Origin of the sequence: Streptomyces solincola (assembly GCF_002982015.1) — a bacterium.
Taxonomy (GTDB): Bacteria; Actinomycetota; Actinomycetes; order Streptomycetales; family Streptomycetaceae; genus Streptomyces; species Streptomyces solincola.
Genome location: NZ_PVLV01000111.1, coordinates 1 through 40,594, shown reverse-complemented (window position 1 = coordinate 40,594; position 40,594 = coordinate 1). Strand labels below are relative to the sequence as shown.

Sequence of the window (40,594 nt, the reverse complement as noted above, 5' to 3'; positions counted from 1 at the left end):
CTGGTAGTCGTTCCGGTTGCGGAGGGTCCGCCGGGGCCCGGCGGTCCGTCGCCGAGGTCGTCCGGCAGCGCGGCCTGGTCGGCGGCGGGCGGGGCTTCGGGGGCGGCGGCCGGGTCCGCGGCGACGGCGAGCCGCATCACCAGCGCGTCGACGTTGCCCGGCTGGTAGTAGCCGCGGCGGAAACCGATGGGGGCGAAGCCGAAGCGCTCGTACAGCTTCTGGGCGCGGACGTTGTCCACCCGCACCTCCAGCAGCACGTCCTCGCACTCGAAGGCGGTGGCGTGCTGGAGGAGGTCGGTGAGCAGCCGCGCCCCGAGCCCCGTCCCCCACATCCCGCGGGCGACGGCGATGGTCTGCACGTCGCCCAGACCGCCGGCCGCGGCCAGCCCCGCGTATCCGGCGAGCCGGCCCTCCGGCGTCTGGGCGACGACGTAGCGGCGGGAGGCGCTGGGGCCGCGCGCGTGCGCCAGCTCCGACCAGAACATCCCCTCCGACCAGGCGTCCTCGGGGAACAGCTCGTGTTCCAGCTCCAGCACCGGCGGGATGTCCCACCAGCGCATCTCGCGCAGCACCGGCCCCGTCGACGGTGCGGTCACCGGGGCGTGACCACCTTGTAGTTCTTCGGCACCTGCGCGTCCGGGCGGCGCAGGTACATCGGCTGCGGCTCCTCGAACGGCTTCCCCGCCGCCAGCCTCTCGGCGGCCAGCGCGGCGAGCGCGGCGGCCGACTGGTGCTCGGGGTCGCGCGTGTCCGGGAACACCTCGCCGTACAGCCGCGCCCCGGCGCCCACCGCGGGCAGACCGGCGACGGCCTCGGCGATCTCGGCGGGGCGGTCCACCGCCGGTGCGCCGACCCGGGTGCGGGAGTCGTCGTAGCGCGCCCAGTAGACCTCCTTGCGGCGCGCGTCCGTCGCCACCACGAAGGGCTCCTCGATGCCGGAGGCGTAGGCCAGGCCGTCCAGGGTGCACACCCCGTGCACCGGCACGCCGCCGAGCGCGGAGGCGAAGGTCGCGGCCGTCACCAGGCCGACCCGCAGTCCGGTGTAGGGGCCCGGCCCCACGCCGACCACGATCCCGGTCACCTCGTCCAGGGCACGCCCGGCCTCCTTCATCACCCGGTCGACGGCCGGCAGCAGCAGTTCGCCGTGCCGGCGGGCGTCCACCTGACTCGAACGGGCGAGGACGTGTTCGCCGTCGTGGAGGGCGACGGTGACGGCGGGGGTGGCGGTATCCAAGGCGAGCAGCAGCACGCGAACAGCCTACGGCTCCGCGGACCCGGGCACGCCGCCCAGGCCTCGCGCTCCGATCCTGCTACGGTCACACCGGGTAGGCACTCGTGTGAGGTGGGTGACGTCAGGTGGCCGTACGAAGCGCCGGGCTGGTGGCGGGTCTCACCGCGGCGGCCGCGCTCACCATCGCCTTCTTCGGATACCAGGCGGCGGTGACCGTGCCGGCCGCGCTGACCTCCGGGGCGCGCGCCGGGGACGCGAACCTGGCGGCGCGCGCCCCTGACGCGCAGGACGCGCTGCGTCATCCGACCGCGCTCCCCGAGGACTCCGGCGACGGCCGGCGCGTGGTGTACGCGCTGGGCGGCCGGCGGGTCTGGCTGGTGGGCGACGACGGGCGGGCGGCCCGGACGTTCGCGGTCGCGCCCAGCACCGTCCACCCGGCCCCCGGCACGTACCAGGTGTCCTCGCGCTCCAACAGCGTGGCCGGCTCGGACGGAGTGCGCATCGAGCATGTGGTGCGGTTCACCGCGGTGGACGGGGTGACGGTCGGCTTCAGCGCGGCGGTGGACGGCAAGGCGGCCGCGGCCGACCCGGCCCGCAAGACCGGCGGCATCCGGATGCGGCGCGCCGACGGCGACGCGATGTGGACCTTCGCCACGGTCGACTCGAAGGTCGTCGTCGTCCCGTAGCGGCACCGGCCCGCGCGGGCCCGGCGGACCGCTCAGGCGGCGCGCGGCGGCGCGACGGCGGCGTCGGTCCCGTCCCGCCGGCCGGTCTGCGCGTCCGGGGCGTCCTCGTCCCGCAGCGGCCGGGGAGGCGTGGAGACCGCACTGGCCGCCGCGCACGACGCCAGCAGGGTGTGCATCGACACGTCGTGAAGAGACACGGCCTGGTCCGGCCCGTACTGCGTCGACCTCGGCATGGTTGCCTCCCGGGGCTCCGTAGGGCGTAGGTTAGGTACACCTAACCAAGTCCTGGTTCCCATGGGACCACGCCGCACACGCGCCATGCAACATGGTGCCGACATCTTGTCGGAAAGTACGGGGCGGGACCGCGGGTCGGGCCGGGCGGGGGCTAGGGGGCCACGGCCGCCAGGTCGACGCCGGCCCAGCGCGGGCCGAGGCCGGTGAGGGTGACCTGCCGCCGGTCGTCGTCGGTCTCGCCGACCACCCGGTCGATGACGACGTGCAGTCGGTCCTCGGACAGCTCCTCGACCTTGCCCTCGCCCCACTCCACGACCACCACCGAGTCGGGCAGCGAGACGTCGAGGTCCAGATCCTCCATCTCGTCCAGGCCGCCGCCGAGCCGGTAGGCGTCGACGTGCACCAGCGCCGGCCCGCCGGTCAGCGAGGGGTGGACGCGGGCGATGACGAAGGTCGGCGAGGTCACCGCCCCCCGCACCCCGAGGCCCTCGCCGAGCCCGCGGGTCAGCGTCGTCTTGCCGGCGCCCAGCTCACCGGTGAGCAGGACCAGGTCGCCGGGGCGCAGCAGCCCGGCGAGCGCACGCCCGAGCTCCTGGGTCTGGTCGGGCGAGTGGAGGGTGATGCGGGCCGCCGCCTCGGCGGCCGGGGAGTGCGGTGCTTCCATAGCCGCCAACCGTAGCCGGGCACGGCCCCCGGCCGCGTACGCCCGGGGCCGGGGTTCAGCGCCCGGCGGTGCGGCGGGGGTCGGCGCCGCCGGCCGGGGCGGGCAGCGCGCCGACCCGGGCCAGCAGGTCCAGCAGCCGTTCGCTGACCGCCTCCGGGTGCTCCAGCATCACCAGGTGGCCGCCGTCGGGGACGAGGACCAGTTCGGCGTCGGGCAGCAGCGCGGCGATGGCCTCGGTGTGCGAGCTGGGCGTGACCAGGTCGGCCGCCCCGGCCAGGGCGAGAGCGGGCACCTCGGCGAAGACCCCGAGGGCGGCCGCCTTGTCGTGGTCGTTGAACGCCGGGTAGAACTCGGCGACCACGTCGATCGGAGTGCTCTCGATCATGCGCTCGGCGAACCGGGCGACCGCCGGGTCCACGTCCGCGGAGGAGAAGGAGTACCGCTTGACCAGCCCGGCGAACAGGTCGGCCGTCGCCCGCCGGCCCCGCTCCACCAGTTCGGTCTGGGTGCCCAGCGCGCGCAGTATCTGCGGCAGCACCCGGCGCACCGCGTTCACCCCGGCGACGGGAAGCCCGTAGTTGACCTCGCCGAGCCGGCCGCAGGAGGTGCCGACGAACGCCGCCCCGACCACCCGGTCGCGGACCAGCTCCGGGTACTGGTCGGCCAGCGCCATCATCGTCATGCCGCCCATGGAGTGCCCGACGAGGACCAGCGGCCCTTCCGGCGCGGCCGCGTCCAGCACCGCCTTCAGATCGCGGCCCAGCAGGTCGATGGAGACCGGCACCGCGCCCGGGCCGCGCTGGGACGCCCCGCGCGCGGAGCGGCCGTGGCTGCGCTGGTCCCAGTGCACGGTGCGCACCAGGCCGCGCAGCGCGGCCCGCTGGAAGTGCCAGGAGTCCTGGCCGAGGCAGTAGCCGTGGCTGAAGACGACGGTCAGCGGCGGGCGGCCCGCGGTGTCCGGCGCCCCGTCCGCCCCTTCCCTGTCGTCCGCCTCGTCGACCTCGTCGATCTCGTAGTACAGCTCGGTGCCGTCGTCGGCGCGGGCCCGGCCCGCGTCGCCGCGCAGGGCGCCGTAGGGTCCGGCCGCGTCCAGTGCCAGGCGTGCCTTGCGGCGCATGCCGCGGCCGACGGTGAGCCGCTCGATGGCGACTCCGGCGGCCGCGCCGGCGGCGAGCACCCCTATCGCCGCGCCCGCGAGCCCGGCGCGCCGCCAGGCGGCCGCGGCGCCGGCCGGCACCGGCAGGTCGGGCACGGTGGCCGCGGCGCCGGCCGCCACCGTCCCGGCCGCGCGCACCGCCCGCCGGGAGCGGGCCGCGCCGGCCGCCCCGGCCGCGCCCGCGGCGGCCGCGCGGGCCGCCGGACTGGTCTCACTCACTACGGCTGCCTCCCACCGCTGTCTGGGGTCCGCCGGCCGGTCGGGCCGGTCAGTCGGACCCGGCCCCGGTCCCGCGTGTCGCGTCCGTCCCGTCGTCCAGGTAGACGCGCGGTACGCGTGAACCGATCCGGGTCACGATCTCGTACCCGATCGTGTCCGCGGCCCGGGCCCAGTCCTCGGCGGTCGGCTCACCCTGATCGCCTGCCCCGAACAGCACGGCCTGTGCACCCGGTTCCACGGTGTCCCCCGAGAGGTCCACCACGAACTGGTCCATCGCAATGCGCCCGGCGACCGTGCGCACCTTGCCGCCGACCAGGACCGGACCGCGTCCGGAGGCGTGCCGGGGCACCCCGTCGGCGTATCCCAGCGGGACGAGCCCGAGGGTGGTCTCGCGCTCGGTGACGTAGTGGTGGCCGTAGCTGACGCCGTGTCCGGCGGGCACGCCCTTGACCAGCGCGACGCTGCCGGCGAGCCGCATCACCGGGCGCAGCCCGAAGTCGGCGGAGGCGCCCAGCTCGGGGCTGGGCGAGACGCCGTACATCGCGATGCCGGTGCGTACGAGGTCGAAGTGCGCCTCGGGAACAGTGAGCGTGGCCGGGGAGTTGGCCAGGTGGCGCACCTCCGGCTCGACGCCTGCCTTCTCGGCGTACGCCAGCATGTCCTGGAAGACGCCGACCTGGGCGGCGATGGAGGGGTCGCCGGGCTCGTCGGCGCGGGCCAGGTGGGACCAGAGGCCGGTGACCTCCAGCAGCCCTTCGCCCTGGGCGCGCAGCGCCTCGCCGACCAGCTTGGGCCAGTCGGCGGGCTGGCAGCCGTTGCGGCCGAGGCCGGTGTCGGCCTTGAGCTGGACGCGGGCCGGGCGGCCGGCGGCACGTGCGGCGGCGGTGACCTCGTCCAGCGCCCACAGTCCGCTCACCCCGACGTCGACGCCGGCCTCGATGGCCTCCCGCCAGGGGTCGCCGGGCGTCCACAGCCAGCACAGCAGCGGGGCGTCGAGGCCGGCCGCGCGCAGGGCGAGCGCCTCCTGCGGGGTGGCGGCTCCGAGCCAGTGGGCGCCGGCCTCCAGGGCGGCGCGGGCGCAGGGCACGGCGCCGTGGCCGTAGGCGTCGGCCTTCACCACGGCCATGACGCGGACGTCCGGCCCGACCCGGCCGCGCAGGGTGCGCACGTTGGCGCGCAGCGCGCCGAGGTCGATCTCGGCGCGGGCGCGGGGGTGGTGCGGCGCGCGGGGGGTCTGCGGTGTCATCTCGCTCATCGCGCTCAGTCTCTCACCCCCGTCCTCCGGGTCCCGGTGAGCGCCCGCGCGGACGGCGGCCGACGGACCACCGCCCCGTGGCCGTTCAGTCCTCCGTCACGTCCCGCCAGGCGCCCGAGAGGGCTTCGGCGACGTCGTAGGCGGCGACGGGTGCGCCGTGGGAGGCGCGGCGGGCGGCGAGGCCGTGCAGGTAGGCGGCGACCGAGGCGGCGTCGCGGGGGGCGAGGCCGGCGGCGAGCAGGGAGCCGGCCAGGCCGGAGAGGACGTCGCCGGTGCCGGCGGTGGCCAGCCAGGGGGTGCCGGTGGGGTTGACCCGGACCGGGTCCTTCGGGTCCGGGGAGGCGACGACCGTGGTGGAGCCCTTGAGCAGCACGGTCGCCCCGTATGCCGCGGCCAGTTCGCGGGCGGCCGACAGCCGGCCGGCCTCCACGTCCTCGCGGGGGCGGCCGAGCAGGGCGGCGGCCTCCCCGGCGTGCGGGGTGAGCAGGGTGGGGGCGGGCCGGGCGCGCACGGCGGCCGGGTCCAGGAGCCGCAGTCCGTCGGCGTCCACCAGGACGGGGACGTCGGAGGCGAGCACCGCCTCGACGCCGGGTGTGTCGCCGAGGCCGGGGCCGATGACCCAGGACTGCACCCGGCCGGCCTCGGCGGGGCCGCCGGGGTGGACCAGGGTTTCGGGGTGGCGGGCGAGGACCGCCTCGCCGGCCGGGCCGGCGTAGCGCACCGCCCCGGCGCCGCCGCGCAGCGCGCCGGAGACGCAGAGCACCGCGGCGCCCGGGTAGCGGGCGGAGCCGGCGACCACGCCGACCACGCCGCGCCGGTACTTGTCGCTCTCGGCCGCCGGGTGCGGCAGCAGTGCGGCGACGTCGGCGTGTTGCAGGGCCTCGGCCGCCACCTCGCCGGCCGGCGGCGTCAGCCCGATGTCGACCAGTCGCAGCGCGCCGGCGTACGCGCGGGCGGGGTCGATGAGCAGGCCGGGCTTGTACGCGCCGAAGGTGACGGTGACGTCCGCGCGGACCGCCTCGCCGTCCACCGTGCCGGTGTCGGCGTCCACTCCGCTGGGCAGGTCGACGGCGACCAGGGCGGCGCCGCTGGCGCGGGCCGCGCGGGCCAGGGCGGCGGCCTCGGGGCGCAGCCCGCCCCGGCCGCCGATGCCGGTGACGCCGTCCAGGACCAGGTCGGCGCCGGCGAGCGCGGCGGCCGGGTCGCCGGCGACGGCGGAGGCGGGGCGGTCGGCGCCGCCGGCGGCGCGCAGCGCGGCGAGCGCGGCCCGGTGCGCCTTGGGGCGGCCGTCCTCGCCGGGCGAGCCGAGCAGGAGGGCCGTGACGCCCGCGCCGCGCCGGGCCAGCCGGGCCCCCGCGTACAGCGCGTCGCCGCCGTTGTCGCCGCTGCCGGCCAGGACGACGACCCGGGACCCGTAGACCCGCGGCAGCAGCCCCGCGCAGGCGGCGGCCAGGCCGGCCGCCGCCCGCCGCATCAGCGCGCCCTCGGGCAGCTCCGCCATCAGCGCGGCCTCGGCGGCCCGCACGGTCTCGGTTCGGTAAGCGGTACGCATACGGTCAACCCTCCGCGATGACCACGGCGGAGGCCACCCCCGCGTCGTGACTGAGCGACACGTGCCACTGCCGTACGCCCAGTTCGGCGGCGCGGGCGGCGACCGTGCCGGACACCCGCAGTCTCGGCTGCCCGCTGTCCTCGACGTACACCTCGGCGTCCGTCCACAGCAGCCCGGCGGGCGCGCCGAGCGCCTTGGCCAGCGCCTCCTTGGCGGCGAACCGGGCGGCGAGCGAGGCGATGCCGCGCCGCTCGCCGCCGGGCAGCAGCAGTTCACTCGTCACGAACAGCCGCTGCGCCATCTGCGGTGTGCGCTCCAGCGCCGCCGCGAACCGTTCGATCTCCGCGACGTCGATCCCCACCCCGATGATCACACCGAACCCCTCCCCACCAGCCGACCAGATGGTCCGATGATCACTCGACCGTGACGGATTTGGCCAGGTTGCGCGGCTGGTCGACCTCGTTGCCGCGGGCCGTCGCCAGCTCGCAGGCGAAGACCTGGAGCGGCACGGTGGACACCAGCGGCTGGAGCAGCACCGGGGTGGCCGGGATGCGGATCAGGTGGTCGGCGTACGGGACGACCGCCTCGTCGCCCTCCTCGGCGATCACGATGGTGCGGGCGCCGCGGGCGCGGATCTCCTGGATGTTGGAGACGATCTTGTCGTGCAGGACCGAGCGGCCGCGCGGCGAGGGCGCCACCACGACCACCGGCACGTCCTGCTCGATCAGTGCGATCGGGCCGTGCTTCAGCTCGCCGGCGGCGAACCCCTCGGCGTGCATGTACGCCAGCTCCTTGAGCTTCAGCGCGCCCTCCAGGGCGACCGGGTAGCCCACGTGGCGGCCCAGGAACAGCACGGTCGGCTTGTCCGCCAGTGAGCGGGCCAGCTCGCGGACCGGCTCCATGGTCTCCAGCACCCGGTCCACGTCCTCGGCGATCCTGGCCAGGTCCCGCACCACGTCGCGGACCTCGTCGCCCCACTTGGTGCCGCGGACCTGGCCGAGGTAGAGCGCCACCAGGTAGCAGGCGACCAACTGGGTGAGGAACGCCTTGGTGGAGGCGACCGCCACCTCCGGCCCGGCGTGCGTGTAGAGCACGGCGTCGGACTCGCGGGGGATGGTGGAGCCGTTGGTGTTGCAGATGGCCAGCACCTTCGCGCCCTGCTCGCGGGCGTGCCGCAGCGCCATCAGGGTGTCCATGGTCTCGCCGGACTGGCTGATGGCGACGACCAGCACCCGCTGGTCGAGGATCGGGTCGCGGTAGCGGAACTCGCTGGCCAGCTCGACCTCGCAGGGGACGCGGGTCCAGTGCTCGATGGCGTACTTGGCGATCAGCCCGGCGTGGAAGGCGGTGCCGCAGGCGACGATGACGACCTTCTGGGCCTCCCGCAGCACCTCGTGCGGGATGCGGATCTCGTCCAGGGTGAGCGAGCCGGCGGCGTCCACCCGGCCCAGCAGGGTGTCGGCGACCGCCTTGGGCTGCTCGGCGATCTCCTTGAGCATGAAGTAGTCGTAGCCGCCCTTCTCGGCGGCCGAGGCGTCCCAGTCGACGTGGTACTCGCGCACCTCGGCGGGCGAGCCGTGGAAGTCGGTGACGGTGACGCCGTCCCGGCGCAGCTCCACCACCTGGTCCTGGCCCAGCTCGACCGCGGAGCGGGTGTGCTCGATGAACGCGGCCACGTCGGAGGCCAGGAACGCCTCGCCCTCGCCGACGCCCACCACCAGGGGCGAGTTGCGGCGGGCGCCGACCACCGTGTCCGGGTCGTCGGCGTGCACGGCCACCAGGGTGAACGCGCCCTCCAGCCGGCGGCACACCAGCCGCATCGCCTCGGCGAGGTCGCCGCCGGCGGAGAACTCCTCGGCCAGCAGGTGCGCCACGACCTCGGTGTCCGTCTCCGACCCCAGGTCGTGGCCGCGCTCGGCCAGTTCGGCGCGGAGGGCGGCGAAGTTCTCGATGATGCCGTTGTGGACGACGGCGACCCGGCCGGCGTTGTCCAGATGGGGGTGCGCGTTGGCGTCGTTGGGCGCGCCGTGCGTGGCCCACCGGGTGTGCCCGATGCCGGTGGACCCGGTCGGCAGCGGCCGGGTGGACAGTTCCTTCTCCAGGTTGACGAGCTTGCCCGCCTTCTTGGCCGCGGCCAGCGAGCCGTCCGCGAGGACCGCGACCCCGGCCGAGTCGTAGCCCCGGTACTCCAGCCGCTTCAGGCCGGCGACCACCACATCAAGCGCCGACTGCCCGCCGACGTATCCCACGATTCCGCACATGTCCGTCAGCCTACGACCGCCGCGCCCGGACGGCCCGTCAGGCGGGCGCGGGGCGCGGCATCCGGGGGCCCGCCCCGCCCCACGGGACGTCAGCACCCGGACGGCCGGAAGCCCACGGCCGGGCGTGGCCGTGGGCTTCCGAGCGGGGTGCGCGGGTCAGCCGAGCTTGGCGACCTGGGCCTCGATCACCGCGGTGGGCGGCTCGGGCTTGACGTCCTTGCCGGCCATGGCGGCGAGGTTCATCCCGCCGAAGGTGGCCAGCGTGGAGCCCTTGCGGACCGCGGCGAGCTGGTAGAAGGGGATGTCCTTGCCCTCCATGTTGACGACCACGGTCCAGCCGGCCGCCTCGTCGCCACCGGAGACCGGGGTCTCGGTGATCTTGGTGACCTTGACGTCCTCGCCGTCCGCGGTGGCGCCGAAGCCGGCGGCGCAGGCGGTGCCCGCGGTCTTCAGCGCGGCGAGCGCCTCCTCGGCGCCCTTGCCCTCGTAGGAGGCGAGGGTCACGACGGTGCTGTTGACGTTCAGCGCCTGGGCCATGGCGTCCTCCATGTCCTCCGGCGCGGTGCTGGCGGACACGGACGGCTTCTTCGGCTCGCCGGTGACCTGGCGCTTGGCGGTGCCGGCCGGCTCGCCCACGGGCTTCAGCGACATCACGTCGGTGATCGCCTGGCACTCGTTCCTGGTCACCGTGGCCTTGCCCTGCTGCTCCAGCTCGGGGCTGACCTTCTCCACCTTGTGGCCCTTGACGTCGCCCTGGGCGACGATGACCTTCTCCAGGTCGGCGGCGGTCAGCGCCTTGTCCGCGGCCGGGGCCGACGAACCGCCCTTGTCCTTGGCGCCCTTGTCGTCACCGCCGTCCGAGGAGCCGCCGCCGCAGGCGGTGGCGAGGAGGGTCAGGGACACCGCGGAGGCGGCGAGGGCGGTACGGCGTATCAGGGTGGCTCGCATGGTCCGTCTTTCTGTGTGATCGATGTGCACACAGTAGGCGCACCGGCCATGGACATGATCTGCACGTACGGCCGCGGTACGAGACCGTGACCGGCCGGTGATCAGCAGCGTCCGAATCACCCCCGTTTGCGGTCGATGCCACAGGGTCGCCGGGTCGGCCCCCGTCCGGCGCCCGGACGCCCCCGCCGCCACACCGTGACCGACCCCACGCCCCACACGGCCGCCCGGCGCACGACAATGGCCGGGTGATCACAACGCCGTCCCGAAGCGCCGCCGCCCAGCGCCGTGCGGAGGCCACGCCGTACGTCGACCTGACCCGCGCGGAGTGGAGCGCGCTGCGCGCCAAGACGCCGCTGCCGCTCACCGCCGACGAGGTGGAGCGGCTCCGCGGTCTCGGCGACGTCATCGACCTCGACGAGGTCCGCGACATCTACCTGCCGCTGTCCCGGCTGCTCAACCTGTACGTCGCGGCCACCGCCAACCTGCGCGGCGCGCTCAACACCTTCCTCGGCGACGCGGCCGGCGGCGGCAAGGGCGCCCAGCGCGGCACCCCCTTCGTCATAGGGGTGGCCGGCTCGGTCGCCGTCGGCAAGTCCACCGTGGCCCGCCTGCTCCAGGCACTGCTGGCCCGCTGGCCGGAGCACCCGCGGGTCGAACTGGTCACCACCGACGGCTTCCTGCTGCCGATGAAGGAGCTGAAGGAACGCGGGCTGATGTCCCGGAAAGGCTTCCCCGAGTCGTACGACCGGCGGGCGCTGACCCGGTTCGTCGCCGACATCAAGGCCGGCAAGGACGAGGTCACCGCCCCCGTCTACTCCCACCTCATCTACGACATCGTGCCCGGTCAGCGGCTCACCGTGCGCCGCCCGGACATCCTGATCGTGGAGGGCCTCAACGTCCTCCAGCCGGCCCTGCCCGGCCAGGACGGGCGCACCAGGGTGGGCCTCGCCGACTACTTCGACTTCTCCGTCTACGTGGACGCCCGCACCGAGGACATCGAGTCCTGGTACCTCAACCGCTTCCGCAAGCTGCGCGCCACCGCCTTCCAGGACCCCTCCTCCTACTTCCGCAGGTACACGCAGGTCAGCGAGGAGGAGGCGCTGGACTACGCACGCACCACCTGGCGCACCATCAACAAGCCGAACCTGCTGGAGAACGTCGCCCCCACCCGCGGCCGGGCCACCCTGGTGGTGCGCAAGGGCCCCGACCACAAGGTCCAGCGGCTGTCACTGCGCAAGCTCTGAAGGGACCACGCTGGTGCTGCACCTGCGTCTGATCGTGCCGGCCGACCGCACCGACGAGGTCGTCGGCGTGATCGAGAAGACGGTCGGCACGACCCACCTGGTCGTGGTGGACGGCGCGTGCCGCGACCCGGCCGGGGACCTCGTCCTGTGCGACGTGGCCCGCGAGGCGGGCGACGGCCTGATCGCCGACCTGCGGGCGCTGGGTCTGGACCGGTGCGGCTCGATCGCCGTCGAGGAGATCGGACTGTCGCTGTCCACCCGCGCCGAGCAGGCCGAGAAGGACGCGCCCGGCGAGGGCGCCGACGCCGTGCTGTGGGAGCAGATGCAGGAGGCCACCCACGAGGAGTCCACGCTCAGCGTGACCTATGTGGCCTTCCTCGCCCTCGCCACGATGATCGCGGCCTGCGGCGTCGTCCTGGACAACGCCATCCTGATCGTGGGCGCGATGGCGGTGGGCCCGGAGTTCGGCCCGCTCGCCGGCATCTGCACGGCGCTGGTCCAGCGCAAGCCCAAGCTGGCCGCGCGGTCGCTGATCGCGCTGGTGGTGGGCTTCCTGGCGGCGATGGCGCTGACCGTGCTGTTCAGTCTGACGATGGACGCGGCGGGCCTGTTCACCGACGACATGCTGCACGGCGACCGGCCCAACACCGGCTTCGTCTACGCGCCGGACTGGTTCTCCTTCGTGGTCGGCCTGCTCGCGGGCGCCGCCGGCACCCTCTCGCTCACCTCGGCGAAGTCCGGGGCGCTGGTCGGGGTGGCGATCTCGGTGACCACCGTCCCGGCGGCGGCCAACGCGGCGGTCGCGCTGTCCTACGGAGACCTCACCCAGACCAAGGGCTCCATCGAGCAGCTCCTGCTCAACCTGCTGGCCATCGTGCTGGCCGGCACGGCGACGCTGCTGGCGCAGAAGGCGTTCTGGGCGCGGCAGCGCCGCCGCACCGGCCGGACGGCCTGAGGGTACGAGGACGGGGCGCCCCCACCGTCCTGGTGGGGGCGCCCCGTCCTCGTACCGGGGAAGAACCGGGCTCAGCCCAGCGCCGACTTCACCACGTCGGCCAGCTCGCCGGCGATGGCGCGGGCCTGCTCCAGGTCGGCGGCCTCGACCATGACGCGCACCAGCGGCTCGGTGCCGGAGGGGCGCAGCAGCACCCGGCCGGTGTGGCCCAGCCGCCGCTCGGCGTCGGCTACCGCCGCGCCCAGCTCGGCGGAGGTCTTCACCCGGGACTTGTCCACGTCCTTGACGTTGACCAGGACCTGCGGCAGCCGCTCCATCACCCCGGCCAGCTCGGCCAGCGAGCGGCCGGTGGCGGCGACCCGGGCGGCCAGCAGCAGACCGGTGAGGGTGCCGTCGCCGGTGGTGGCGTGGTCGAGCACGATGACGTGCCCGGACTGCTCGCCGCCGAGCGCGTAGCCGTGCTCCTTCATGGCCTCCAGCACGTACCGGTCGCCGACCGCGGTCTGCACCAGCTTCAGCCCCTCGCGCTCCATGGCGAGGGTGAAGCCGAGGTTCGACATCACGGTGGCGACGACGGTGGCGCCGCGCAGGGTGCCGGCCTCGCGCATGGCGAGCGCCAGCACGGCCAGGATCTGGTCGCCGTCCACCTCGGCGCCGGTGTGGTCGACGGCCAGGCAGCGGTCGGCGTCCCCGTCGTGCGCGATGCCGAAGTCCGCGCCGTGCTCGATGACGGCGGCCTTCAGCAGGTCCAGGTGGGTGGAGCCGCAGCCGTCGTTGATGTTGAGCCCGTCGGGGGTGGCGCCGATGGTGACGACCTGGGCGCCGGCCCGCTCGAAGGCGGCCGGGGACACTCCGGCGGCCGCGCCGTGCGCCTCGTCCAGGACGATCTTCAGTCCGTCGAGGCGGTTCGGCAGCACCGACAGCAGATGGGCCACGTACTGGTCGAAGCCCTCGGTGTAGTCGGCGACCCGGCCGACGCCGGCCCCGGTGGGCCGGTCCCACGGCGCCCCGGTGCGGTGCTGCTCGTACACGGCCTCGATGCGGTCCTCCAGCTCGTCGGCGAGCTTGTGCCCGCCGCGGGCGAAGAACTTGATGCCGTTGTCGGGCATGGCGTTGTGGCTGGCGGACAGCATCACGCCGAGGTCCGCGCCGAGCGCCCCGGTGAGGTGGGCGACGGCCGGGGTGGGCAGCACGCCGACCCGCATGACGTCCACACCGGCACTGGCGAGGCCGGCGACGACCGCCGCTTCGAGGAACTCTCCGGAGGCCCGCGGGTCGCGGCCCACCACGGCGGTGGGCCGGTGCCCCTCGAACGTCCCCGCCTCGGCGAGCACGTGCGCGGCCGCCACGGACAGGCCGAGCGCGAGCTCCGCCGTCAGATCCGCGTTGGCGACACCGCGCACACCGTCCGTGCCGAAGAGTCGTCCCACAGTGTCCTCCGAAGTGCTCCGATGTTGCGGGGTGAAGCGAGTCCAAGCCAGGTGTAACAGGTGCGGCGGACCGTGGCCCGCGGCAGGGCGCGTACGCCGTAGCGGTCCCGGTACGACGTACGCCCCGGCAGCACGGAAGGTGCCGCCGGGGCGTACGTACGGTGCAGACCGAGCAGGCGAGATTTAGCGCTTGCTGTACTGCGGGGCCTTGCGGGCCTTCTTCAGACCGGCCTTCTTGCGCTCGACCGCGCGGTCGTCGCGGCTCAGGAAGCCGGCCTTCTTCAGCGGGCCGCGGTTGTTGTCCACGTCCGCCTCATTCAGCGCGCGGGCCACGCCGAGGCGCAGGGCGCCGGCCTGGCCGGAGACGCCACCGCCGGCGATGCGGGCGACGACGTCGTAGCGGTTGTCCAGCTCGAGCACCTTGAAGGGCTCGTTGACTTCCTGCTGGTGCACCTTGTTGGGGAAGTAGTCCTCCAGGGTGCGGCCGTTGATCTTCCACTTGCCGGTGCCCGGGACGATCCGGACGCGGGCGATGGCGTTCTTGCGGCGGCCCAGGCCGGCGGCCGGCTGCGGCTCGCCGAAGCGGGAAGCCAGGGACTCGGTGGTGTACTCGCCCTCGACCGGAACGTCGGTCTCGGTGGTGTACTGCTCGACGTCAACTTCTTCGAGCGGGGTCTCGGCGGTGGTCTCAGCCACGATGCTCCTCAGATTCTCTTCGTCTTAGGGGGTGTGGCCGGACTTACTGCGCGACCTGGGTGATCTCGAACGGGACCGGCTGCTGCGCAGCGTGCGGGTGGTTCTCGCCCGCGTAGACCTTCAGCTTCGAGAGCATCTGACGGCCCAGGGTGTTCTTGGGGAGCATGCCCTTGACGGCCTTCTCGACGGCCTTCTCGGGGTTCTTCTCCAGCAGCTCGTCGTAGCGGACGGAGCGCAGACCACCCGGGTAGCCGGAGTGGCGGTACGCCATCTTCTGGGTCCGCTTGTTGCCGGACAGGTGCACCTTGTCGGCGTTGATGATGATGACGAAGTCACCAGCGTCGACGTGCGGCGCGTAGATCGGCTTGTGCTTGCCCCGGAGAAGGGTCGCGGCGGTGGTGGCCAGACGGCCCAGGACGATGTCCTGCGCGTCGATGATGTGCCACTGGCGCGTCACATCGCCGGGCTTGGGGCTGTACGTACGCACGGTCGTAGCCTTCGCTTCTTCAGTGATGGAGTCCACCGGCTCGGCAGAGCACGGCGGACGGGGTCCTGACAAGGCCACCCGGACGACTACGACAGCCGTGACCGCACTGCGGTGACGCAAACCGCGCGCTGGTCGCTGGTCGTCGACCCGGTGGACCGGCGTAAGGGCCCCTCACGTGAGATAGAGCAAGCCAATACGCATAACGAACCAGAAGAATACGCGGGCTCCCCCGCCCGGGTCAAAACGCCGGGACACCCGCCCGGGGCCCGGCCCGCATCCCCGGGCCGGGACGCCTCCGGCCGAGGGGGCCGCGTGCGCCGGACCGCCGTGCGCCGGACCGCCGTACGCCAGGCCGCCGGCTACCGCGCCCGCTCCACCCGCCGCTCGTCCCACACCGGCTCCGCCGTCTCCCGCACCCGCCCGTCCGAGCCGAAGACCAGGTACCGGTCGAAGGCGCGGGCGAACCAGCGGTCGTGCGTGACGGCCAGCACCGTCCCGTCGTACGCCTCCAGACCCGCCTGGAGCGCCTCGGCCGACTCCAGGTCGAGGTTGTCCGTCGGCTCGTCCAGCAGCAGCGCGGTCGTGCCGGACAGTTCGAGCAGCAGGATCTGGAAGCGGGCCTGCTGGCCGCCGGAGAGCCGGTCGAAGGACGTCTCGCCCTGCCGGTCCAGCTCGTAGCGGCGCAGCGCCGACATCGCCGCGCCCTTGTCCTTCGCGTGCTCGGTCCACAGGATGTCGACCAGGGTGCGGCCGGTCAGCTCGGGGTGCGCGTGGGTCTGCGCGAAGTGGCCGGGCACCACCCGGGCGCCCAGCTTCCAGGCGCCGGTGTGCGCCACCTCCTCGCCGGCCAGCAGCCGCAGGAAGTGCGACTTGCCCGAGCCGTTGGAGCCCAGCACGGCGACCCGCTCCCCGTAGAACACCTCCAGCGAGAACGGCTTCATCAGCCCGGTCAGCTCCAGCTCCGCGCAGGTCACCGCCCGCACCCCGGTGCGCCCGCCGCGCAGCCGCATCCGGATGTCCTGCTCGCGCGGCGGCTCCGGCGGCGGACCGGCCTCCTCGAACTTCCGCAGCCTGGTCTGCGCCGCCGCGTACCGCGACGCCATCTCGTGGCTGACCGATGCGGCCTGCCGCAGGTCCAGCACCAGCCTCTTGAGCTGCGCGTGCTTCTCCTCCCAGCGCCGCTTCAGCTCCTCGAAGCGGGCGAACCGCTCGCGCCGCGCCTCGTGGAAGGTGCCGAAGCCCGCACCGTGCACCCACACGTCCGCCCCGGCCGGGCCCGGCTCCACCGCGACGATCTTCTGCGCGGCCTTCGCCAGCAGCTCCCGGTCGTGCGAGACGAACAGCACGGTCTTGCGGGTCTGCTCCAGCTTCTCCTCCAGCCAGCGCTTGCCGGGGACGTCCAGGTAGTTGTCCGGCTCGTCCAGCAGCAGCACCTCCTCGGGGCCGCGCAGCAGCGCCTCCAGCACCAGCCGCTTCTGCTCGCCGCCGGAGAGCGTGCGCACCTGCCGCCACTGCGCCTTGTCGTACGGCATGCCGAGCGCCGCCGTGGTGCAGATGTCCCAGAGCGTCTCCGCCTCGTAGCCGCGCGCCTCGGCCCAGTCGCTGAGCGCCTGCGCGTACCCCATCTGCGCGGCCTCGTCGTCGACCGTCATGATCAGGTGCTCGGCCGCGTCCACCGCGCGGGCCGCCTCCCGGATACGCGCCGGAGAGACGGACACCAGCAGGTCCCGCACGGTCTGCTCGTCGCGCACCGACCCGACGAACTGCGGCATCACCCCGAGCCCGCCGGAGACGGTCACCGTCCCGCCGTGCGGCTGGAGCTCTCCGCTGATCAGCCGCAGCAGCGTCGTCTTGCCCGCGCCGTTCGGCCCGACCAGCGCCACCACCGCGCCCTCGCCCACCCGGAACGACACGTCACCGAGCAGCGCCCGGCCGTCGGAGAGGTGGTACTCCAGGTGCGCGGCCTCCACATGTCCCATGCCGCGCATTGTCGCCGCCGCCCCCGCTCGGGCCCAAACGGATTAACCCGAGCCATCTAAGATGCCCGGCATGAGCTTTGGTGGGGGGCCCTCGTGGCCGGGTGAGCCGGGGCCGGGGTCGGAGAACCAGCCGCCCTACGGACAGCAGCAGGCACAGCAGCCGCACGGGCAGCAGCAGTACGGGCAGCAGTACGGCGCGCGGAGCGGCGATCAGCACGGCCACGGATACGGCCAGTCATACGGCCAGTCATACGGGCAGGAGTACGGCCAGGGGTACGGGCGGCAGCCCGGCGCGCCCTCCCCCGTCCCCTACCAGGAGCCGTACGGGCAGCCCTCCGACCTCTTCCCCTCCGCCGCCGAGACACCCGACTGGACCGCGCTCGCCGACGCCTCAGCGGCCCGCAAGCGCCGCCGCAGGCTGCTGGTGACCGGCGCCGCCGCACTGGCCACCGCCGTGGTCGGCACCGCCATCGCGGTCGCCGTGGTCAGCTCCGGGGAGGGCGGTGCCGCCACCGCCGCGCCCCGCGACAGCACCGCGCCCGAGCTGCCGGGCGGCGCGTCGGGCGAGCCGCAGCCGACGTTCTCCTCGGTGGCGCCCCCGCCGCCGCCGGACCCGATGGACTACATCTCCGACCCGGCCAAGGACACCGCGCCGCTGACCGCCGAGTCCCTCTTCCCCGGCAAGCAGCTCACCATCGGCGAGCACGCCTACACCCGGGGCGCGACCGCCGCCACCGCCGACTGCGCCGCCGCCGGGCAGGGCGGCCTGGCCGGGGTGCTGGCCCGGCACGGCTGCGACCGGATGGTCCGCGCCACCTTCGAGCGCGACGGCGTGGCCGTCACCGTCGGGATCGCCGTCTTCGACTCCCCGGAGGCCGCGCAGAAGGTGAAGAAGGAGGCGGTCGGCGGGGTCACCACGCTCGCCGGCGCCGGGGTCGACCCGTTCTGCCAGGCCCGCACCGTCTGCCTGCGCCGGGCCAACGCGGTGGGCCGCTACGCCTACTTCACCCAGGCCGGCTTCACCAGCGGCAAGCGGGTCACCACCGCCGACCGGAAGGTCTTCGCCGGCAGCGACGACCTGGGCACCTTCGCCTTCGACCGGATCCACGCCCGCGGGCGCGAGCAGGCCTCAGCAGCAGCCGGCGGCTGAACCCCCGGGCAGGGTGCGCTTGTTGCGGGCCTCCAGGCTGCGGGCGGCCAGCAGCTCGTCGGCCGGATAGCCGACCTCCTCCAGGGTCAGCCCGTGCGGCCGTACGACGTGCACCGCCGAATCCCGCACGCCGGCGGCCAGCACCTTGCCCGGCCACTCCACCGGGCGGTGCCCGTCGCCGACGAACAGCAGCGCGCCGACCAGCGAGCGGACCATGTTGTGGCAGAAGGCGTCCGCCTTCACCGTGGCCTCCAGCACCCCGGACGCGAGCCGCTCCCAGCGCAGCTCCTGGAGGGTGCGGATGGTGGTGGCGCCCTCCCGGCGCTTGCAGTACGCGGCGAAGTCGTGCTCGCCGGTCAGCCGCTCGGCGGCCGCGTTCATCGCGTCCGCGTCCAACGGCCAGTCGTGCCACAGCACATGGCCGCGCAGCAGCGGGTCGACCCCGCCCGGGTCGTCGGTGACGCGGTAGGCGTAGCGCCGCCAGACCGCGGAGAACCGGGCGTTGAAGCCCGCGGGGGCCTCCGCCACCCGCCGGATCCGCACGTCGTGCGCGAGGCGCCCGGCCAGCCGCCGCAGCAGCTTGTCCCGGTGCTCGGCCCACAACTCCTCGGGCAGGTCGACGTGGGCGACCTGGCCGCGGGCGTGCACACCGGCGTCGGTGCGGCCGGCGACGGTCAGCTCGTACGTGCGCTCCGAGCGGGTCACGGTGCGCAGCGCGTCCTCGATGTCCCCCTGCACGGTCCGCTGACCGCGGGCCTGCTTGGCCCAGCCGTGGAAGTCCCGCCCGTCGTAGCTCAGGTCCAGCCGCACCCGGACGAATCCGGGCTCCACCTCGTCACTCACCCACCCACTCCTCTCGTACGCGGACGGGCCCGCCCCCCGAAAGATCAGGGAGCGGGCCCGCTTACCGCAGGTCAGCCGGACGCTCAGGCGTCCTTGGCCTCGGCGTCCTTCGACTCCTCGGCCGGAGCGTCGGCGGCGGGGGCCTCGTCGGCCTTCTTCGCCTCGTCCTCCTTGACCGCGCGCTTGGTGGCGGCCTCGGCCTCGTCGACGGTCGCCTTCTTGGCGATCTCGCCCTCGACCAGCTCGATCACGGCCATCGGGGCGTTGTCGCCGCGACGGTTGCCGATCTTGGTGATCCGGGTGTAGCCACCCGGGCGCGCCTCGTAGCGCGGGGCGATCTCGGTGAAGAGGGTGTGGACGATGCCCTTGTCGGTGATCGTCTGCAGCACCAGGCGACGGTTGTGGATGTCGCCCTTCTTCGCCTTGGTGATCAGGCGCTCGGCGACCGGACGCAGGCGGCGGGCCTTGGCCTCGGTCGTGGTGATGCGGCCGTGCTCGAAGAGCGACTTCGCGAGGTTCGCGAGAAGCAGCTTCTCGTGCGCGGCGCTGCCGCCCAGACGGGCTCCCTTGGTGGGACGCGGCATGGTGTTTCTCCTCGTGTCTGCACCGGCCGTACCAGGTACCGGTGTCAGTTACCGACGGGCGACTTCCCGCCGGAAGCTTGGTGCGCGCGAGTGCCGGGGCGCGCGGCCCCGGCCCTCACGGTGCTGCTCAGTACTGCTCGGTCTCCACGAAACCGGCGTCCGCGTCGTCGTCGGCGCCGAAGGCGTCGGCGGCGGCGGTCGGGTCGAACCCGGGAGGCGAGTCCTTCAGGGCCAGGCCCATGCCGGCGAGCTTCGCCTTGACCTCGTCGATCGACTTGGCGCCGAAGTTGCGGATGTCGAGCAGGTCCGCCTCGGAGCGGGCGACGAGCTCGCCCACCGAGTGGATGCCCTCACGCTTGAGGCAGTTGTAGGAGCGGACGGTCAGCTCCAGCTCCTCGATCGGCAGCGCGAGGTCGGCGGCCAGGGCGGCGTCCGTGGGGGACGGGCCCATGTCGATGCCCTCGGCGTCGATGTTGAGCTCGCGGGCCAGGCCGAACAGCTCGACCAGGGTCTTACCGGCCGACGCCATGGCGTCGCGCGGGCGCATGGCCTGCTTGGTCTCGACGTCGACGATCAGCTTGTCGAAGTCGGTGCGCTGCTCGACTCGGGTCGCCTCGACCTTGTAGGTGACCTTGAGGACCGGCGAGTAGATGGAGTCGACCGGGATGCGGCCGATCTCCTGGCCGACCTGCTTGTTCTGCACGGCGGAGACGTAGCCGCGACCGCGCTCGACGGTCAGCTCCATCTCCAGCTTGCCCTTGCCGTTGAGGGTGGCGAGGACGAGGTCGGGGTTGTGCACCTCGACGCCGGCCGGCGGGGCGATGTCGGCGGCGGTGACCAGACCCGGGCCCTGCTTGCGCAGGTACATCACGACCGGCTCGTCGTGCTCGGAGGAGACGACGAGCTGCTTGATGTTGAGGATCAGGTCGGTGACGTCCTCCTTGACACCCGGCACGGTGGTGAACTCGTGCAGGACGCCGTCGATGCGGATGGACGTGACCGCCGCACCCGGGATCGAGGAGAGGAGCGTACGGCGGAGGCTGTTGCCGAGGGTGTAGCCGAAGCCCGGCTCCAGCGGCTCGATCACGAACCGGGAGCGGTACTCGTCGACGACCTCTTCGGTCAGTGAGGGACGCTGAGCGATCAGCATGGTGGGTTTTCCTTCAGTCGTGGACGCCCGCTATTTGACGTCCTCTGGAACTGCGTACTGCAAGGGTACGGGCGGCACGACCCGAAGGGGCCGTACCGCCCGGACCTCACAGGCAGGTCAAGCGCGCTGCGTCAGACGCGGCGGCGAGGATCACCCCCGCATACCCGGGGAACGCCGCCTGACGTGCGTCAGACGCGGCGGCGCTTGGGCGGCCGGCAGCCGTTGTGCGGGGTGGGGGTGACGTCCTGGATGGAGCCGACCTCCAGGCCGGTGGCCTGGAGCGAGCGGATCGCGGTCTCACGGCCGGAGCCGGGACCCTTGACGAAGACGTCGACCTTGCGCATGCCGTGCTCCTGCGCGCGGCGGGCGGCCGACTCGGCGGCCATCTGCGCGGCGAAGGGGGTGGACTTGCGCGAGCCCTTGAAGCCGACGTGGCCGGCGGAGGCCCAGGAGATCACGTTGCCCGAGGGGTCGGTGATCGAGACGATCGTGTTGTTGAACGTGCTCTTGATGTGCGCGTGGCCGTGAGCGACGTTCTTCTTTTCCTTGCGGCGCACCTTCTTGGCAGCGCCCTGACGTCCCTTGGGGGGCATCTCTTAACTCCTACGGGAGGTGGTCGGTCCTACAGCGAAGACCGCTGGTGAGCGTCCGCTGAGGACTACTTCTTGCCCGGCTTCTTCTTGCCGGCGATCGCGCGACGCGGGCCCTTGCGGGTACGGGCGTTGGTGCTGGTGCGCTGACCGTGGACGGGCAGGCCGCGGCGGTGGCGCAGACCCTGGTAGCAGCCGATCTCGACCTTGCGGCGGATGTCGGCCTGGATCTCGCGGCGGAGGTCGCCCTCGGTCTTGAGGTTGGCGTCCACGTACTCGCGGATCTTGACCAGGTCCTCTTCGGAGAGGTCACGAACGCGGGTGTTCGGGTTCACACCGGTCGAGGCGAGGGTTTCCTTCGCCAGGGTGCGGCCGATGCCGAAGACGTAGGTGAGTGCGACCTCCACGCGCTTTTCGCGCGGGATGTCGACACCGGAAACGCGTGCCATTCACTGGCTCCTGTGTACTCGGGGGTCTGCCGCAGCACCGGTCCCGACCGCCGACCCCGTCCGCACGGATGCGGAGGGAGTGGTACGTCCGGGTCCCCGGCCCCCACCGGAGGTGCCGCCAGCCCTCGACGGGCCAGGCGGGTGCTGCGTATGTACGGATTGTGCTGCTCGCGTCGCGCGAAGGTACTGCGAGGTGCAGGTTGGCGTGCGTCAGCCCTGGCGCTGCTTGTGGCGCAGGTTGTCGCAGATGACCATGACCCGGCCGTGGCGGCGGATCACCTTGCACTTGTCGCAGATCTTCTTGACGCTCGGCTTGACCTTCATGGGATGTGAGGTTCTCCGGGTCAGTGCAAGGGCCCCGTCGGGACGGGGACCCGGCAAGATCTACTTGTAGCGGTAGACGATCCGGCCACGCGTCAGGTCGTACGGGGAGAGCTCCACGACGACCCGGTCGTCCGGGAGGATACGGATGTAGTGCATACGCATCTTGCCGGAGATGTGCGCGAGGACCTTGTGACCGTTCTGGAGCTCCACCTTGAACATGGCGTTCGGCAGGGACTCGATCACGGTGCCCTCGATCTCGATGGCACCTTGCTTCTTGGCCACGCTTCGCCCTTCGAATCGGCTACCTTGATCGACTCCCGCTGCCCCGGTGCGGACACGCGGGTACACGAGAGCCGACGCATCAGTCTACGCCAGCCCTGTGGAAAACACGAATCGAGGATTCTGCCCCGCTACGGAGATCCTTACCCGTATCCCACGCCGGTAAGGCGCGTCAGGCCAGGGGGTCGGGGGCGGCCGTGACGCCCAACTGGGCGAGCTTGGCCCTGCCGCCGTCGGGCGCGGTGAGCACCAGCGGGCCGTCCTCGGTGAGCGCGACCGAGTGCTCCCAGTGCGAGGACCAGCTCCCGTCCGTGGTGATCACCGTCCACTGGTCCTCCAGCACCTCGGTGCGGGCGGTGCCCAGCGACACCATCGGCTCGATGGCCAGGCAGAAGCCCGGCACCAGCTTGGGGCCCTTCCCTCGCTTGCGGGAGACGTAGTTCAGCAGGTGCGGGTCCATGTGCATCTCGGTGCCGATGCCGTGGCCGCCGTAGTCCTCGATGATCCCGTACTTGCCGGTGGCCGGGCGGGGCTGGCGGCGGATGTAGGTCTCGATGGCCCGGGAGACGTCCACCAGCCGGTTGCCGTTCCTCATGGCGGCGATCCCGGCCCACATCGACTCCTCGGTGACCCGGGAGAGCTCGATCAGCTCGGGGGCGTGACCGGTGCCGACGAACGCGGTGTAGGCGGCGTCGCCGTGCCAGCCGTCCACGATGGCGCCGCAGTCGATCGAGATGACGTCGCCGTCCTTGAGGACGGTCTCGTCGTCCGGGATGCCGTGCACGACGACCTCGTTCACCGAGGTGCAGATGGTCGCGGGGAAGCCGCCGTAGCCCAGGAAGTTCGACGTGGCGCCGGCCTCGGCGATCACCTTGCGGGCGACCTGGTCCAGGTCCCTGGTGCTGGTCCCGGGCACCGCGGCCTCGCGGGTCGCCGCGTGGATGGCGGCGACGACCAGGCCCGCCTCGCGCATCTTCGCGATCTGCTCGGGAGTCTTGATCTGCACCATGACGGCTGGGGCCCTTCCAACGGGAGTACGGCGGGGGTGGCGGGGTTCACGCGGCGGCACGCGGCCGCGGTCCGCCCTCACCACGATACGGCGGCNNCGGCGGCACGACCTCGACTCGCGGTGCTGCGGTGCTACGCGGCCTGGTCGCCGCGCCCCTGCAACGCGCGCATCGCGCGCTCGGTGACCTCGTCGACCTTGGCCAGCGCGGAGATGGTGGCGACCAGCCCCTGCGCCTTGTAGTAGTCGATGATCGGCTCGGTCTCGGTGTGGTAGACCTCCAGCCGCTTGCGGACGGTCTCCTCGGAGTCGTCCTCGCGCTGGTACAGCTCGCCGCCGCAGACGTCGCAGACGCCCTCGGTCTCGGGCTGGTTGTAGACCACGTGGTAGACGTGCGCGCCGTTGCTGCGGCAGATCCGGCGGCCGGCGATCCGCTTGACGACCTCGTCCTCGGGGACCTCCAGGTCCAGGACGGCGTCCAGCTTGAGACTCTTCTGCTCCAGGATCGCGTCCAGCGCCTCGGCCTGGGCGACGTTGCGCGGGAAGCCGTCGAGGAGGAAACCGTTCTCCGCGTCGGCCTGCTCCATGCGGTCCTTCGCCATGCCGACGGTGACCTCGTCGGGGACGAGGTTGCCCGCGTCCATGTACGCCTTGGCCTGCTTGCCGAGCTCGGTGCCCTGGCTGATGTTCGCCCGGAACAGGTCGCCCGTGGAGATGTGCGGAATCGACAGGTTCTGAGCGAGGAACGCGGCCTGCGTTCCCTTGCCGGCGCCGGGCGGCCCGACGAGGACGATTCGCATCAGCGGAGGAACCCTTCGTAATTGCGCTGCTGGAGCTGGCTCTCGATCTGCTTCACGGTCTCCAGCCCCACACCCACGATGATCAGGATGCTCGTCCCGCCGAACGGGAAGTTGGGGCTCGATCCGCCGAAGCCGGCCAACGCCACTGTCGGCACGAGAGCGATCAGACCCAGGTACAGCGAGCCCGGCCAGGTGATCCGGTTGAGCACGTAGCTCAGGTACTCGGCAGTAGGTCGACCAGCCCGGATACCCGGGATGAAGCCACCATACTTCTTCATGTTGTCGGCCACTTCCTCGGGGTTGAAGGAGATGGCGACGTAGAAGAAGGCGAAGAACACGATCAGTACGAAGTAGACCGCCGTGTGGATCGGCTTGCCGTCCACGAGGTTCTGCTGGATCCAGGCCGACCAGCCGGAGGTGCTGCCGGAGAACTGGCCGATCAGGATCGGGATGTACAGCAGCGACGAGGCGAAGATGACGGGGATGACACCCGCCTGGTTCACCTTGAGCGGGATGTAGGTGGAGGTCCCGCCGTAGGAGCGGCGCCCGATCATGCGCTTCGCGTACTGGACCGGGATGCGGCGCTGGGCCTGCTCGACGAAGACGACGAGCCCGACCATCACGAAGCCGACCAGGATGATGAAGCCGAACTCGATCCAGCCGCCGGCGAGGGTGCCGCTCTTCTTGATGGCCCACAGGGCGCTGGGGAAGCTGGCGGCGATCGAGATGAACATCAGGATCGACATGCCGTTGCCGATGCCGCGGTCGGTGATCAGCTCACCGAGCCACATCACCACGGCGGTGCCGGCGGTCATCGTGATCACCATGGTGACGATGACGAAGATCGACTGGTCCGGCACGATCTGGCTGGCGACCTGGCAACCGGAGAACAGCGCACCGCTCTTGGCGGTGGCGACCAGGCCGGTGCCCTGGAGGATGGCGAGCGCGACCGTCAGGTAGCGCGTGTACTGCGTGATCTTCGCGGTGCCTGACTGACCCTCCTTCTTGAGGGCCTCCAGACGCGGGATCACCACGGTCAGGAGCTGGAGGATGATGCTCGCCGTGATGTACGGCATGATGCCGAGCGCGAAGATGGTGATCTGCAGCAGGGCGCCGCCACTGAACAGGTCCATCAGGCCGAGCAGGTTGTTGTCGCCCTGCCGGGCCTGGTTGACGCAGATCTGGACGTTCTCGTAGCTCACACCGGGCACGGGGATGTGCGCCCCGAACCGGTAGATCACGATGATGCCGAGCGTGAAGAGCAGCTTCTTACGCAGGTCGGGCGTCTTGACCGCCCGGGCGAACGCGGTGAGCACGGTGCCTCCTGCGACCCCCGCGCGAGAGCGTCAGAGGCGACGGGTTCGAATAATCAGCGGTTTACCTGGCTGGGCGGCACCGTGCCAGCACAGTGCCGCCCAATCCTCAACGTCGCCACCCTACCCGCCCCGGCGGCGCCCGGGAAACATCTGCCGGGGCCCGGAAACCCCGGGAAGTCGGGGGGAACGGCTGGTCGGAGTCCGAAAGCGTCCCCCCGCACGGGGGGACGTTCACCGACATGTGTGACCACGTCCACGAATCGCACAGTAGGCGGCGGGACTTCGGGCGCACACGCCGACGGCCCGGCCGGAGCCCCCTGAGGGGCGTCCGGCCGGGCCGTACGACGTGTCACCGCGGCCACGGGGGCCGCGCGGGCTCAGACGAGCTCGGTGACGCTGCCGCCCGCGGCGGCGATCTTCTCCTTGGCGGAGCCCGAGACGGCGTCCACCGTCACGGTCAGCGCCACGGAGACCTCGCCCTGGCCCAGGACCTTGACGAGGCTGTTCTTGCGCACCGCGCCCTTGGCGACCAGGTCGGCCACCGTGACCTCGCCACCCTCGGGGTAGAGCGAGGCGAGCTTGTCCAGGTTCACGACCTGGTACTCGGTGCGGAACGGGTTCTTGAAGCCCTTGAGCTTCGGGAGACGCATGTGGAGGGGCATCTGCCCGCCCTCGAAGCGCTCCGGAACCTGGTAGCGGGCCTTGGTGCCCTTGGTGCCACGACCGGCCGTCTTACCCTTCGACGCCTCACCGCGACCGACACGGGTCTTCGCGGTCTTGGCGCCGGGGGCGGGACGGAGGTTGTGGGCCTTCAGCGGGTTGTTCTCCGCCATGTCAGTCAACCTCCTCAACCGTCACGAGGTGGCGGACGGTGTGCACCATGCCGCGGAACTCGGGGCGGTCCTCCTTGACGACCACGTCGCCGAGGCGCTTGAGGCCCAGGCTCCGCAGGGTGTCGCGGTGGTTCTGCTTGCTGCCGATGTACGACTTGGTCTGCTTGATCCGGAGCTGCGCCATCACGCACCAGCCCCGGCACGCGCACGCAGCAGGGCCGCGGGGGCCACGTCCTCCAGGGGCAGACCGCGGCGGGCCGCGATCTCCTCGGGACGCTGGAGGCCCTTGAGGGCCGCCACGGTCGCGTGCACGATGTTGATCGCGTTGTCCGAGCCGAGCGACTTCGACAGGATGTCGTGCACGCCGGCGCACTCCAGGACGGCGCGCACCGGGCCACCGGCGATCACACCGGTACCGGGGGAAGCCGGCTTGAGCAGGACGACGCCCGCGGCCTTCTCGCCCTGGATGGGGTGCGGGATGGTGCCCTGGATACGGGGGACCTTGAAGAAGTGCTTCTTGGCCTCCTCAACACCCTTGGCGATGGCGGCCGGCACCTCCTTGGCCTTGCCGTAACCGACACCCACGGTGCCGTCACCGTCGCCCACCACGACCAGCGCGGTGAAGCTGAAGCGACGACCACCCTTCACAACCTTGGCAACGCGGTTGATCGCGACGACGCGCTCGACGTACGCGGTCTTCTCGGCGGCAGCAGCGCCGCCGTCACGGCCCTTCCGGTCCCGCCGCTCGCCGCCACCGGCACCGCTTCCGCGGCGCTGGGGTCCAGCCATTGGATTTACCTCTCTCTTTTCCGCTAGCTACGGGCCGACTAGAACTTGAGGCCGGCTTCGCGGGCGGCGTCCGCCAGGGCGGCGATGCGCCCGGCGTACTGGTTGCCGCCACGGTCGAACACGACAGCCTCGACGCCGGCGGCCTTGGCACGCTCGGCCACGAGCTGGCCGACCTGCTTCGCCTTCGCCGACTTGTCGCCCTCGCCGCCGCGGATGGAAGCGTCCAGGGTGGACGCCGACGCCACGGTGTGACCCTTGAGGTCGTCGATCACCTGAGCGGTGATGCCCCGGTTGGACCGGCTGACGACGAGGCGCGGACGCTCCGCCGTACCGGCGATCTTCTTGCGGATACGGATGTGGCGACGCTTGAGAGCCGCACCCTTGTACGCCTTGCCCTTGGCGATCTTGACGCCGTATGCCATGGCTACTTACCAGCCTTTCCGACCTTGCGGCGGATGACCTCGCCGGCGTACTTGACGCCCTTGGCCTTGTACGGGTCGGGCTTGCGCAGCTTGCGGATGTTCGCGGCGACCTCGCCGACCTTCTGCTTGTCGATGCCCTCGACCGAGAACTTGGTCGGCGACTCGACCTTGAAGGAGATGCCCTCGGGCGCCTCCACCAGGATCGGGTGGCTGTAGCCGAGCTGGAACTCCAGGTTGGAGCCCTTCGCGGCGACGCGGTAACCGACACCGCTGATCTCAAGAGCCTTCGTGTACCCCGTGGTCACACCGGTGATCATGTTGGCCACCAGCGTGCGGGACAGGCCGTGCAGGGCCTTGTTCTGACGCTCGTCGTTGGGGCGGTTGACGTTCAGCACGCCGTCCTCGCCCTTGACGACCTCGATCGGAGCGGCGACGGTGTGGCTCAGGGATCCCTTGGGGCCCTTCACCTGGACCGTGCGGCCATCGATGGTGACGTCCACACCGGCGGGAACCGTGATGGGGAGCTTGCCGATTCGCGACATTGGCTTTTCCTCCGTTCCCGACTACCAGACGTAGGCGAGGACTTCCCCACCCACGCCCTTCTTCTGCGCCTGCTGGCCGGTCAGGAGACCGTGGGACGTGGAGATGATCGCCACGCCCAGGCCGCCGAGGACCTTCGGCAGGTTGGTGGACTTCGCGTAGACCCGCAGGCCCGGCTTCGAGATCCGCTTGATGCCCGCGATGGAGCGCTCACGGTTCGGACCGAACTTGAGCTCGAGGACGAGGTTCTTGCCGACCTCGGCGTCCTCGACCTTCCAGCCCGTGATGAAGCCCTCCTGCTGGAGGATCTCCGCGATGTGAGACTTGATCTTGCTGTGCGGCATGGTCACGGAGTCGTGGTACGCCGAGTTCGCGTTCCGCAGACGCGTGAGCATGTCTGCGATCGGATCAGTCATGGTCATGAAGTGGCCTTCGGCCTCTCTCGCCGGGGTTTCCTATCTGCGCCATCCCTCTCCCCGCTCAGAGGCGGGACGGGTGCGGCACGGGGACCTACGGCGTAGTAAGCGTTGTTAGCGGGTTCGACCCGCGGGCGTACGGGCGGCAGACGCCCAACCCCACTAGCTTACGACACGTGGGGCGGGGCATCTGCCGACCAGATGCTTACCGAGAGACTCCGGTCTTCCCCGAGAAGGGGATTACCAGGAGCTCTTGGTCACGCCCGGCAGCTCGCCGCGGTGAGCCATCTCACGAAGGCACACGCGGCACAGGCCGAACTTGCGGTACACGGAGTGGGGGCGGCCGCAGCGCTGGCAGCGGGTGTAGCCACGCACACCGAACTTGGGCTTGCGAGCAGCCTTCGCGATAAGGGCCTTCTTCGCCATCTCGCTTACGCCTCCTTGAACGGGAAGCCGAGGTGACGGAGGAGGGCCCGGCCCTCGTCGTCGTTGGTCGCCGTGGTCACCACGGTGATGTCCATACCCCGGACGCGGTCGATCTTGTCCTGGTCGATCTCGTGGAACATGACCTGCTCCGTGAGACCGAAGGTGTAGTTGCCACGGCCGTCGAACTGCTTGGGGGACAGGCCGCGGAAGTCGCGGATGCGCGGGAGCGCGAGCGACAGGGTGCGGTCCAGGAACTCCCACATGCGGTCGCCACGGAGCGTGACGTGGGCGCCGATCGGCTGGCCCTCGCGCAGCTTGAACTGCGCGATGGACTTGCGGGCCTTGGTGACGGCCGGCTTCTGGCCGGTGATCGTGGTGAGGTCGCGGATGGCGCCCTCGATCAGCTTGGAGTCGCGGGCGGCGTCGCCCACACCCATGTTGACCACGACCTTGACGAGGCCGGGAACCTGCATGACGTTCTCGTACTTGAACTCGTCACGCAGCTTGCCCGCGATCTCCTCGCGGTACTTCGTCTTGAGACGCGGAGTGGTGGTGGTAGCCATCAGATGTCCTCACCCGTCCGCTTGGCAACGCGGATCTTGTTGCCCTCGTCGTCGAAGCGGTAGCCGACCCGGGTCACGACCTTGTTGCCGTCCTTCTCGACGACGAGCTGGACGTTGCTCACGTGGATCGGGGCCTCGGTGGTGACGATGCCGCCGGCCTGGGAGGCGCGGCCCGGCTGGTTGGCCTTGGTGTGCTTCTTGACCCGGTTGACACCCTCGACCAGGACGCGGTCCTCGCGGGGGAAGGCCGCGATGACCTTGCCCTGCTTGCCCTTGTCCTTACCGGTGATGACCTGGACCAGGTCGCCCTTCTTGATCTTCATGCTTACAGCACCTCCGGCGCGAGCGAGATGATCTTCATGAACTTCTTCTCGCGCAGCTCACGGCCCACCGGGCCGAAGATACGGGTGCCGCGAGGGTCGCCGTCGTTCTTCAGAATGACGGCGGCGTTCTCGTCGAAGCGGATGTACGAGCCGTCCTGGCGGCGGCGCTCCTTGACGGTGCGAACGATGACCGCCTTGACGACGTCACCCTTCTTCACGTTGCCACCGGGGATCGCGTCCTTGACGGTGGCGACGATGACGTCACCGATGCCCGCGTAGCGGCGACCGGAGCCACCGAGAACACGGATGCAAAGGATCTCCTTGGCACCAGTGTTGTCGGCGACCCGCAGTCGCGACTCCTGCTGGATCACGTCTATCTCCTGATCGTCTGCCGGTTCCCGGGGGCCGTCCTGGGACGGCCCCCGAGCCTGGCGGAACTGTGCCGGGACGTGTGCGCCCCGGCGGGGGTGATGCGGGGCCCTCCCCCTTCGGGGAGGGCGCCCGCAAAATTACTTGGCCTTCTCGAGGATCTCGACGACGCGCCACCGCTTGGTGGCGGACAGCGGCCGGGTCTCCATGAGGAGGACGCGGTCGCCGACGCCGGCGGCGTTCTGCTCGTCGTGCGCCTTGAGCTTGTTGGTACGGCGGATGACCTTGCCGTACAGCGCGTGCTTGACGCGGTCCTCGACGGCGACGACGACGGTCTTGTCCATCTTGTCGCTGACGACCAGACCCTCGCGGGTCTTGCGGAATCCGCGGGCCTCGGTCTTCTCGGGGTTCTCAGTCACGTTGCTCTCGCTCATCAGGCGCTCTCCACCGTCTCGATGCCGAGCTCGCGCTCACGCATCAGGGTGTAGATCCGGGCGATGTCCTTACGGACGGACTTGAGCCGACCGTGGTTCTCGAGCTGGCCCGTCGCCGCCTGGAAGCGGAGGTTGAACAGCTCTTCCTTGGCCTCGCGGAGCTTGTTGACGAGCTCCTCGTTGCCCAGCTCGCGCAGCTCCGACGCCTTGGTACCGGTCGACATCACAGCTCACCTGCCTCGCGCTTGACGATCTTGCACTTCATCGGCAGCTTGTGAGCCGCACGGGTCAGGGCCTCGCGCGCGATCTTCTCGTTCGGGTAGGACAGCTCGAACATGACGCGTCCGGGCTTGACGTTCGCGATCCACCACTCCGGGGAACCCTTACCGGAACCCATGCGGGTCTCGGCCGGCTTCTTGGTGAGCGGACGGTCCGGGTAGATGTTGATCCAGACCTTGCCGCCACGCTTGATGTGGCGGGTCATCGCGATACGCGCCGCCTCGATCTGGCGGTTGGTCACGTACGCCGGAGTGAGGGCCTGGATGCCGTACTCGCCGAACGCAACCTGCGTACCACCCTTGGACATGCCGTCGCGCTTGGGGTGGTGCTGCTTGCGGTGCTTGACCCTACGGGGGATCAGCATGACGGTCAGGCCTCCGTTCCGGTGCTTTCAGCAGCCGGAGCGGCGGTGGCCTCGGCCTTGGGGGCCTCGGCACCGGTGCTCTGCTGCTGCGGCTTGCGGCCGCGGCCGCCACGCTCGCCACCGCGGCCACCACGGGCCGGGCGGTCGGCGCCGCCACGGGCCGGGCGGTTGCCGGCGCGGGCGGCGGCGTTCTCGGCGCGGACCTCGGCGATGTTCTTGACGTCGCCCTTGTAGATCCACACCTTGACGCCGATGCGACCGAAGGTGGTCTTGGCCTCGAAGAAGCCGTACTCGACGTTCGCGCGCAGGGTGTGCAGCGGCACACGGCCCTCGCGGTAGAACTCCGAGCGGGACATCTCGGCGCCGCCGAGACGGCCACCGCACTGGATCTTGATGCCCTTGGCGCCCGCCTTCATCGCCGACTGCATGCTCTTGCGCATGGCGCGGCGGAAGGAGACGCGGGAGGAGAGCTGCTCGGCGACGGCCTGGGCCACCAGCTGAGCGTCCACCTCGGGGTTCTTGACCTCGAGGATGTTGAGCTGGACCTGCTTGCCGGTCAGCTTCTCCAGGTCGCCGCGGATGCGGTCGGCCTCGGCGCCGCGGCGGCCGATCACGATGCCCGGGCGGGCGGTGTGGATGTCGACGCGGACGCGGTCGCGGGTGCGCTCGATCTCGACCTTGGAGATGCCGGCGCGCTCCATGCCGGACGTCATCATCCGGCGGATGGCGACGTCTTCCTTGACGTAGTCCTTGTACAGCTTGTCGGCGTACCAACGCGACTTGAAGTCGGTGGTGATGCCGAGCCGGAACCCATGCGGGTTAACCTTCTGGCCCATTACCGGGTTCCTTCCTTGCTGCTGACGACCACGGTGATGTGGCTGGTCCGCTTACGGATCCGGTAGGCGCGGCCCTGGGCACGCGGACGGAACCGCTTCAGGGTCGGGCCCTCGTCCACGTACGCCTCGCTGATGACCAGCGAGGAGGCGTCCGTGTGGTCGTAGTTGTGCGCGGCGTTGGCGATGGCGCTGTCCAGCACCTTGCCGACGGGCACGCTGGCGGCCTGCGGGGCGAAACGCAGGACCGCCTGAGCCTCCGTGGCGTCCATGCCACGGATGAGGTCCACCACGCGGCGGGCCTTCATGGGCGTGACGCGGATGTACCGCGCCTGGGCCCTGGCTTCCATGGTTGTCCCTTCAGTGTCTGACACGTTCGTCATGGTCTGTCACCCCGCAATTAGCGGCGCTTCGACTTCCGGTCGTCCTTGACGTGACCCCGGAAGGTGCGCGTCGGCGAGAACTCGCCGAGCTTGTGGCCGACCATCGACTCGGTGACGAACACCGGGATGTGGGTCTTGCCGTTGTGCACCGCGATCGTGTGGCCGAGCATGGCCGGGATGATCATCGAGCGACGGGACCAGGTCTTGATGACGTTCTTGGTGCCGGCTTCGTTCTGTACGTCCACCTTCTTGATGAGGTGGTCGTCGACGAAGGGCCCCTTCTTGAGACTGCGCGGCATCTAAACCCGCTCCTAGCGCTTCTTGTTCGTCTTGCGGCGGCGGACGATGTACTTGTTCGAAGCCTTCTTCGGCGAACGAGTACGACCCTCCTTCTGACCCCACGGGCTGACCGGGTGGCGACCACCGGAGGTCTTGCCCTCACCACCACCGTGCGGGTGGTCGACCGGGTTCATCGCCACACCGCGGACGGTCGGGCGAACGCCCAGCCAGCGCTTGCGGCCGGCCTTGCCCCAGTTGATGTTCGACTGCTCGGCGTTGCCGACCTCACCGATGGTGGCGCGGCAGCGCGCGTCCACCATGCGGATCTCGCCGGACGGCATACGGAGGGTCGCCATGGCGCCCTCACGCGCGAGGAGCTGCACCGAGGCGCCGGCGGAGCGGGCGAACTTGGCGCCGCCACCGGGGCGGAGCTCGATCGCGTGCACCGTGGTGCCGACGGGGATGTTGCGCAGCGCCAGGTTGTTGCCGGGCTTGATGTCGGCGCCGGGGCCGTTCTCGACCCGGTCGCCCTGGCTCAGGCCACGGGGGGCGAGGATGTAGCGCTTCTCGCCGTCCACGTAGTGCAGGAGCGCGATGCGCGCGGTGCGGTTCGGGTCGTACTCGATGTGCGCGACCTTCGCCGGCACGCCGTCCTTGTCATGGCGACGGAAGTCGATGACACGGTAGGCGCGCTTGTGGCCACCGCCCTGGTGGCGGACGGTCACACGACCGGTGTTGTTACGGCCGCCCTTGCTGTGCAGGGGGCGGACCAGCGACTTCTCCGGCGTGGACCGCGTGATCTCGACAAAGTCGGCGACGCTGGAGCCACGACGGCCCGGAGTCGTCGGCTTGTACTTGCGGATACCCATTTCTCAGTCCTCGTCCGATATTCGGACCAGGGCGCTCCGTTAGGAGGCCTGGCCGAAGATGTCGATACGGCTGCCCTCAGCAAGGGTGACGATGGCGCGCTTGGTGTTGGCGCGCTTACCGAAACCGGTGCGGGTGCGCTTGCGCTTGCCCTGGCGGTTGATCGTGTTCACGCCGGTGACCTTGACCGAGAAGATGGCCTCGACGGCCTGCTTGATCTGGGTCTTGTTGGCGCGGGGGTCCACGACGAACGTGTACTTGTTCTCGTCCAGCAGGGCGTAGCTCTTCTCGGAGACGACCGGCTTGACCAGGATGTCGCGCGGGTCCGAGAAGGTCTTGCTGGTGACGACGGCCTCGCTCATCAGGCGTCGCTCCCTTCGGTCTCAGCGGTCTGGGGGCCAGACACGAAGGACTCGAGGGCGGCCTTGGTGAAGACCACGTCGTCGGAGACGATCACGTCGTACGTGTTGAGCTGGCCCGGCTCCAGGATGTGCACCTGGGGCAGGTTGCGGGCGGACAGCCACGCGGCCTCGTCGGAGCGCTCGACGACCAGGAGCAGGTTCTTGCGCTCCGAGATCTTGCCGAGCAGCGTCTTGGCGGCCTTGGTGGAGACGTCCCCGTCGACCACGCCGGTGACGACGTGGATACGGGAGTGGCGCGCCCGGTCGGAGAGGGCGCCACGCAGGGCGGCGGCCTTCATCTTCTTGGGGGTGCGCTGCGAGTAGTCACGCGGCACGGGGCCGTGGACGACGCCACCGCCGGCGAACTGCGGGGCGCGGGTCGAGCCCTGACGGGCGCGGCCGGTGCCCTTCTGGCGGTACGGCTTCTTGCCACCGCCGCGGACTTCGCCACGGGTCTTGGTCTTGTGCGTGCCCTGGCGGGCAGCGGCGAGCTGAGCGACGACGACCTGGTGGATCAGCGGAACGCTGGTCTTGGCGTCGAAGATCTCCGCGGGGAGATCGACGGTCCCGGCCTTGTCGCCCGCCGGCGAAAGGATGTCAATGGTGCTCATCGGTTACCTCAGGCCCCCTTGGCCGCGGTACGGACCAGGACGAGGCCGCCGTTCGGACCAGGAACCGCGCCCTTGATGAGCAGCAGACCCTTCTCCGCGTCAACGGCGTGGACGGTCAGGTTCTGGGTGGTGACCCGCTCGTTGCCCATGCGGCCCGCCATGCGGAGGCCCTTGAACACGCGGCCCGGGGTGGCGCAGCCACCGATGGAACCGGGCGAGCGGTGCTTGCGCTGGGTGCCGTGTCCGGCGCCCAGGCCACGGAAGTTGTGGCGCTTCATGACACCGGCGAAGCCCTTGCCCTTGCTCTTGCCGGTGACGTCGACCTTCACGCCCGCCTCGAAGACCTCGGCGGTGACTTCCTGGCCGAGGGTGTACTCGGAGGCGTCGGCGGTGCGGATCTCCACCAGGTGGCGGCGCGGGGTGACGTCGGCCTTGGCGAAGTGGCCCTTGAGGGGCTTGTTCACCTTGCGCGGGTCGATCTCGCCGAAGCCGATCTGGACCGACTCGTAGCCGTCGGTGTCGTTGGTGCGGACCTGGGTGACGATGCAGGGCCCGGCCTTGACGACGGTCACCGGGACGACCCGGTTGTTCTCGTCCCAGACCTGGGTCATGCCGAGCTTCTCGCCCAGGACGCCCTTAATGTTCTTTGCCATCTCGCGCGTCACCTCAGAGCTTGATCTCGATGTCGACGCCGGCCGGCAGGTCGAGACGCATGAGCGAGTCGACCGTCTTCGGCGTGGGGTCGAGGATGTCGATGAGGCGCTTGTGCGTGCGCATCTCGAAGTGCTCGCGCGAGTCCTTGTACTTGTGCGGCGACTTGATGACGCAGTACACGTTCTTCTCAGTGGGCAGCGGCACCGGGCCCGCGACCGACGCACCGGTACGGGTCACCGTCTCGACGATCTTCTTCGCCGAGGAGTCGATGACCTCGTGGTCGTAGGCCTTGAGCCGGATGCGGATCTTCTGTCCCGCCATGGCTACTCAGTAGTCCTGTCTCTCGTAACGCTCTGGAACCTGGTGGGCCGCGGCCTGCTCGGCCGCTCGCCGGTCCTCCGACCCACGCGGTCGGGCGTGTCGCACTCCCTCTACGTAGAAGTCCCGAAGGATTTCCCAACCAAGGGGGTGCGGTCCCGTGGACCGCGAGGCCGGGGGTGGAACACCCACCGGGTGCCTGGCCGGCGCCCCGCATACGCTTCCCGGAAGATTCCCGTACGTCCGCCCCTGATGAGAGGCGACGAGTACTGTGGGACTCGCTTCCGGTCCCCCCGGCGGGAGGCGCGCAGCATCGGCACTCAACCGAGCAACCCGGACAGTCTGCCATACGGGACGGCGCCTAGGCCAATCGAGCCGAAGAGATTACCCCGCGGGGGTTGGCTGTCAAACCACGCCGCGCCCCGCCGCTCCTCCGGGGGATTGCCTTCCGCCTTCCATGTTTACGCCACCCGTGTCAGGTCATGCGAAGAGCAGACGAAGCACAGCCAACGTGGAGGAGGGCGACAAAATGGCCGCCGACGAGAAGGCGAAGGCGAAGACCGAGCAGGTCACCGGCAAGGTCAAGGAAGCCGCCGGCCGCGCCACGGGCAACGAGCGCCTGGAGGCCAAGGGTCACACCGACCAGGCCAAGGGCCACGCCCGCCAGGCCAAGGAAGACGTCAAGGACGAGCTCAAGGGCAAGAACGACCCGGCGTGACGCCTGGCGTGTGAGCGCGGACATACCGGAGGGGGCCCGTACGTCCGTCCCTGGCGGGGCGCACTCGATCGGGACGTGCGCGCCCCTTCCCCGGTTCGCGCGGGACGCGGCCGGACCGGGTACGGAGGCGGGGCGCACCGATCTCGTGCGGAGTCGGCTCGGGAGAGGCTCGTGGCCCCTGGTGGCAGACGATGTACGCACCGGGACCGACGCTGACCGCCGGGCCGCCTTCGGTGCCGTCCGACGCGGCATGCTCGGCTCCTGCGTCCCCGACGTCGGGCGGCTCACCGCCGGCGGCTGCGGCTTCACGGCAGCGGCACGCTCGGCCGGCTGCCCCCGATGGGGGTGTGGACCGGCCCGGTGGTCACCCGGGTGGCGCGCCGCCCGTTTCCGGGCGGCGTCGTCGGGATACTCGCAGCGCCATGGCAGCTACCCACCACCCCGGGGACGGGGACGAGGAAAAGATGCGGGGCGCGGGCGGGGCGCCGGGCGAGGGCGCGGAGCGGGTCGGGCCTGACCCGGCCGTGGAGGCGCGGGCGCCGGACAAACCGACCGAGATGCCCAAGCGCTCCTGGGGCGCGCTGCTGAAGCGGACGGTCAAGGAGTTCCAGGACGACGAGCTGACCGACCGGGCCGCCGCGCTCACCTACTACGCGGTGCTGTCTCTGTTCCCGGCCCTGCTGGTGCTGGTGTCGATCCTCGGCCTCGCGGGGAAGTCGGCGACCCAGAGCGTGCTGGACAACCTCCAGAAGCTGGCCCCGGGGCCGGCCCGCGACATCATCACGCAGGCGGTGCAGCAGCTCCAGGGCAGCGGCGGCGTCGGCGGGATCATGGCCGTGGTCGGCCTGGTGCTCGCGATCTGGTCGGCGTCCGGCTACATCGCGGCCTTCATCCGCGCCTCGAACGCGGTCTACGACATGCCCGAGGGCCGCCCGGCGACCAAGGTGCTGCCGCTGCGGCTGGGCCTGACCGTGGTGCTGATGGTGCTGGCCGTCGCCAGCGCGCTGATCGTGGTGTTCACCGGCGGCCTGGCCCGCCGCGCGGGCGACGCGCTCGGGCTCGGGGACACCGCCGTCACGGTGTGGTCGATCGCCAAGTGGCCGGTCCTGGTCATCCTGGTCACCGTCATGATCGCGATCCTGTACTGGGCGGCGCCCAACGCCCGGGGCCGCGGCTTCGCCTGGGTGACCCCGGGAAGCGTGCTCGCCCTGCTGCTGTGGATGCTGGCGTCCGGCGGCTTCGCGGTCTACGTGGCCAACTTCGCCTCGTACAACAAGACCTACGGGACCCTGGCCGGTGTGATCGTCTTCCTGGTGTGGCTCTGGATCACCAATGTGGTGATCCTGCTCGGCCTGGAGTTCGACGCCGAACTCGCCCGCCAGCGCGCCATCGAGGGCGGCCATCCGGCCACCGCCGAGCCCTACGTCGAGCCGCGGGACACCGCCAAGTGGACCGAGGAGGACCGCCGGCACATGGACTGACCCGGCGGGCCGGAGAGCAGGAGGGGCCGCGTCCCGGCGGGACGCGGCCCCTCCCCTTGTCTGTGCCGGTCAGCCGCTCACGGAGACCTTCGCCGGGTCGACGACCTCGCCGGCCGGCGGCTGCTCGACCCGCACCTTCGCGTTGTAGTCGGTGAAGGTCGCCTCGCCGGGCTGCTTGCCGCCCTGGGTGACCGTCTTGAGGATGAACGGCTCGCCCTCGGTGGCGACGTAGAGGGTCAGCTTCTCCCCGTCACCCTGCTCCTTGGTGAGGGTGAGCGCCTCCTTGCCCTCCACCTCGGTGGTCTCCCCGCGCTTGAGGCCCTTGCGCTCGGACTTGTCGTCGTCCATGGCGGCGAGCATGGACTGCTTGTCGCACATGCCCTGGGTGGAGCTGTCGCCCGGCTTGCTCTTGACCCACTTGCCCTGGAGCTGGGCGATCGCCTTGTCGGTACCGGGCTGCCCCTGGAGGGCGGCCTGCCAGAACGGCTCGTTGCCCTTGACGTACGCGGACTGCCCGGCCTGCCGTACGTCGGCCTTGGCGTCCTTCATGGACATGGTCCCCTGGCAGTTGTCCTGCTCGTCGACCTGGAAGTCGACCGTCATCGCCTGCGGTGCGCCCTGCGGCTTCGAAGTCCCGGCGATGCGGACGGACTCGGCGTCCCGGGTCGCCTTCACCGCCTTGGCCGCGATGTCGTCGGCGCTCTGCCCGGCGAACGGCTCGTCGGAGCCCTGCTCGCCGCAGCCGGCCAGCCCGGTGGCGGCCAGACAGACCAGGGCGGCGGTGAGAACGGCGTTCCTCTTCAGCGACTTCCGCGACGTCTCGGCCATGGACGGACCCTCCCCGAGGGAATGAACGAATGATTTCCGACCGCCCTGGCCTTACCTGGCGGAACGGCGAACATTCGGCCATTGATCCATTCCTTTCCGGCCTTGCTTTTCCGGTCTCCGGAAAGAGAAAACGGGGCAGGCGGAAATCCGCCTGCCCCGCATGCCGGAATACCCCGTCCCGGCCCCGGGCGCATCGCGTCAGAGCCGTCGGCGACCCCGGTCACGGAACATGGACGCCCGCGCGACCAGGGCCATGAAGAGCAGCGCCGAGGCGACGGCGACGTACGTCCAGGACCCGGCCACTCCCACCGCCGCGCCGACGGCGGCGAGCAGCGCCCAGGCGCCGAGGATCACGAAGAGGCTCGTCCAGGCGATGTCCGAGACCCGCGAGCGCAGTTGCCCTCGCTGCACCGTCCCGGGCGCCAGGGGTTCCATCGACCGGTCACCATGCATGGGGACCACCCTCCTGTCAGGACCGCGAACACCGACCAGGGCGGGTGATCCGGCCAACGGCCGCCCGCAGCCCGCCCCTTGGGTCTTCGTATATCCCGGTCCCGGGTTATGACACGGGCCGTCCGGCACGAGGCCGCGACCCGGGCGCGGTGCGGTCAGGGTGCCGGGGCGCGACCAGCGCGTCGGGGAGGGCGGGGGCCGCGGACGCCGCCCGCAGGCCCTCGTACCAGGCGGTGCACGCCTCGTACGAGGGCAGCAGCCCGGCCGCCTCGGCCTCCGCCAGGCCCGGCGCGGCGGCGTCCTTGTCCGAGAGCAGCAGCGGGACGTCCGCCGGCCAGTCGATGCCCAGGTCCGGGTCGAGCGGGTGGACGCCGTGCTCGCGGGCCGGGGCGTAGCCGCGGGAGCAGAGGTAGACCACGGTGGCGTCGTCGGTGAGGGCCAGGAAGCCGTGGCCCAGGCCCTCGGCGAGGTGGACGGCGCGGTGGTCGCGGTCGTCCAGGCGGACGGTCTCCCAGGCGCGGTAGGTGGGCGAGCCGGTGCGCAGGTCCACGACGACGTCGAGGACGGCGCCGCGGACGCAGGTCACGTACTTGGCCTGGCCGGGCGGCACGTCGGCGAAGTGGATGCCGCGCAGGGTGCCGCGCGCGGAGACCGAGCAGTTGGCCTGGGCGAGGTCGAGCCGGTAGCCGGCCGCCTCGGCCAGCTCCGGGGCCCGGAACCACTCGTGGAAGCTGCCGCGCCGGTCGGTGAGGACCTTCGGCTCCATGATCCACGCGCCCTCGATGCCCAGTTCCCGCATTCGTACCGCCGTCCTTCCCGGTTCGTCTCAGGTGGTCGGCAGGCTCAACCGGCGGGCGGGCGGGGCGTCACCCGGCGGGGGGCCGTTCGGGTGCCCGGCCCCCCTGCTCACGCGGTGAGCGCGGCGATGGCCGAGCGGGCGAGGTCGTCGAGGTAGCCGTCCGGCACGGGGGTGCGGACCACGGCCAGCCGCCAGTACAGCGGGCCGAGCACCAGGTCGAGCGCCCGGTCCGGGTCGGCGCCCTCGGGCAGTTCGCCGCGCTCGGCGGCGGCCCGCACGATCCGGGCGGCCACGCCTTGGCGGCCGTCCAGCAGCGCGCCGCGGACGGCGTCGGCGATCTCGGGGTGGCGGGCGGCCTCGACCAGCAGGTCCGGGACGACCTGGGAGGCGACCGGGTGGGACAGCGCGGCGGCGGCGACCTCCAGCAGCGCCCGGACGTCCCCGTGCAGCGAGCCGGTGTCCGGCGCGGGGGCGCCCTCGGCGGCGACGGCGGTGATCAGGTCGAGGACGAGGGCGAGTTTGGACTTCCAGCGCCGGTAGACGGCCGTCTTGCCGACGCCGGCGCGCCGGGCGATGCCCTCGATGGACATGCGCGCGAAGCCGACGGCGGCCAGTTCCTCGAAGACGGCCGCGCGGATCGCCTCGGTGACGTCCTCCCGCAGCACGGCGGCGCCGGCGGGGGTCCGGCGGGTGGACGCGGGGTCGCCGGGGGCGGACGGGGCC

Annotated in this window: 55 protein-coding genes; 6 read left to right on the top strand and 49 right to left on the bottom strand. The window is 71.5% G+C overall.

All coding sequences use genetic code 11. The features are described from left to right. A partial coding sequence (gene rimI, locus C6N75_RS09015; protein ID WP_105868337.1) for a ribosomal protein S18-alanine N-acetyltransferase occupies positions 1-560 on the bottom strand: 560 nt, incomplete at its 3' end. A gap of 32 nt (positions 561-592) precedes the next feature. Then, the gene (gene tsaB / locus C6N75_RS09010) at positions 593-1,249 is read right to left on the bottom strand and encodes a tRNA (adenosine(37)-N6)-threonylcarbamoyltransferase complex dimerization subunit type 1 TsaB (RefSeq protein ID WP_105868329.1); all 657 of its coding nucleotides are present in this window, start codon (positions 1,247-1,249) and stop codon (positions 593-595) included. A 107-nt stretch (positions 1,250-1,356) separates the two neighbouring features. Between tsaB and C6N75_RS09005 the strand changes: the two genes are divergently transcribed. After that, entirely contained in the window at positions 1,357-1,917 is a 561-nt protein-coding gene (locus C6N75_RS09005; RefSeq protein WP_105868328.1) for a hypothetical protein, read from the top strand. Positions 1,918-1,949: 32 nt separating this feature from the next. Here C6N75_RS09005 and C6N75_RS09000 read toward each other — a convergent pair whose 3' ends face one another. The 8 genes from C6N75_RS09000 to C6N75_RS08965 all read right to left on the bottom strand — a co-directional run bounded on the left by C6N75_RS09000 (position 1,950) and on the right by C6N75_RS08965 (position 10,206). Next, positions 1,950-2,150: a hypothetical protein gene (locus tag C6N75_RS09000; RefSeq protein WP_105868327.1), complete on the bottom strand. Its 201-nt coding sequence runs from the start codon at positions 2,148-2,150 to the stop codon at positions 1,950-1,952. Positions 2,151-2,302: 152 nt separating this feature from the next. Further along, positions 2,303-2,815: a tRNA (adenosine(37)-N6)-threonylcarbamoyltransferase complex ATPase subunit type 1 TsaE gene (gene tsaE / locus C6N75_RS08995; protein WP_105868326.1), complete on the bottom strand. Its 513-nt coding sequence runs from the start codon at positions 2,813-2,815 to the stop codon at positions 2,303-2,305. A 55-nt stretch (positions 2,816-2,870) separates the two neighbouring features. Then, entirely contained in the window at positions 2,871-4,091 is a 1,221-nt protein-coding gene (locus C6N75_RS08990; protein ID WP_407703206.1) for an alpha/beta fold hydrolase, read from the bottom strand. A gap of 148 nt (positions 4,092-4,239) precedes the next feature. Continuing rightward, positions 4,240-5,445 carry an alanine racemase gene (gene alr, locus C6N75_RS08985; RefSeq protein WP_105868325.1) on the bottom strand — a complete coding sequence of 402 codons (1,206 nt, stop codon included), beginning with the start codon at positions 5,443-5,445 and terminating at the stop codon, positions 4,240-4,242. An 85-nt stretch (positions 5,446-5,530) separates the two neighbouring features. Next, positions 5,531-6,997 (bottom strand): NAD(P)H-hydrate dehydratase, encoded by a 1,467-nt coding sequence (locus C6N75_RS08980; RefSeq protein ID WP_105868324.1) that lies wholly within the window; start codon positions 6,995-6,997, stop codon positions 5,531-5,533. A gap of 4 nt (positions 6,998-7,001) precedes the next feature. Then, the gene (locus C6N75_RS08975; protein WP_105868323.1) at positions 7,002-7,370 is read right to left on the bottom strand and encodes a holo-ACP synthase; all 369 of its coding nucleotides are present in this window, start codon (positions 7,368-7,370) and stop codon (positions 7,002-7,004) included. A gap of 40 nt (positions 7,371-7,410) precedes the next feature. Further along, positions 7,411-9,258, bottom strand: a complete 1,848-nt coding sequence (gene glmS, locus C6N75_RS08970) for a glutamine--fructose-6-phosphate transaminase (isomerizing) (protein ID WP_105868322.1) — start codon at positions 9,256-9,258, stop codon at positions 7,411-7,413. Positions 9,259-9,414: 156 nt separating this feature from the next. Next, positions 9,415-10,206 (bottom strand): hypothetical protein, encoded by a 792-nt coding sequence (locus C6N75_RS08965; RefSeq protein ID WP_105868321.1) that lies wholly within the window; start codon positions 10,204-10,206, stop codon positions 9,415-9,417. Positions 10,207-10,451: 245 nt separating this feature from the next. Here C6N75_RS08965 and coaA point away from each other — a divergent pair, with 245 nt between their 5' ends. Both coaA and C6N75_RS08955 read left to right on the top strand, forming a co-directional pair. Beyond that, positions 10,452-11,450, top strand: a complete 999-nt coding sequence (gene coaA, locus C6N75_RS08960) for a type I pantothenate kinase (RefSeq protein ID WP_105868320.1) — start codon at positions 10,452-10,454, stop codon at positions 11,448-11,450. Between the two features lie 13 nt (positions 11,451-11,463). Beyond that, positions 11,464-12,405, top strand: a complete 942-nt coding sequence (locus C6N75_RS08955) for a DUF389 domain-containing protein (RefSeq protein WP_105868319.1) — start codon at positions 11,464-11,466, stop codon at positions 12,403-12,405. Positions 12,406-12,476: 71 nt separating this feature from the next. On the opposite strand, the gene glmM is transcribed toward C6N75_RS08955, so the two are convergent. From glmM to C6N75_RS08935, 4 genes are all read right to left on the bottom strand, one after another. After that, entirely contained in the window at positions 12,477-13,835 is a 1,359-nt protein-coding gene (gene glmM, locus C6N75_RS08950; protein WP_105868318.1) for a phosphoglucosamine mutase, read from the bottom strand. A 183-nt stretch (positions 13,836-14,018) separates the two neighbouring features. Further along, on the bottom strand, positions 14,019-14,531 hold the full coding sequence (gene rpsI, locus C6N75_RS08945) for a 30S ribosomal protein S9 (RefSeq protein WP_105868317.1): 513 nt from the start codon (positions 14,529-14,531) through the stop codon (positions 14,019-14,021). Positions 14,532-14,574: 43 nt separating this feature from the next. Then, positions 14,575-15,018: a 50S ribosomal protein L13 gene (gene rplM / locus C6N75_RS08940; RefSeq protein ID WP_105868316.1), complete on the bottom strand. Its 444-nt coding sequence runs from the start codon at positions 15,016-15,018 to the stop codon at positions 14,575-14,577. A gap of 359 nt (positions 15,019-15,377) precedes the next feature. Then, complete coding sequence (locus C6N75_RS08935) at positions 15,378-16,997, bottom strand: ABC-F family ATP-binding cassette domain-containing protein (RefSeq protein WP_105868335.1); 1,620 nt, start codon at positions 16,995-16,997, stop codon at positions 15,378-15,380. A 70-nt stretch (positions 16,998-17,067) separates the two neighbouring features. Here C6N75_RS08935 and C6N75_RS08930 point away from each other — a divergent pair, with 70 nt between their 5' ends. After that, positions 17,068-18,147, top strand: coding sequence for a hypothetical protein (locus C6N75_RS08930; RefSeq protein WP_105868334.1), 1,080 nt, complete (start codon positions 17,068-17,070; stop codon positions 18,145-18,147). Here the strand turns inward: C6N75_RS08930 and truA are convergent. The 31 genes from truA to rpsJ all read right to left on the bottom strand — a co-directional run bounded on the left by truA (position 18,127) and on the right by rpsJ (position 35,595). Continuing rightward, positions 18,127-18,990 carry a tRNA pseudouridine(38-40) synthase TruA gene (gene truA, locus C6N75_RS08925; RefSeq protein ID WP_105868315.1) on the bottom strand — a complete coding sequence of 288 codons (864 nt, stop codon included), beginning with the start codon at positions 18,988-18,990 and terminating at the stop codon, positions 18,127-18,129. The genes C6N75_RS08930 and truA overlap by 21 nt on opposite strands. Before the next feature lie 83 nt (positions 18,991-19,073). Further along, positions 19,074-19,574, bottom strand: coding sequence for a 50S ribosomal protein L17 (gene rplQ, locus C6N75_RS08920; protein WP_105868314.1), 501 nt, complete (start codon positions 19,572-19,574; stop codon positions 19,074-19,076). 127 nt (positions 19,575-19,701) lie between these two features. After that, the gene (locus C6N75_RS08915; protein ID WP_003956430.1) at positions 19,702-20,724 is read right to left on the bottom strand and encodes a DNA-directed RNA polymerase subunit alpha; all 1,023 of its coding nucleotides are present in this window, start codon (positions 20,722-20,724) and stop codon (positions 19,702-19,704) included. A 188-nt stretch (positions 20,725-20,912) separates the two neighbouring features. After that, entirely contained in the window at positions 20,913-21,317 is a 405-nt protein-coding gene (gene rpsK, locus C6N75_RS08910) for a 30S ribosomal protein S11 (RefSeq protein ID WP_003956432.1), read from the bottom strand. Between the two features lie 65 nt (positions 21,318-21,382). Beyond that, the gene (gene rpsM / locus C6N75_RS08905; RefSeq protein ID WP_105868313.1) at positions 21,383-21,763 is read right to left on the bottom strand and encodes a 30S ribosomal protein S13; all 381 of its coding nucleotides are present in this window, start codon (positions 21,761-21,763) and stop codon (positions 21,383-21,385) included. Between the two features lie 210 nt (positions 21,764-21,973). Next, positions 21,974-22,087: a 50S ribosomal protein L36 gene (rpmJ, locus tag C6N75_RS08900; RefSeq protein ID WP_003956441.1), complete on the bottom strand. Its 114-nt coding sequence runs from the start codon at positions 22,085-22,087 to the stop codon at positions 21,974-21,976. Positions 22,088-22,147: 60 nt separating this feature from the next. Further along, on the bottom strand, positions 22,148-22,369 hold the full coding sequence (infA, locus tag C6N75_RS08895) for a translation initiation factor IF-1 (protein WP_003956442.1): 222 nt from the start codon (positions 22,367-22,369) through the stop codon (positions 22,148-22,150). Between the two features lie 169 nt (positions 22,370-22,538). Then, entirely contained in the window at positions 22,539-23,375 is an 837-nt protein-coding gene (gene map, locus C6N75_RS08890; RefSeq protein ID WP_105868312.1) for a type I methionyl aminopeptidase, read from the bottom strand. Between the two features lie 131 nt (positions 23,376-23,506). After that, positions 23,507-24,172 (bottom strand): adenylate kinase, encoded by a 666-nt coding sequence (locus tag C6N75_RS08885; RefSeq protein WP_105868311.1) that lies wholly within the window; start codon positions 24,170-24,172, stop codon positions 23,507-23,509. Further along, the gene (secY, locus tag C6N75_RS08880) at positions 24,172-25,488 is read right to left on the bottom strand and encodes a preprotein translocase subunit SecY (RefSeq protein WP_105868310.1); all 1,317 of its coding nucleotides are present in this window, start codon (positions 25,486-25,488) and stop codon (positions 24,172-24,174) included. The genes C6N75_RS08885 and secY overlap by 1 nt, the downstream gene beginning before the upstream one ends. 377 nt (positions 25,489-25,865) lie before the next feature. After that, complete coding sequence (gene rplO, locus C6N75_RS08875; RefSeq protein ID WP_105868309.1) at positions 25,866-26,321, bottom strand: 50S ribosomal protein L15; 456 nt, start codon at positions 26,319-26,321, stop codon at positions 25,866-25,868. A gap of 1 nt (position 26,322) precedes the next feature. Next, positions 26,323-26,505 carry a 50S ribosomal protein L30 gene (rpmD, locus tag C6N75_RS08870; protein ID WP_105868308.1) on the bottom strand — a complete coding sequence of 61 codons (183 nt, stop codon included), beginning with the start codon at positions 26,503-26,505 and terminating at the stop codon, positions 26,323-26,325. Next, the gene (gene rpsE, locus C6N75_RS08865) at positions 26,505-27,110 is read right to left on the bottom strand and encodes a 30S ribosomal protein S5 (RefSeq protein WP_005313527.1); all 606 of its coding nucleotides are present in this window, start codon (positions 27,108-27,110) and stop codon (positions 26,505-26,507) included. Before rpsE ends, rpmD begins: the two co-directional genes overlap by 1 nt. Positions 27,111-27,148: 38 nt before the next feature. Beyond that, the gene (rplR, locus tag C6N75_RS08860; RefSeq protein WP_105868307.1) at positions 27,149-27,532 is read right to left on the bottom strand and encodes a 50S ribosomal protein L18; all 384 of its coding nucleotides are present in this window, start codon (positions 27,530-27,532) and stop codon (positions 27,149-27,151) included. A 2-nt stretch (positions 27,533-27,534) separates the two neighbouring features. Beyond that, positions 27,535-28,074, bottom strand: coding sequence for a 50S ribosomal protein L6 (gene rplF, locus C6N75_RS08855; protein WP_105868306.1), 540 nt, complete (start codon positions 28,072-28,074; stop codon positions 27,535-27,537). A 21-nt stretch (positions 28,075-28,095) separates the two neighbouring features. Continuing rightward, entirely contained in the window at positions 28,096-28,494 is a 399-nt protein-coding gene (gene rpsH, locus C6N75_RS08850) for a 30S ribosomal protein S8 (RefSeq protein ID WP_006347222.1), read from the bottom strand. A gap of 234 nt (positions 28,495-28,728) precedes the next feature. Then, positions 28,729-28,914: a type Z 30S ribosomal protein S14 gene (locus tag C6N75_RS08840; RefSeq protein WP_003948630.1), complete on the bottom strand. Its 186-nt coding sequence runs from the start codon at positions 28,912-28,914 to the stop codon at positions 28,729-28,731. Between the two features lie 5 nt (positions 28,915-28,919). Beyond that, positions 28,920-29,477: a 50S ribosomal protein L5 gene (rplE, locus tag C6N75_RS08835; RefSeq protein WP_105868305.1), complete on the bottom strand. Its 558-nt coding sequence runs from the start codon at positions 29,475-29,477 to the stop codon at positions 28,920-28,922. After that, positions 29,477-29,800: a 50S ribosomal protein L24 gene (gene rplX, locus C6N75_RS08830; protein WP_105868304.1), complete on the bottom strand. Its 324-nt coding sequence runs from the start codon at positions 29,798-29,800 to the stop codon at positions 29,477-29,479. Before rplX ends, rplE begins: the two co-directional genes overlap by 1 nt. A gap of 2 nt (positions 29,801-29,802) precedes the next feature. Then, the gene (gene rplN / locus C6N75_RS08825) at positions 29,803-30,171 is read right to left on the bottom strand and encodes a 50S ribosomal protein L14 (RefSeq protein ID WP_003956455.1); all 369 of its coding nucleotides are present in this window, start codon (positions 30,169-30,171) and stop codon (positions 29,803-29,805) included. A gap of 138 nt (positions 30,172-30,309) precedes the next feature. After that, entirely contained in the window at positions 30,310-30,603 is a 294-nt protein-coding gene (gene rpsQ / locus C6N75_RS08820) for a 30S ribosomal protein S17 (RefSeq protein WP_105868303.1), read from the bottom strand. Beyond that, positions 30,603-30,827 (bottom strand): 50S ribosomal protein L29, encoded by a 225-nt coding sequence (gene rpmC, locus C6N75_RS08815; protein ID WP_105868302.1) that lies wholly within the window; start codon positions 30,825-30,827, stop codon positions 30,603-30,605. The genes rpsQ and rpmC overlap by 1 nt, the downstream gene beginning before the upstream one ends. Beyond that, entirely contained in the window at positions 30,827-31,246 is a 420-nt protein-coding gene (rplP, locus tag C6N75_RS08810) for a 50S ribosomal protein L16 (protein ID WP_105868301.1), read from the bottom strand. The genes rpmC and rplP overlap by 1 nt, the downstream gene beginning before the upstream one ends. A 5-nt stretch (positions 31,247-31,251) precedes the next feature. Continuing rightward, positions 31,252-32,082, bottom strand: a complete 831-nt coding sequence (gene rpsC / locus C6N75_RS08805; RefSeq protein WP_105868300.1) for a 30S ribosomal protein S3 — start codon at positions 32,080-32,082, stop codon at positions 31,252-31,254. Then, positions 32,082-32,429 carry a 50S ribosomal protein L22 gene (gene rplV, locus C6N75_RS08800; RefSeq protein ID WP_004571827.1) on the bottom strand — a complete coding sequence of 116 codons (348 nt, stop codon included), beginning with the start codon at positions 32,427-32,429 and terminating at the stop codon, positions 32,082-32,084. Before rplV ends, rpsC begins: the two co-directional genes overlap by 1 nt. 50 nt (positions 32,430-32,479) lie before the next feature. Then, positions 32,480-32,761: a 30S ribosomal protein S19 gene (rpsS, locus tag C6N75_RS08795; protein ID WP_005481224.1), complete on the bottom strand. Its 282-nt coding sequence runs from the start codon at positions 32,759-32,761 to the stop codon at positions 32,480-32,482. Between the two features lie 12 nt (positions 32,762-32,773). Continuing rightward, positions 32,774-33,610: a 50S ribosomal protein L2 gene (gene rplB / locus C6N75_RS08790; protein WP_105868299.1), complete on the bottom strand. Its 837-nt coding sequence runs from the start codon at positions 33,608-33,610 to the stop codon at positions 32,774-32,776. A gap of 39 nt (positions 33,611-33,649) precedes the next feature. After that, complete coding sequence (gene rplW / locus C6N75_RS08785) at positions 33,650-33,970, bottom strand: 50S ribosomal protein L23 (protein WP_105868298.1); 321 nt, start codon at positions 33,968-33,970, stop codon at positions 33,650-33,652. Further along, positions 33,970-34,620: a 50S ribosomal protein L4 gene (gene rplD, locus C6N75_RS08780; RefSeq protein WP_105868297.1), complete on the bottom strand. Its 651-nt coding sequence runs from the start codon at positions 34,618-34,620 to the stop codon at positions 33,970-33,972. Before rplD ends, rplW begins: the two co-directional genes overlap by 1 nt. A gap of 8 nt (positions 34,621-34,628) precedes the next feature. Then, positions 34,629-35,273 (bottom strand): 50S ribosomal protein L3, encoded by a 645-nt coding sequence (gene rplC, locus C6N75_RS08775; RefSeq protein ID WP_105868332.1) that lies wholly within the window; start codon positions 35,271-35,273, stop codon positions 34,629-34,631. A gap of 13 nt (positions 35,274-35,286) precedes the next feature. Beyond that, positions 35,287-35,595: a 30S ribosomal protein S10 gene (gene rpsJ / locus C6N75_RS08770; protein ID WP_003948644.1), complete on the bottom strand. Its 309-nt coding sequence runs from the start codon at positions 35,593-35,595 to the stop codon at positions 35,287-35,289. Between the two features lie 526 nt (positions 35,596-36,121). Between rpsJ and C6N75_RS08765 the strand changes: the two genes are divergently transcribed. Beyond that, positions 36,122-36,310 carry a CsbD family protein gene (locus C6N75_RS08765; protein ID WP_105868296.1) on the top strand — a complete coding sequence of 63 codons (189 nt, stop codon included), beginning with the start codon at positions 36,122-36,124 and terminating at the stop codon, positions 36,308-36,310. 464 nt (positions 36,311-36,774) lie between these two features. Beyond that, a complete protein-coding gene (locus C6N75_RS08760) occupies positions 36,775-37,791 on the top strand; it encodes a YihY/virulence factor BrkB family protein (RefSeq protein ID WP_256105237.1) in 1,017 nt (338 codons plus the stop codon). Between the two features lie 69 nt (positions 37,792-37,860). Here C6N75_RS08760 and C6N75_RS08755 read toward each other — a convergent pair whose 3' ends face one another. The 4 genes from C6N75_RS08755 to C6N75_RS08740 form a co-directional block, all read right to left on the bottom strand. Continuing rightward, entirely contained in the window at positions 37,861-38,619 is a 759-nt protein-coding gene (locus tag C6N75_RS08755; protein WP_258177300.1) for a hypothetical protein, read from the bottom strand. 198 nt (positions 38,620-38,817) lie between these two features. After that, positions 38,818-39,054: a hypothetical protein gene (locus C6N75_RS08750; RefSeq protein WP_258177299.1), complete on the bottom strand. Its 237-nt coding sequence runs from the start codon at positions 39,052-39,054 to the stop codon at positions 38,818-38,820. Between the two features lie 124 nt (positions 39,055-39,178). Next, positions 39,179-39,871 (bottom strand): dTDP-4-dehydrorhamnose 3,5-epimerase family protein, encoded by a 693-nt coding sequence (locus tag C6N75_RS08745; RefSeq protein WP_105868293.1) that lies wholly within the window; start codon positions 39,869-39,871, stop codon positions 39,179-39,181. 107 nt (positions 39,872-39,978) lie between these two features. Further along, positions 39,979-40,536, bottom strand: a complete 558-nt coding sequence (locus C6N75_RS08740; RefSeq protein WP_105868330.1) for a TetR/AcrR family transcriptional regulator — start codon at positions 40,534-40,536, stop codon at positions 39,979-39,981. Between the last annotated feature and the right edge of the window lie 58 nt (positions 40,537-40,594).

Bases quoted from the DNA above. Each gene is read 5' to 3' on its own strand.
- C6N75_RS08765 (WP_105868296.1), top strand. From the start codon at position 36,122: ATGGCCGCCGACGAGAAGGCGAAGGCGAAGACCGAGCAGGTCACCGGC.
- rplV (WP_004571827.1), bottom strand. From the start codon at position 32,429: ATGGAAGCCAGGGCCCAGGCGCGGTACATCCGCGTCACGCCCATGAAG.
- C6N75_RS08745 (WP_105868293.1), bottom strand. From the start codon at position 39,871: ATGCGGGAACTGGGCATCGAGGGCGCGTGGATCATGGAGCCGAAGGTC.
- tsaE (WP_105868326.1), bottom strand. From the start codon at position 2,815: ATGGAAGCACCGCACTCCCCGGCCGCCGAGGCGGCGGCCCGCATCACC.
- C6N75_RS08885 (WP_105868311.1), bottom strand. From the start codon at position 24,172: ATGCGAATCGTCCTCGTCGGGCCGCCCGGCGCCGGCAAGGGAACGCAG.
- rpsH (WP_006347222.1), bottom strand. From the start codon at position 28,494: ATGACCATGACTGATCCGATCGCAGACATGCTCACGCGTCTGCGGAAC.
- rpsS (WP_005481224.1), bottom strand. From the start codon at position 32,761: ATGCCGCGCAGTCTCAAGAAGGGGCCCTTCGTCGACGACCACCTCATC.
- C6N75_RS08915 (WP_003956430.1), bottom strand. From the start codon at position 20,724: ATGCTGATCGCTCAGCGTCCCTCACTGACCGAAGAGGTCGTCGACGAG.
- rplX (WP_105868304.1), bottom strand. From the start codon at position 29,800: ATGAAGATCAAGAAGGGCGACCTGGTCCAGGTCATCACCGGTAAGGAC.
- C6N75_RS08930 (WP_105868334.1), top strand. From the start codon at position 17,068: ATGAGCTTTGGTGGGGGGCCCTCGTGGCCGGGTGAGCCGGGGCCGGGG.
- rpmC (WP_105868302.1), bottom strand. From the start codon at position 30,827: ATGTCGACCGGTACCAAGGCGTCGGAGCTGCGCGAGCTGGGCAACGAG.
- C6N75_RS08965 (WP_105868321.1), bottom strand. From the start codon at position 10,206: ATGCGAGCCACCCTGATACGCCGTACCGCCCTCGCCGCCTCCGCGGTG.
- rpsQ (WP_105868303.1), bottom strand. From the start codon at position 30,603: ATGAGCGAGAGCAACGTGACTGAGAACCCCGAGAAGACCGAGGCCCGC.
- rpsK (WP_003956432.1), bottom strand. From the start codon at position 21,317: ATGCCCCCCAAGGGACGTCAGGGCGCTGCCAAGAAGGTGCGCCGCAAG.
- C6N75_RS08750 (WP_258177299.1), bottom strand. From the start codon at position 39,054: ATGGAACCCCTGGCGCCCGGGACGGTGCAGCGAGGGCAACTGCGCTCG.
- rpsM (WP_105868313.1), bottom strand. From the start codon at position 21,763: ATGGCACGCGTTTCCGGTGTCGACATCCCGCGCGAAAAGCGCGTGGAG.
- glmS (WP_105868322.1), bottom strand. From the start codon at position 9,258: ATGTGCGGAATCGTGGGATACGTCGGCGGGCAGTCGGCGCTTGATGTG.
- rplW (WP_105868298.1), bottom strand. From the start codon at position 33,970: ATGAGCGAGGCCGTCGTCACCAGCAAGACCTTCTCGGACCCGCGCGAC.
- C6N75_RS08980 (WP_105868324.1), bottom strand. From the start codon at position 6,997: ATGCGTACCGCTTACCGAACCGAGACCGTGCGGGCCGCCGAGGCCGCG.
- C6N75_RS08760 (WP_256105237.1), top strand. From the start codon at position 36,775: ATGCGGGGCGCGGGCGGGGCGCCGGGCGAGGGCGCGGAGCGGGTCGGG.
- rplQ (WP_105868314.1), bottom strand. From the start codon at position 19,574: ATGCCGCGTCCCACCAAGGGAGCCCGTCTGGGCGGCAGCGCCGCGCAC.
- rplD (WP_105868297.1), bottom strand. From the start codon at position 34,620: ATGAGCACCATTGACATCCTTTCGCCGGCGGGCGACAAGGCCGGGACC.
- C6N75_RS08840 (WP_003948630.1), bottom strand. From the start codon at position 28,914: ATGGCGAAGAAGGCCCTTATCGCGAAGGCTGCTCGCAAGCCCAAGTTC.
- rplB (WP_105868299.1), bottom strand. From the start codon at position 33,610: ATGGGTATCCGCAAGTACAAGCCGACGACTCCGGGCCGTCGTGGCTCC.
- rplC (WP_105868332.1), bottom strand. From the start codon at position 35,273: ATGGCAAAGAACATTAAGGGCGTCCTGGGCGAGAAGCTCGGCATGACC.
- map (WP_105868312.1), bottom strand. From the start codon at position 23,375: ATGGTGCAGATCAAGACTCCCGAGCAGATCGCGAAGATGCGCGAGGCG.
- rplR (WP_105868307.1), bottom strand. From the start codon at position 27,532: ATGGCATACGGCGTCAAGATCGCCAAGGGCAAGGCGTACAAGGGTGCG.
- rpmD (WP_105868308.1), bottom strand. From the start codon at position 26,505: ATGGCGCAGCTCCGGATCAAGCAGACCAAGTCGTACATCGGCAGCAAG.
- rpsJ (WP_003948644.1), bottom strand. From the start codon at position 35,595: ATGGCGGGACAGAAGATCCGCATCCGGCTCAAGGCCTACGACCACGAG.
- rpmJ (WP_003956441.1), bottom strand. From the start codon at position 22,087: ATGAAGGTCAAGCCGAGCGTCAAGAAGATCTGCGACAAGTGCAAGGTG.
- rplE (WP_105868305.1), bottom strand. From the start codon at position 29,477: ATGGCTACCACCACCACTCCGCGTCTCAAGACGAAGTACCGCGAGGAG.
- rplP (WP_105868301.1), bottom strand. From the start codon at position 31,246: ATGCTGATCCCCCGTAGGGTCAAGCACCGCAAGCAGCACCACCCCAAG.
- rplF (WP_105868306.1), bottom strand. From the start codon at position 28,074: ATGTCGCGAATCGGCAAGCTCCCCATCACGGTTCCCGCCGGTGTGGAC.
- C6N75_RS08935 (WP_105868335.1), bottom strand. From the start codon at position 16,997: ATGGGACATGTGGAGGCCGCGCACCTGGAGTACCACCTCTCCGACGGC.
- C6N75_RS08755 (WP_258177300.1), bottom strand. From the start codon at position 38,619: ATGGCCGAGACGTCGCGGAAGTCGCTGAAGAGGAACGCCGTTCTCACC.
- rplO (WP_105868309.1), bottom strand. From the start codon at position 26,321: ATGGCGGAGAACAACCCGCTGAAGGCCCACAACCTCCGTCCCGCCCCC.
- C6N75_RS09000 (WP_105868327.1), bottom strand. From the start codon at position 2,150: ATGCCGAGGTCGACGCAGTACGGGCCGGACCAGGCCGTGTCTCTTCAC.
- alr (WP_105868325.1), bottom strand. From the start codon at position 5,445: ATGAGCGAGATGACACCGCAGACCCCCCGCGCGCCGCACCACCCCCGC.
- rpsE (WP_005313527.1), bottom strand. From the start codon at position 27,110: ATGGCTGGACCCCAGCGCCGCGGAAGCGGTGCCGGTGGCGGCGAGCGG.
- rpsC (WP_105868300.1), bottom strand. From the start codon at position 32,082: ATGGGCCAGAAGGTTAACCCGCATGGGTTCCGGCTCGGCATCACCACC.